44 protein-coding genes (1 of these 44 only partly in view) are annotated in these 45,335 nt (G+C 59.3%); 25 read left to right on the top strand and 19 right to left on the bottom strand.

All coding sequences use genetic code 11. The features are described from left to right. From A6U87_RS09725 to A6U87_RS09735, 3 genes are all read right to left on the bottom strand, one after another. Nucleotides 1-86, bottom strand: the start of a protein-coding gene (locus A6U87_RS09725) for a TadE/TadG family type IV pilus assembly protein (RefSeq protein ID WP_065691055.1). The gene continues 490 nt to the left of window position 1, outside the view; only the first 86 of its 576 coding nucleotides appear in the window; its start codon is at nt 84-86; its stop codon lies off the left edge, out of view. Next, a complete protein-coding gene (locus tag A6U87_RS09730; protein ID WP_065691104.1) occupies nt 86-694 on the bottom strand; it encodes a TadE/TadG family type IV pilus assembly protein in 609 nt (202 codons plus the stop codon). Before A6U87_RS09730 ends, A6U87_RS09725 begins: the two co-directional genes overlap by 1 nt. Nucleotides 695-808: 114 nt before the next feature. After that, complete coding sequence (locus A6U87_RS09735; protein ID WP_065691056.1) at nt 809-1,228, bottom strand: pilus assembly protein N-terminal domain-containing protein; 420 nt, start codon at nt 1,226-1,228, stop codon at nt 809-811. Nucleotides 1,229-1,630: 402 nt separating this feature from the next. Between A6U87_RS09735 and A6U87_RS09740 the strand changes: the two genes are divergently transcribed. The 10 genes from A6U87_RS09740 (at nt 1,631) to A6U87_RS09785 (ending at nt 11,182) form a co-directional block, all read left to right on the top strand. Then, on the top strand, nt 1,631-1,819 hold the full coding sequence (locus A6U87_RS09740; protein ID WP_065691057.1) for a Flp family type IVb pilin: 189 nt from the start codon (nt 1,631-1,633) through the stop codon (nt 1,817-1,819). Nucleotides 1,820-1,922: 103 nt separating this feature from the next. After that, nucleotides 1,923-2,435, top strand: coding sequence for a prepilin peptidase (locus A6U87_RS09745; RefSeq protein ID WP_065691058.1), 513 nt, complete (start codon nt 1,923-1,925; stop codon nt 2,433-2,435). 111 nt (nt 2,436-2,546) lie between these two features. Then, nucleotides 2,547-3,362, top strand: coding sequence for a Flp pilus assembly protein CpaB (cpaB, locus tag A6U87_RS09750; protein ID WP_065691059.1), 816 nt, complete (start codon nt 2,547-2,549; stop codon nt 3,360-3,362). A gap of 11 nt (nt 3,363-3,373) precedes the next feature. Beyond that, entirely contained in the window at nt 3,374-4,879 is a 1,506-nt protein-coding gene (locus A6U87_RS09755) for a type II and III secretion system protein family protein (protein WP_065691060.1), read from the top strand. Between the two features lie 17 nt (nt 4,880-4,896). After that, the gene (locus A6U87_RS09760) at nt 4,897-5,637 is read left to right on the top strand and encodes a CpaD family pilus assembly lipoprotein (protein ID WP_198928691.1); all 741 of its coding nucleotides are present in this window, start codon (nt 4,897-4,899) and stop codon (nt 5,635-5,637) included. Nucleotides 5,638-5,656: 19 nt separating this feature from the next. After that, the gene (locus A6U87_RS09765) at nt 5,657-6,934 is read left to right on the top strand and encodes a CpaE family protein (protein ID WP_065691062.1); all 1,278 of its coding nucleotides are present in this window, start codon (nt 5,657-5,659) and stop codon (nt 6,932-6,934) included. Between the two features lie 29 nt (nt 6,935-6,963). Further along, a complete protein-coding gene (locus A6U87_RS09770) occupies nt 6,964-8,433 on the top strand; it encodes a CpaF family protein (RefSeq protein WP_065691063.1) in 1,470 nt (489 codons plus the stop codon). 4 nt (nt 8,434-8,437) lie between these two features. Next, nucleotides 8,438-9,445: a type II secretion system F family protein gene (locus A6U87_RS09775; RefSeq protein ID WP_065691064.1), complete on the top strand. Its 1,008-nt coding sequence runs from the start codon at nt 8,438-8,440 to the stop codon at nt 9,443-9,445. A gap of 13 nt (nt 9,446-9,458) precedes the next feature. Beyond that, nucleotides 9,459-10,445 carry a type II secretion system F family protein gene (locus A6U87_RS09780; protein WP_065691065.1) on the top strand — a complete coding sequence of 329 codons (987 nt, stop codon included), beginning with the start codon at nt 9,459-9,461 and terminating at the stop codon, nt 10,443-10,445. 104 nt (nt 10,446-10,549) lie between these two features. Next, complete coding sequence (locus A6U87_RS09785) at nt 10,550-11,182, top strand: LysE family translocator (RefSeq protein WP_065691105.1); 633 nt, start codon at nt 10,550-10,552, stop codon at nt 11,180-11,182. Between the two features lie 5 nt (nt 11,183-11,187). On the opposite strand, the gene A6U87_RS09790 is transcribed toward A6U87_RS09785, so the two are convergent. Beyond that, nucleotides 11,188-12,015, bottom strand: a complete 828-nt coding sequence (locus tag A6U87_RS09790; protein ID WP_065691066.1) for a tetratricopeptide repeat protein — start codon at nt 12,013-12,015, stop codon at nt 11,188-11,190. A 144-nt stretch (nt 12,016-12,159) separates the two neighbouring features. On the opposite strand from A6U87_RS09790, the gene A6U87_RS09795 reads away from it, so the two are divergent. The 3 genes from A6U87_RS09795 (at nt 12,160) to A6U87_RS09805 (ending at nt 14,881) form a co-directional block, all read left to right on the top strand. Further along, nucleotides 12,160-13,548, top strand: a complete 1,389-nt coding sequence (locus tag A6U87_RS09795) for a M17 family metallopeptidase (RefSeq protein WP_065691067.1) — start codon at nt 12,160-12,162, stop codon at nt 13,546-13,548. 114 nt (nt 13,549-13,662) lie between these two features. Beyond that, complete coding sequence (locus tag A6U87_RS09800; protein WP_065691068.1) at nt 13,663-14,013, top strand: helix-turn-helix domain-containing protein; 351 nt, start codon at nt 13,663-13,665, stop codon at nt 14,011-14,013. 10 nt (nt 14,014-14,023) lie between these two features. Further along, nucleotides 14,024-14,881: an NlpC/P60 family protein gene (locus A6U87_RS09805; RefSeq protein ID WP_065691106.1), complete on the top strand. Its 858-nt coding sequence runs from the start codon at nt 14,024-14,026 to the stop codon at nt 14,879-14,881. Here the strand turns inward: A6U87_RS09805 and A6U87_RS09810 are convergent. The 11 genes from A6U87_RS09810 to A6U87_RS09860 form a co-directional block, all read right to left on the bottom strand. Continuing rightward, entirely contained in the window at nt 14,874-16,265 is a 1,392-nt protein-coding gene (locus A6U87_RS09810; protein ID WP_065691069.1) for an amidase, read from the bottom strand. The two genes, A6U87_RS09805 and A6U87_RS09810, sit on opposite strands and share 8 nt — an antisense overlap. Before the next feature lie 29 nt (nt 16,266-16,294). Further along, on the bottom strand, nt 16,295-17,155 hold the full coding sequence (locus A6U87_RS09815; protein WP_065691070.1) for an ABC transporter permease: 861 nt from the start codon (nt 17,153-17,155) through the stop codon (nt 16,295-16,297). 1 nt (nt 17,156) lies between these two features. Further along, nucleotides 17,157-18,104 carry an ABC transporter permease gene (locus A6U87_RS09820; protein WP_065691071.1) on the bottom strand — a complete coding sequence of 316 codons (948 nt, stop codon included), beginning with the start codon at nt 18,102-18,104 and terminating at the stop codon, nt 17,157-17,159. A gap of 42 nt (nt 18,105-18,146) precedes the next feature. Further along, nucleotides 18,147-19,676 (bottom strand): ABC transporter substrate-binding protein, encoded by a 1,530-nt coding sequence (locus tag A6U87_RS09825; protein ID WP_198928692.1) that lies wholly within the window; start codon nt 19,674-19,676, stop codon nt 18,147-18,149. A 174-nt stretch (nt 19,677-19,850) separates the two neighbouring features. Further along, on the bottom strand, nt 19,851-20,747 hold the full coding sequence (locus A6U87_RS09830) for a LysR family transcriptional regulator (RefSeq protein ID WP_065691072.1): 897 nt from the start codon (nt 20,745-20,747) through the stop codon (nt 19,851-19,853). A gap of 46 nt (nt 20,748-20,793) precedes the next feature. Then, the gene (locus A6U87_RS09835; protein WP_065691073.1) at nt 20,794-21,789 is read right to left on the bottom strand and encodes a P1 family peptidase; all 996 of its coding nucleotides are present in this window, start codon (nt 21,787-21,789) and stop codon (nt 20,794-20,796) included. A 148-nt stretch (nt 21,790-21,937) separates the two neighbouring features. After that, nucleotides 21,938-22,132 carry a hypothetical protein gene (locus A6U87_RS09840; protein WP_037115161.1) on the bottom strand — a complete coding sequence of 65 codons (195 nt, stop codon included), beginning with the start codon at nt 22,130-22,132 and terminating at the stop codon, nt 21,938-21,940. 522 nt (nt 22,133-22,654) lie between these two features. Beyond that, nucleotides 22,655-25,582 carry an aminotransferase gene (locus tag A6U87_RS09845; protein WP_065691074.1) on the bottom strand — a complete coding sequence of 976 codons (2,928 nt, stop codon included), beginning with the start codon at nt 25,580-25,582 and terminating at the stop codon, nt 22,655-22,657. A gap of 117 nt (nt 25,583-25,699) precedes the next feature. Next, the gene (gene purU, locus A6U87_RS09850; RefSeq protein WP_065691108.1) at nt 25,700-26,584 is read right to left on the bottom strand and encodes a formyltetrahydrofolate deformylase; all 885 of its coding nucleotides are present in this window, start codon (nt 26,582-26,584) and stop codon (nt 25,700-25,702) included. Nucleotides 26,585-26,719: 135 nt separating this feature from the next. Further along, nucleotides 26,720-27,982, bottom strand: coding sequence for a hypothetical protein (locus A6U87_RS09855; RefSeq protein WP_065691075.1), 1,263 nt, complete (start codon nt 27,980-27,982; stop codon nt 26,720-26,722). A 5-nt stretch (nt 27,983-27,987) separates the two neighbouring features. Beyond that, nucleotides 27,988-29,049 carry a glycoside hydrolase family 5 protein gene (locus A6U87_RS09860; RefSeq protein ID WP_065691076.1) on the bottom strand — a complete coding sequence of 354 codons (1,062 nt, stop codon included), beginning with the start codon at nt 29,047-29,049 and terminating at the stop codon, nt 27,988-27,990. Between the two features lie 130 nt (nt 29,050-29,179). On the opposite strand from A6U87_RS09860, the gene A6U87_RS09865 reads away from it, so the two are divergent. The 5 genes from A6U87_RS09865 to A6U87_RS09885 all read left to right on the top strand — a co-directional run bounded on the left by A6U87_RS09865 (nt 29,180) and on the right by A6U87_RS09885 (nt 34,209). Then, the gene (locus tag A6U87_RS09865) at nt 29,180-30,787 is read left to right on the top strand and encodes a GumC family protein (RefSeq protein ID WP_065691077.1); all 1,608 of its coding nucleotides are present in this window, start codon (nt 29,180-29,182) and stop codon (nt 30,785-30,787) included. A gap of 113 nt (nt 30,788-30,900) precedes the next feature. Next, entirely contained in the window at nt 30,901-31,230 is a 330-nt protein-coding gene (locus A6U87_RS09870; protein WP_065691078.1) for a hypothetical protein, read from the top strand. A gap of 198 nt (nt 31,231-31,428) precedes the next feature. Continuing rightward, entirely contained in the window at nt 31,429-31,995 is a 567-nt protein-coding gene (locus tag A6U87_RS09875; protein ID WP_065691079.1) for a sigma-70 family RNA polymerase sigma factor, read from the top strand. After that, complete coding sequence (locus A6U87_RS09880) at nt 31,982-32,617, top strand: NrsF family protein (RefSeq protein WP_065691080.1); 636 nt, start codon at nt 31,982-31,984, stop codon at nt 32,615-32,617. The genes A6U87_RS09875 and A6U87_RS09880 overlap by 14 nt, the downstream gene beginning before the upstream one ends. Before the next feature lie 344 nt (nt 32,618-32,961). Continuing rightward, on the top strand, nt 32,962-34,209 hold the full coding sequence (locus A6U87_RS09885) for a DUF6161 domain-containing protein (RefSeq protein ID WP_065691081.1): 1,248 nt from the start codon (nt 32,962-32,964) through the stop codon (nt 34,207-34,209). Between the two features lie 151 nt (nt 34,210-34,360). Here the strand turns inward: A6U87_RS09885 and A6U87_RS09890 are convergent, their stop codons facing one another. Beyond that, a complete protein-coding gene (locus tag A6U87_RS09890; protein WP_065691082.1) occupies nt 34,361-36,016 on the bottom strand; it encodes an ATP-dependent endonuclease in 1,656 nt (551 codons plus the stop codon). Between the two features lie 282 nt (nt 36,017-36,298). Here A6U87_RS09890 and A6U87_RS09895 point away from each other — a divergent pair, with 282 nt between their 5' ends. Next, nucleotides 36,299-36,676, top strand: a complete 378-nt coding sequence (locus tag A6U87_RS09895) for a hypothetical protein (protein WP_065691083.1) — start codon at nt 36,299-36,301, stop codon at nt 36,674-36,676. A gap of 741 nt (nt 36,677-37,417) precedes the next feature. Here the strand turns inward: A6U87_RS09895 and A6U87_RS30415 are convergent. Continuing rightward, nucleotides 37,418-38,179: a hypothetical protein gene (locus tag A6U87_RS30415; RefSeq protein WP_065691084.1), complete on the bottom strand. Its 762-nt coding sequence runs from the start codon at nt 38,177-38,179 to the stop codon at nt 37,418-37,420. Between the two features lie 175 nt (nt 38,180-38,354). Between A6U87_RS30415 and A6U87_RS09910 the strand changes: the two genes are divergently transcribed. Further along, the gene (locus A6U87_RS09910) at nt 38,355-38,993 is read left to right on the top strand and encodes a recombinase family protein (protein WP_065691085.1); all 639 of its coding nucleotides are present in this window, start codon (nt 38,355-38,357) and stop codon (nt 38,991-38,993) included. On the opposite strand, the gene A6U87_RS30290 is transcribed toward A6U87_RS09910, so the two are convergent. Both A6U87_RS30290 and A6U87_RS09920 read right to left on the bottom strand, forming a co-directional pair. After that, nucleotides 38,990-39,307 (bottom strand): hypothetical protein, encoded by a 318-nt coding sequence (locus A6U87_RS30290; RefSeq protein ID WP_065691086.1) that lies wholly within the window; start codon nt 39,305-39,307, stop codon nt 38,990-38,992. The two genes, A6U87_RS09910 and A6U87_RS30290, sit on opposite strands and share 4 nt — an antisense overlap. 46 nt (nt 39,308-39,353) lie before the next feature. After that, nucleotides 39,354-39,659 (bottom strand): hypothetical protein, encoded by a 306-nt coding sequence (locus A6U87_RS09920; RefSeq protein WP_065691087.1) that lies wholly within the window; start codon nt 39,657-39,659, stop codon nt 39,354-39,356. A gap of 806 nt (nt 39,660-40,465) precedes the next feature. Between A6U87_RS09920 and A6U87_RS09925 the strand changes: the two genes are divergently transcribed. From A6U87_RS09925 to A6U87_RS09950, 5 genes are all read left to right on the top strand, one after another. Continuing rightward, nucleotides 40,466-41,008: a hypothetical protein gene (locus A6U87_RS09925; protein WP_065691088.1), complete on the top strand. Its 543-nt coding sequence runs from the start codon at nt 40,466-40,468 to the stop codon at nt 41,006-41,008. A 493-nt stretch (nt 41,009-41,501) separates the two neighbouring features. Continuing rightward, complete coding sequence (locus A6U87_RS29635; RefSeq protein WP_141683935.1) at nt 41,502-42,296, top strand: hypothetical protein; 795 nt, start codon at nt 41,502-41,504, stop codon at nt 42,294-42,296. A 328-nt stretch (nt 42,297-42,624) separates the two neighbouring features. After that, nucleotides 42,625-43,350: a hypothetical protein gene (locus A6U87_RS09940; RefSeq protein WP_244499459.1), complete on the top strand. Its 726-nt coding sequence runs from the start codon at nt 42,625-42,627 to the stop codon at nt 43,348-43,350. A 45-nt stretch (nt 43,351-43,395) separates the two neighbouring features. Beyond that, nucleotides 43,396-44,466 (top strand): hypothetical protein, encoded by a 1,071-nt coding sequence (locus A6U87_RS09945; RefSeq protein ID WP_065691092.1) that lies wholly within the window; start codon nt 43,396-43,398, stop codon nt 44,464-44,466. A gap of 68 nt (nt 44,467-44,534) precedes the next feature. Then, a complete protein-coding gene (locus A6U87_RS09950) occupies nt 44,535-45,158 on the top strand; it encodes a hypothetical protein (protein ID WP_065691093.1) in 624 nt (207 codons plus the stop codon). Nucleotides 45,159-45,335: the final 177 nt, after the last annotated feature.

The raw sequence follows: 45,335 nt of genomic DNA on the forward strand, positions 1-45,335 counted from the left end.
AACTCGATCGCGCCGACGCCCTTTTCATCCCGGTAAAGGCGCCGAAGCAACGACCGCAGTCGGATGAGTGTACCGCCGGCCGCCATCACGGATACTGCTCGTTCTGGAAAGCTGTCGTGGCGACGATCAGAAAATACGAAGACGAACCATCGGTCGGTCGGACGCTGGAGATATAGGGGCGGATGAGATCCGTGATGATCTGCCAGCGGTAGTAGGCGCGCACCATGTTGATCGTTCCGGCCCCACCCGGCGCATACTGGAAGCCCGAGGTCTTGAGATCGGCATATGCTGCCGTTGATACCCTCGGAATCGTTGTCGGGATCGCGGCGAAGGTCGAAAACTTCTGGACGTCCACATAGAGCTTGTCGGGGGTCGCAGCCTCTGTGGTGGAGCACTTGATCAGGATGGATATTTCATTGCACAGAGCCGTCCGGAACGCTGTGCGGTCGGTGTTGGCCAGCGTAATCTGGCCGGTTCGTATCTTGCGGCTCAGCGTATCCACTGCGTTGGAGACAAGCTCCTCGCCCGCGAAGGCAATGAAGGTTTCGATGATCGCGAAGATCACCAAAAAATAGGGAATTGCGAGGAGTGCAAACTCGATGGCAGCCGATCCATCGCGGGAACGCGCCAAAGCGGCAATTGGCCACCGTCGTTTGCATTTGCGCCGGTCGGCCGCTTCCGCTGCTTGATCCATCTTCATCATGGCCCGCACCCGAGACAGCTTCGATCACGCACTCTTAATGCGCGATCGTTGATTTTCCGTTTCAAGCCGGCTCAGAAGTTTAACGAAGGCGGCCAATATATACGCTCAGGGGCTTGCGGTGCTGCCTGAAGTCGCTTCGTTGGTTGGTGCGCTGTGCTGTTCGCAATTCGGCGTGCACGACAGAACCGTTCGTTCAGTCTGGCGGAACACACGGACAGTGTTGGCCTCATCGATCGACACGAGGATGCTTTCGTCCAGGATCGCGTTTCCATCCGCATCAAGCAGGACAAGATTGGTGCTGCCGAAACTGCGTCCCGTCAGAACGATCGTCTTGGCGTCGGCTACCGTGGCATCGGCAACCTTGGCATTACCGACGATGACCTTGCTGACCGGTCGATCGAGCTTCAGCACACGCGCCTGATCCATGTAGACGCGCAGCATATCCTGCTGCGCCATGGCCGCGTCGCAAAAGCCGAGGGCGGCAACAATGCCGGCGAGGAATACCCTTTTGCCGCTCGATGACATTCAGTTCTCTTTCACGATTTCAACGGGACTTCGTCTCAGCATGGAAAAAAATGGTGAATGAAGATTTAACCTCGCTCCAATATGTACGTGAATGGATCGCTACGCTTCATATCGGAACACCTTATGGAGGCAAAGGCGGACCGCCGCTCTATAGTGAAGCAACTATCCGGCCGCGATGAAGCATTCCGATACGCCCAGCAGTAAAGAGGATCGGGGGATATTTAAATTTTTCTGCATTTCGTATTAGCGATACTTACCATAGATCATAGGCCCCTCGCGTTTACGCATTGGTAACCCAATTCTTTAAGTTGATGGAAAGCGGGGTTCGCTAGGTTGTGTCCATCCGATCAACGGCAAACAGTTGGCGGACGTGCTGAACATCAACTGGAGTTAGGAGTTATCATGACCAAGCTTGTAAGCCGTTTTCTCAAGGACGAATCCGGCGCGACCGCAATTGAATACGGCCTGATCGCAGCGCTCATTTCCGTGGCGCTCATCACCGGCGCAACCGCCCTCGGCGGCAAACTGAACCAGGTATTCTCTGGTCTGTCGACGAAGATGGACAGCGCTGTCACCACGACCGGCAGCTGATTTCATCTTCGCATGATGTGCGACCAGGCGTGCAAACGTCTGGTCAAAAACATGGGCTCACTCGCAAGCGCGGTGAGCCTTTTGTCTTGAGGATCGTGGTACAATGATCGCAGCAGCAGTCTTCGTGGTCTTCCCCTTGTGCCTCGCCATTGCGGCGTTCTCCGACCTGTTTACGATGACGATCCCCAACCGGATATCGATCATCCTTATCCTTTCCTTCTGCGCACTTGCTCCACTCGTTGGGCTCACCCTTCCCGAGATCGGCCTCCATCTGGCTGGAGCGCTCGCTGTCTTTGCGGTGTGCTTCGCCCTGTTCGCGATCAATACCATGGGTGGCGGAGACGCCAAGCTGCTGACCGCCGCATCGCTCTGGTTCGGCCTCAATCCGGCGCTGGTAGAATTTCTGGCCTATGTCGGCGTCATGGGCGGCGCTGCGACCTTGACCATTCTGATCATACGCGCCCAGGCAAACAGCATCCTGGCGATCGGTTTGCCGATCCCCAATTCGATTCTGCTCGCGAAGAAAATTCCATACGGAATCGCGATTGCAATCGGCGGCTTCATGGCGTTCCCATCGAGCCCGTTGTTCCTGGCTGTGCTTCACGGCCTGAAATAGAGGCAAGTTAAACCTCCATTAACCTAAAATCGAAGCCTTTCATTAACTATAATTATACCAATTGCGGGCCATTCTCCGGGGCGAATATCTCGAATCCCCGAGGAACCATCGATGAAACCCGCCCGTCTCTTGATACTTGGAGTGGCCGTTGCCGCGGCAGGCTTGGCCGGCGTGCTCGCCATGAGCCTCGCGGGACGTGGCTCTGTCGTGACCCAGGTGCAATCGGTCGTCGAACGCGAGCCGACGGTCAATGTTCTGGTTTCGGGAGCGAATCTTCCCGTCGGCGCCCGGCTTGACGACAAGGCGGTCCACTGGATGCCCTGGCCGCAAGGCGGGGTCGTACAGGGCTTCATAACCGAAGCGGACAAGCCCGACGCCATCAAGGACATGCAGGGAGCGGTCGTGCGCCTGCCGATCTTCGAAGGCGAGCCGATCCGCGCGGAGAAGATCGCGGATTCCAACAGTCGCATCATGTCATCGCTGCTGCCCACCGGGAAGCGCGCCGTTGCAACCGAAATCTCGGTCGCAACCGGCGCCGGCGGCTTCATTCTCCCGAACGACCGCGTCGACGTCATCATGGTTCGCAAGGCCAAGACGGGCGACAAGTACTTGACCGAGACCGTCCTCGGCAACGTGCGCGTGCTCGCGATCGACCAGCAGATCCAGGAAAAGGACGACGGTTCAAAAACTGTTGTCGGCACCACTGCCACGCTCGAATTGACGCCCGACCAGACCAAGGTGCTCGCCGTTGCCCAGCAAATGGCGGACCGCCTGTCGCTCGCGCTCCGTTCCGTTGCAGACGCCCGGGAGCAGGACACCAACGCAGCGGACTACCTCCTGAGCGGCGACAACGGTAGCGCCATTGTCCAGGTCATCAAGTCCGGCGCCATCGTTTCAGACAGCAGCAACGCGCCGAAGGCCGAGTAAAGGAAGCGGAAATGGGCAACTCGAAACGGCACATGAAGCCCTTGATGGCAGGCTGCCTTTCCTTTGCGATCGGCGTCACCGGCGCAACGCCGGGCTTTCTCGACTCTGCTATCGGGGTACGAGAGGCGCGTGCCAGCTCCGACGGCATCGTCAGCATCAACCAGACCGGCCCGGGCGCGCATCGCAGCCTCAAGCTGGGGCTGAAGAAGGCAATCGTTGTCGACCTGCCCGTCGATGCCCATGACATTCTCGTCTCGGACCCGTCGATGGCCGACGCCGTCACCCGCTCGTCGCGGCGCATCTACCTCTTCGGCAAGACGGTCGGACAGACGAACATCTTCATCTTCGGCGCCGACGGGCAGCAGATCGTCAGCCTCGATATTGAGATCGAACGAGATGTTGCCGGTCTTCAGCGAAACCTGCAGCGGTTCATCCCAGATTCCGCCATCAACGTGGAAATCGTCTCGGACAACATCGTACTGACAGGCACCGTGCGCACACCCCAGGACGCAGCACAGGCGGCGGATCTCGCACAAGTGTTCCTGAAGGGCGGGGAAGCAACGACGCGTACCGAAACGGCTAGCGGCGCCTCCGGCGGCGGCGATGTTGCGCTGTTCGCGGAAGGCCGCCAGACATCCCAGGTCGTCAATCTGCTGCAAATCCAAGGAGAAGACCAGGTTACGCTGAAGGTGACGATCGCGGAGGTTCGCCGCGAGGTTCTCAAGCAACTTGGCTTCAACAATCTGGTTTCGAATTCGAGCGGTCTTAACGTGGCCCAGCTCGGCACCCCGAGTGCGGACACAGCCTCTGCGGTGGTGGGAGGCGGCCTGGCTGCACTCTTCAAGAGCTCCATCGGCAAATATGATATCTCGACCTATCTGAGCGCATTGGAGCAGGCAAAGGTCGTCAAGACGCTGGCCGAGCCGACCCTGACTGCGATCTCCGGCCAGGCCGCGACGTTCAATTCCGGTGGACAGGTGTTGTACTCAACGACCGACAATGACGGCAACGTCACGATCGTTCCGTATGATTACGGTATCAACCTTGCCTTCAAACCCGTCGTACTGTCTTCCGGGCGCATCAGCCTCGAGATCAAGACGAACGTATCGGAGCCGGCGCCCTCGGTCTCCGGTTCGACGCCGACCTATCAACGTCGATCGGCCGAGACCTCCGTCGAACTTCCTTCCGGCGGTTCCATCGCGCTTGCCGGCCTCATCCGCGACAACGTCTCCCAGACGTCGAACGGAACGCCCGGCGTCAACAAGATCCCGCTGCTCGGTACGTTGTTCCGTCAGAGAACGGTAGAGCGCGACGAAACCGAGCTTGTCATCATCGCGACGCCCTATCTGGTTCGGCCGGTCGCGCGCAATCAGCTGAACCGCCCGGATGACAACTTCAGCCCGGAAAACGACGGTGCGGCCTTCCTCCTCAACCGCGTCAACAAAGTCTACGGCGGTCGGCAGACCCCGGTGGCGGACGCGCAATTCCACGGCTCTATCGGGTTCATCTACAAATGATCAAAGCGGGATCAGCAATGGCACATATGCGAGACGAGCCGATGGCCCACGATACGTTCGCCCCGAAGAAGCGCCGCCTTTCCAGGGCGCTGGTGACGATGTCAGCGATTGCGGTCGCCGTCCTCTCAGGCTGCGCCTCGCGCGACGACCTTACCACAGGGGGTATCCCTGACGACTATCGCCAGCGTCACCCGATCGTGGTCACCGAAGCCGAGCAAACCGTCGATATCCCCATTGCATCGACCGATCGCCGGCTCAACATCGCACAGCGCGACATGATCCGTGGCTTTGCACAGAACTACGCATCCAGGGCAACCGGCCCTGTCTACCTTCTGACGCCGGAAGGATCGCCCAATGCGGTGGCCGCCCGCCAGTTGCGCGGCCAGGTTCGCGCCGAGCTTTCCGCACGTGGGATCGCGAGCTCCAAGATCGTCAACAGCGCCTATGGCGCCGCCGGAGCCGGTGACGCTGCCCCAATCCGCCTGAGCTTTGTTGGTACCACCGCGATGACGTCGCAATGCGGCCAGTGGCCGAGAGACATGATCAACGACTTCACCAACCAGAACTACTACAACTTCGGCTGCGCGACGCAGAACAACCTCGCAGCCCAGGTTGCCAACCCGGAAGACCTGGTCGCACCGCGCGGAATGACGCCAATCGACGCCGCCCGCCGCAACGCCGCCATCAAGGAATATCGCGAGCGGACAACAACGATCTCCGACTCTTCCAGCAGCTCGAGCGGCTCGGGCAGCTTCTGATTCAGGTTAGGATTTCACGATGAGTACGGTCGAATACGAAATCAGGAATACCACCGAACTTCGCAATGCCGAGGATGCGGTACGTATGGCCGAACTCGAAGGCATGCGTCCGCTGCCACGCATTTCCGTCCATGCCTTCTGCGAAAGCGAAGATCTGCAGCGGGTCATGGAACGCTGCAGCAACGACCGGCGGATGTCAAAGGTCGGCCTGCGCATCACCAGCGGCGGGATTGCAGCGGCAGCCAACATGTTTGCCAGCGCGCCGACGCCGAACCTGATCATCCTCGAAACAAAGAGCGGTGCGGCAAACCTGCTCAGCGAGCTCGCGCCGCTGGCGGCCGTCTGCGACCCTTCCACAAAGGTTGTCGTGGTTGGCTACTACAACGACATCGCGCTCTATCGCGAGCTGATCCGGAACGGGATTTCCGAATATATGGTCCAGCCCGTGAGCATGCCCGACATCATGATGGCGATGGCGAGCATATTCGTGGATCCGGATGCGGAGCCACTCGGCCGCAGCGTCGCCTTCATCGGCGCAAAAGGCGGCGTCGGCTCCTCGACGATCGCCCACAACTGCGCCTTCGGCATCTCTCGCCTGTTTTCTACGGAAACAATCCTCGCCGATCTCGACCTGCCTTACGGTACCGCCAACATCGATTTCGATCAGGACCCGACGCAAGGGATCGCGGAAGCAGTCTATGCGCCCGATCGCTTGGATGAAGTCTTCCTCGACCGCCTGCTGACCAAGTGCTCGGAGCATTTGTCCCTGCTCGCGGCGCCGTCGCTCCTTGACCGCGCCTACGATTTCGAGGGGCAGGCCTTCCAGCCCGTGCTCGAGGTACTGCAGCGAAGCGCCCCGATGACGGTGCTCGATATCCCGCACACCTGGTCCGAGTGGACACGTTCGGTTCTGTCCAGCGTCGATGAAGTCGTAATTTGCGCCGCACCCGATCTCGCCAACCTGCGCAATGCCAAGAACATGATCGATGCCCTGCGCAAGATCCGACCCAACGACAAGGCGCCTCATCTCATCCTCAATCAGGTTGGGATGCCGAAGCGGCCGGAAATCACCCCGTCCGATTTCTGCGAACCGCTCGAGATCGAGCCGATCGCGATCATCCCGTTTGATATCAATCTCTTCGGTACGGCGGCCAACAGCGGCCGCATGATTTCGGAGATGGATCCCAAGTCGCCGACGGCCGAAACATTCTCGCAGATCTCGCATATCGTCACCGGCCGAATTGCCGTGAAGAAAGCCAAGAAGGGCGGCCTGCTCGGTCTGTTGAAGCGCAAGTGACACCCGCCAAGAGTGGATTGGAATAAGGCATGTTCGGAAAACGCGGAAACGAAGGATCGGGCAAGGCAGGCGGCGTCATCGCGCCGCCGCCGCCCGTTGCGCGGCCGTCCACTCCATCGGATCCGGTTCTGGTCGAGCCGCAGCGCGAGCCCGCGCGTCAGCAGGTTGCGGCTCCGCCGATGCAAACGCCGCAGCGCAAGCGACCGGCACGCACCGAAGAATATTACGACACCAAGGCTCAGGTCTTTTCCGCGCTGATCGACACGATCGATCTTTCGCAGCTCGCCAAGCTCGACGGAGAAAGCGCGCGCGAAGAAATTCGCGACATCGTCAACGACATCATCACCATCAAGAACTTCGCGATGTCGATTTCCGAGCAGGAAGAACTGCTCGATGACATCTGCAACGACGTTCTCGGTTATGGGCCTCTGGAACCGCTCCTCGCGCGCGATGATATCGCCGATATCATGGTCAATGGCGCAGGCCAGACCTTCATCGAAGTCGGCGGCAAGACGATCGAATCCGAAATCCGCTTCCGCGACAACTCGCAGCTGCTTTCGATCTGCCAGCGCATCGTCAGCCAGGTCGGTCGTCGCGTCGATGAATCGAGCCCGATCTGCGACGCGCGCTTGCCTGACGGCTCACGCGTCAACGTCATCGCGCCGCCGCTGGCGATCGACGGTCCCGCCCTTACCATCCGTAAGTTCAAGAAGGACAAGCTGACGCTGGAGCAGCTCGTCCGCTTCGGTGCGATTACGCCGGAAGGCGCGACGCTGCTGCAGATCATTGGTCGCGTTCGATGCAACATCGTCATCTCGGGCGGTACCGGCTCCGGTAAAACGACGCTTCTGAACTGCCTCACCAACTTTATCGACCGCGACGAACGCGTCATCACCTGCGAGGACACCGCCGAACTCCAGCTGCAGCAGCCGCATGTGGTGCGTCTGGAAACACGTCCGCCGAACATCGAAGGCGAAGGCGAGATCACCATGCGCGACCTCGTCAAGAACTGCCTGCGTATGCGCCCTGAACGCATCATCGTCGGCGAAGTGCGCGGACCTGAGGTGTTCGACCTGCTGCAGGCGATGAACACCGGTCACGACGGCTCAATGGGCACCATCCACTCGAACTCGCCGCGCGAATGCCTCAGCCGTATCGAATCGATGATCGCCATGGGCGGGTTCACACTGCCGGCAAAGACCGTGCGCGAGATTATCGCCAGCTCCGTCGATATCGTCGTTCAGGCCGCGCGCCTTCGCGACGGCTCCCGCCGTATCACCCAGATTACCGAAGTCATCGGCATGGAAGGCGATGTGATCATCACGCAGGACCTGATGCGCTACGAGATCGAAGGCGAAGATGCGTCCGGGCGCATCATCGGTCGGCACAAGTCAACCGGGATCGGCAAGCCGCATTTCTGGGATCGCGCCCGCTATTTCAACGAGGACAAGCGGCTCGCAGCCGCGCTCGATGAAATGGAAGCGAAGTCGAAGGATTAATAAAATGTTTGGTCTCGATCCGACAGTGCTCGCCATCATCGCGCTCGCAGCCGTCTCTGCCGGCGCGGTGTGCTATGGGCTGCTGTTTTCCAGGATGGAGACGGAAAAGAAGGCCGCCAGTCGCGTCAACCGTGTTGCCTCCGCGGAGAAGGACAAGGCCAACATCAAGGCCGCGCGCGACCGCGTGCAGGAGATGTCGAAGCGCCGCAAGTCGGTGCAGGACAATCTGAAGGATCTCGAAAAGCGGCAACAGGAAAACGCGAAGAAGAAACTGACGCTGAAATCCCGGCTGACGCAGGCGGGCCTGTCGATCACGCCCGGGCGGTTCTACATGTTCAGCGCGATCTTCGGGATCGTTCTGATGTTCGTCGCGTTCCTCGCCAACGCGCCGCTGATGGTCGTGCTCGGTGCGCCGATTACCGCTGGGCTCGGGCTGCCGCGCTGGGTTCTGGGCTTCCTGATCAAACGGCGTCAGAACAAGTTTCTCGACGAATTTCCGAACGCGCTCGACGTCATCGTCCGCTCGATCAAATCCGGCCTGCCGCTGAACGACGCGATCCGATTGATCGCAAACGAAGGCAAGGAACCGGTAAAGGGCGAGTTCCGCAGGGTGGTCGAGTCACAACAGGTCGGCCTCAGCGTACCGGATGCCTGTGCGCGCATGGTCAATCACATGCCGCTGCAGGAAGTGAGCTTCTTTTCGATCGTCATAGCCATCCAGTCGCAGGCGGGCGGCAATCTGTCCGAAGCGATCGGCAACCTGGCGAAGGTCCTGCGCGAGCGAAAGAAGATGAAGGCCAAGGTCAAGGCGCTGTCGATGGAAGCGAAGGCATCCGCGGTTATCATCGGGGCGCTGCCCTTCATCGTCGCGACGCTCGTCTATCTGACGTCGCCGCAATACATGATGATCCTTTTCACCGATCCGCGCGGTCACCTCATCATGGGTGTTTCCGCGGTGTGGATGTCCATCGGGATCCTCGTGATGCGCAACATGGTCAATTTCGACATTTAGCGAAGGAAATGCGATGTCATCCGATCTGGCGAGCAAGCTGACCGACCCATCGATGCTAATTGCCGTGCTCGTCGCGATTGCGGTGTTTGCAAGCCTCTACACCATTGCCATTCCGTTTTTCGAACGCGGCGATCTCGTCAAGCGCATGAAGGCGGTATCCACGGAGCGGGAACAGTTGCGTATCCGCGAGCGCGCCCGCATGAACAGCGAGGCGGGCGGCGGCAGAGCATCGCTCCGCACGCAGAATAACCGGTCAGTCCGCCAGATCGTCGAACGCTTCAATCTTCGTGAAGCGCTTGTCGACGAAAATACGATGAACAAACTGCGCGCCGCCGGCTTTCGCTCGGAGAACGCGCTGAACACCTTTCTGGTGGCCCGCTTCGTGCTGCCCTTCGTCTTCTTCGGCCTGGCGACATTCTGGGTTTTCGGTCTCGACCACCTCGCCGACAAGCCGACGCCAATTCGTTTCTTGCTGACGTTCTGCTTCGCCTATGTCGGCTTCTACTCGCCAAACATCTTCATCTCCAACCGCATGTCGAAGCGGCAGCATTCGATCAAGCGCGCTTGGCCGGATGCACTCGACCTGATGCTGATCTGCGTCGAATCGGGCATTTCGATCGAAGCCGCGATGCGCCGCGTGTCGGAGGAGCTTGGCGAGGCGTCTCCGCCGCTCGCGGAAGAAATGGTGCTGACGACCGCGGAGCTCTCATTCCTGCCGGATCGTCGCGTCGCGCTGGAAAATCTCGGCACCCGCACGCAGATCCCGCTGGTGCAGTCGGTGACGCAGGCGCTGATCCAGGCCGACCGCTACGGAACGCCGGTTTCCCAGGCGTTGCGCGTGCTTGCGCAGGAAGGTCGCGACGAGCGAATGAACGACGCTGAGAAGAAGGCAGCCGCCCTGCCCCCGAAGCTCACCGTTCCGATGATCCTGTTCTTCCTGCCCGTTCTCGTCGCCGTCATCCTGGGACCGGCCGGCATTCAGGTCTCCGACAAGTTCTAGGCGAAGCTCACCCAAACCCAAATCGCGACCTCGGCAGTAGACGGCCATTGCGAAGTGTGAGACGCAGGTTCTCCCGCGTAGTCCCACGACCGATGGAGCCGCCGATGTCTTCCGCAAGCATTTTACTAAGCATCATCGCCGCCTTGTCCATCGGCGCGATGAGCCCGGGGCCAAGCTTCGTCCTCGTCTCCCGGATCGCGGTGTCGCGCTCGCGCGTCGACGGCCTTGCCGCCGCGTTCGGCATGGGTATCGGCGGCGCCTTCTTCAGCATACTGGCGCTGGCTGGGCTTACCGCGCTGCTTTCGCAGTTCGAATGGCTCTATATCGGCCTCAAACTGGCAGGTGGCGCCTATCTCGTTTGGATCGCGCTGAAAATCTGGCGCGGCGCGAGCGAGACACTCGATATCGGCGAAACGCGGCGGGACGGCAGCGCGCCGGCCCGCAGCTTTGCGACCGCGCTGCTGACGCAGGTCAGCAACCCAAAAACCATCATCGTCTATGCCGGTATCTTCGCCGCGCTGCTTCCCAAGACCGTCCCTGTCGGCTTGATGCTGACGCTGCCATTGGGCGTCTTCGCGGTGGAAGCGGGATGGTACACGATCGTCGCGCTGGCGTTTTCCGCCCACCATCCGCGCCAGATCTACCTAGCCACGAAGGCCTGGATCGATCGGACGGCCGGTGCCGTCATGGCCGGACTTGGGTTGGAGCTGGTCGTATCGGGCGTGACCGGGCGCTAAAACAATCAGTTCGTGCCGGTGTTTGCGTTGCCGGAATCTTTGGCGGCGAGCTTCTGCCAGGAATTCTGCTGCGACAGCATGGAGCGCAGATAGGCAACGTTGGCATCGGCCTGCTGCTGGGACAACTCGCGGCGCGCGATCTGTTCAGCCTCGGGGAACCGTCCCTGCAACCCAACGACCAGCGCGAGGTTCTGGCGAACGCGGCTGTCTGCCTGCGGAAGGCCGGCTGCCTGGCGAAGATAGGTCTCCGCGGTGCGCAGATCACCCGTCAGCACATAGGACATGCCAAGATTCGACAGGATCGACGGGTCGTTCGGCTGGATGTCGAGAGCGCTTCGATAGCGTTGACGCGCCTCGTCGGAGCGGCCGAGCTGGTCGAGGATTGCGCCCTCCGCCGATACCAATTTCCAATCGGGGCGATCAGGCGTCTGTGCGCGACCGATGGTGTCGAGTGCCTGCTGTAGCTGCCCCGCGGCCGCCTGTGCCTTGCCGTAGGCGGCCAGGACGTTGCGATCACTTGGGTTGGCGATTGCCACCTGCTGCATGACCGCAAGAGCCTGGGCGTCGCGCCCGGCCATGCGCAGGAGATTGGCATAGTTGACGCCGTTCACCGGATCGTGGGGGTTCTTTTCGTAGAGCTGGCCGGCGGTTTCGGTGGCGCTGCGCACCTCTGCCTCGTTCATCGATTCGATCGGCTTCGTAAACTTCGGGACCGAACCGGTCGTCATGCGGTCCTTCGTTGTCGAGCAGCCGGAGAGCGCAATGACGACAAATGCCGCTGCGGCAGCATGGAGAACTCGGTTGGTGAATGGTGTCTTTGCCGAAACGGGCATGGCGCTTCCCTGGAATCCGATACCGGCGCCGGACCTCAAAGCGAAACAAGGAAAGGCTTTGACGCAATCTTCACTCCAGCAATAGTCTGTTAACCCTAACAGACCGTTAAAAAGCGATTCCCGGACGCCCCCCGAAGGAAAATCATGGCCCCCTATCAGTTCATCGAGAGACCGACCCCCTTCAATACCAAAGGTGGCTCCACGCTGCCGATCTTCGCCATCACGCCGGCCCACATCGAGACCGGAACGATCGATCCGATCGCACTGGATTGGGCACAAAAGGCGGGCTTCAAGGCGGAAAGCGGTTCGCTCCTCCTCATCCCCACATCGGAGGGGCATCTCGGCGGCGCGCTCTTCGGCCTCGGCACCAACCCTTCGGAACACCCCTATATCACCGGCAAGCTTGCCCGCTCCCTGCCCGCCGGCGATTGGCACATCGAGACGGCGCCCTTGACCGCAAACCGGCTTTCGCTCGGCTTCGGTCTCGGCAGCTACCGCTTCGACAGATACAAGTCCGAGAAATCGCCTGCGGCGACGCTGATGATCCCGCGTGATGCCGATGCGAACGATATCAAGCGGCAGCTTGCCGGCGTCTTCCTCGCACGCGACCTGATCAATACGCCGACCAACGACATGGGGCCAAACGAACTGGAGGCTGCGTTCCGTGGTCTCGCCGCCCACTACAAGGCGGAAATCTCGGTCATCAGCGGCGACGACCTGCGTCAGAACTTTCCGTTGGTACACACCGTCGGCCGCGCCAGCGCCGATGCGCCACGGCTCTTGGAACTGCGCTGGGGCAAGAAAGGTCACCGCAAGATTACGCTGGTCGGCAAAGGCGTCTGCTTCGACACCGGCGGCCTCGACATCAAGCCCGCCTCCTCGATGCTCCTGATGAAGAAGGACATGGGTGGTGCTGCAAACGTCATGGGCCTCGCGCTGATGATCATGGACGCGAAGCTCAAGGTCGATCTGCGCGTTATCGTTCCCGTCGTCGAGAACTCGATCTCGTCGAACGCCTTCCGTCCGGGCGACATCTACAAGAGCCGCAAGGGCCTGACCGTGCAGATCGACAATACCGACGCCGAAGGCCGCCTGATCCTTGCGGATGCGCTGGCCTATGCGGACGAGGATGCGCCGGACCTACTCATCGACATGGCGACACTGACGGGAGCAGCGCGCGTGGCGCTTGGGCCTGACCTGCCGCCGTTCTTTACCGACGATGCGGATCTCGCACAGGACCTGATGGAAGCGAGCCTCGAAACCGACGATCCGCTGTGGCGGCTGCCGCTCTACGCCGGCTACGAAAAGGACATCCGCGCGAAGTTCGCCGATATCACCAACGCCCCTGCGGGCGGCATGGCCGGTGCGATTACCGCGGCCTTGTTCCTCAAGCGTTTCGTCAGCAACACGCGGCATTGGGCGCATTTCGACATCTATGGCTGGGCACCGTCGGAACGGCCGCATTCGCCGGGCGGCGGCGAGGCGCAGGCGATCCGCGCGCTCTACCACCACATTCGCGAGAGCGTTCGCTAAACGGTCGTTAAAATTTTATTCACTTTGCGGGACGGCATAGTTGCCGTCCCCATTGCGTCGGTCAGCCGGCTGCCGGAAAATGGAACGCAGGCGTAACGATGTTCCGGAGGGTCCGTGCCGATCGAATTGACTGCTTCGCAGGCGCTGGGACTTTGGCACGGCGTGACGCTGGACCAGGTGCGCCACGACGAGCGCGATTTGACGTTGCGCCAGCTGGCGATCTTGCTGCATATCTATCTGGTGCCGCCGCCGCATACCGTGCGTGGGCTGGCAGCCGAATTGAATGTGACAAAGCCGGTGATCACGAGAGCGCTCGATACGATGGGCGAGATGGGCCTTGTCGATCGCGTGCGAGACGAACGCGACCGGCGCAACGTGGTGATAAAGCGGACCGTGGGCGGCGCGCTCTATCTGGAGAAGCTCGGCGACCTCGTTCGCGAACATGGCCGCCGCCAATCACCTTGAGAGGAATGACATGACACTGCTCGATCGCCGCTTGCATGCGTACCGGCCCGACCTCGCCGAAGCTGGCCTGCAAGGCAAGGTCGAAGCGCTGCGCTTCGTCGAGGGAAAGCCCGCCCGCATCGCCGTGCCCGTGATCGGCCTTCGTGCGAAACCGGACCTCGCGCTTGGCATCGATACCGAGCTACTGCTCGGCGAGGATGTTACGGTTTTCGACCGTGCCGATGGCTGGTGCTGGGTCAAGGCCACCTCGGACGGCTATGTGGGCTACGTGCCCGAAAGCGCTCTGGCCGACGACGATCAGGCGCCCACGCATGTCGTGACGGTTCAACGCACCTTTCTCTATCGCGAGCCGGAGCTTCGCAAACCGTACAATGCAATCCTTTCCATGGGGAGCCGCGTCAAGATCGTCGGCGAGGCCGAAACGCGTGGCAACCACTACGCAATGCTCGAGGATGGCACTGCGATTTTCGCCAAGCACGTCGAACCGATCGGCGCCGGCAGCGGCCGCGACTATGTCGATATCGCCCTCCGTTTTCTTGAGACGCCTTATCTCTGGGGCGGCCGCTCCGGGCTTGGGATCGATTGTTCCGGCCTCGTCCAGCTTTCGATGCTGATGGCGGGCCGGTCAGCTCCGCGCGATACCGACATGCAGGCAACCGGCCTTGGCGAGCCGATCGATCGCGCAGAGCTGCGTCGTGGCGATCTGGTGTTCTGGAAAGGTCATGTCGCAGCCATGGAGGATCCTGAAACGATCGTTCATGCCAATGGCCACACGATGACGGTCGCGAGAGAGAATTTCGAGGCCGCCATCAAACGGATCGGCTGGCTTTACGAGCAGCCCACCGGCTATCGCCGTCCTGTCATCTGACGGGCGGCTTGGGCCAGGATGTGACGCCGCCCGTCCAATCCTCGAAAGCCTTGGACAATCTCAGAACCAGCATGTCGTCAAATCGCGGGCCGACGATCTGCAGGCCGATCGGCATGCCGGATTTCGAAAATCCGCAGTTGATCGAGGAGGCCGGCTGCTCCGACATGTTCCAGGGGACGGTGAAACAGATGTGCTCGAACGGTAGCGCCGGGTCATTGGTCGGCGATGCCCATTCGGCCGGATAGGAAACGATGGGGTTGGTCGGCGACAACACGGCATCGACCTGCGTGAACAGGCGACCGCAGGTCTTGCGCATCTCGATCGTCTGGTTGAAGCCCCTTACGGCATCGACGCCGCTGACATGCGCACCGCCCTTTGCCCATTCGTGGATATAGGGAAGAATGCTGTCGCGACGCTCCTCGCTGAGGGTCTCGATATCGCCCCAGAAGCGGGCCCGCCAGAAACTGTCGAGGCCGTCAAGCATGGCACGCGTCAGAACCGGCTTCACCGGGATTACGATCGCACCGGCCTGTTCGAAGCGCCGCGCGGCTGCCTCCACCGCGCCCAACACCTCTTCATCGACCGCGAGACCGCAACCGGCATCCAGCATCAGGCCGATCTTCAACCCGCGAACGTCGATATCCAGATCGGTCCAATCGAGATCGTTCGGCGGCAGGCTGGTTCCGTCCCGCCAGTCGGGGCGCGACAGCGTCGCCATGCCAAACGCGGCGTCATCGACCGTTCGCGTCATCGGGCCGGCGCAGCGACCGACATAATAGGGGTCGACCGGGATGCGGCCATGGCTCGGCTTGAACCCGAAGACGCCGGTCCAGCCTGCGGGAAGACGGACGGAGCCGCCGATGTCGGTTCCGATATGCAGCGGTCCATAGCCGGCTGCAGCTGCGGCTGATGCACCCGCGCTGGAGCCGCCCGGATTCTGGCTCGTATTCCAGGGATTCCGGCTCAGATGATGGAAGCTCGACAGTCCCGACGACAGCATGCCGTAGTCTGGGCAGGTGGTTTTCGCGAAGATAACCGCACCGTCCTCGCGCAGCCGGGCGGCGGCGGGGGCGTCCTCTACGGCAGGGGTGAGTTCCACCGCCTTCGTTCCGAGCGGGACCGGTTGGCCCTTGGTGGCAATGAGTTCCTTCAACGTTGTGGGGATGCCATCAAGTATCCCGAGGGTCTCACCGTTCATCCAGCGATCTGTCGATGCCTGCGCCTGCCTGCGCGCGGCCTCCGGATCATAGGCGTAGAGCGCGCAGATGGAGGGCTCCCAGGCTTCGATATGACGTTCCAGCGCCAGCCAATACTCCAGGGGTGAGAGCGTCTTCGCTGCAAAGCGCTGCCTCAGCTCGCGAATGGTCAGATCGGTTTCGGTCATGGCGCTATATCTTTCCGAATCGGTGGCACTCAACGGCTTGCTTCGCGCGGGTCGAGCCAGTCTCGCAGTCCATCGCCCAACATGTTGAAGCCGAACACCGAGAGGGTGATTGCAAGGCCAGGCAGGATTGCCAGCCACGGCGCGAGCGCGAGATAGGTCTGGGCATCAGCCAGCATACGCCCCCAGGTCGGCGCCGGCGGTGCGATGCCGAGCCCCAGGAAGCTCAGGCCGGCTTCGGTGAGAACCGCCAGGCCGAGCTGGATTGTCGCCTGCACGATGATCTGGCTGGCTATGTTTGGCAGCACATGGCGCACCGAGATCGTGAAGCGGGTATTGCCAATGGCTCGGGCAGCCAGAACATAATCGCGGCTCCAGGCCTGCAGGGCGCTAGCCAGCGTGACGCGTGCGAAAACCGGGATCATAAACGTTGCGATCGCGATGATGGCAGTCAATCGGCCCGGTCCCAGGAATGCGCCGAGCATCATTGCCGACAGGATTGGCGGCAGCGCGAATATGACGTCGCAGACCCGCATCAGCAGACTTTCGAAAGGGCCGCGCAGCGCGGCGGCGGAAACGCCGGCAATCGAACCGAGCGTGCCGCCGATCGCCACCGATGCGATCGCTATCGACAGCGAATTCCAGCAGCCGACCATCAACATCGACAGCACGTCGCGTCCAAACTGATCCGCGCCAAGAAGGCCGAAGGCGAAAGGCGGCTGGAGCTTGTGAATGATCTGCATCTTTGCCGGCGGCAGCGGCGTCCAGACCTGTGACAGCAGTGCGATGCCGACGAGAAACGCGACGACGGCACCGCCGACGACTAGGTTCATTCGCCGGCTCATTCTCGCCCGCCGGCGCCGCACGGTGATCTCGGTGGAAGCGAGCGCCATGTCACACGCCCTCCCGCAGCCGTGGATCGATCACCAGATAGGAAAGATCGACGATGAAATTCATGACGATGACGAGTGCCGCGAAAAACAGGACAACATCCTGCATCACGATGATGTCGCGTTGCGACAGTGCCTGATAGGCCAGCCTTCCAAGGCCGGGCAGATTGAAGACGTTCTCGACGAGAACCGCGCCGGCGACGAGGAAGGTGAACTGCAGGCCAAGGACGGTGAAGATCGGGACCAGCGCATTCGGCACGGAATGCCGCCACAGGACCTTTCCGGAGGATAGGCCCTTTGCGAGCGCGGTGCGCGTGAAATCCTCGTGCATCGTTTCCAGCACGGCTGAACGCGTCACGCGTGTGAGAACGCCTGCCTGCGGCAAGGCGAGCGCCACCGCAGGCATCAGCAACGCCTTAACGGCAGCCCATATGCCGGCATCCCAGCCCGGGAAGCCACCTGCCGGCATCAGCCCGAGCGTTGTCGAAAACAGAATGATCAAGAGCAGCGCCACCCAGAAAGCCGGAACAGCAATGCCGATCTGCGAGAACACGGAAACGACGACATCGATGATGCTGTTGCGCCGCGATGCCGCCAAAACACCAAGGGGGATGGCGATCGCCACGGACAGCACGATTGCCATCAACGCGAGCGGCAGGGTGACCGCAAGTCTCTCGACGATCAGCCCGGCGACCGGAACGCCGTAGGTGTAGGATTGTCCGAGATCGCCAGAAAAAACGCCGGCCAACCACTGGCCGTAGCGAAGCAGCAGCGGTTGGTCGAGGCCAAGATCATGGCGCAAGGCCGCCAAGGTTTCCGGCGAGGCCGACGTGCCCAGCATAATGGAGGCGGGATCCCCCGGCAGCAGATCCATCACCGCGAAAATCAGCAGCGAGACGACGACCAGCGTCAGCAGAAGACCGGCAAGGCGGCGCGACAGAAGCCCTATCATGTCTTGTCCATCGCAGTTCGCCCCGTCATAGCATCCTGCCGATCAGTCTTCCCAGGACACGTTGGACAACACGTTCGAAGGAATTGGCTCGTTCTGCCACAGGCCCCTCAACTTCTTGTCCCAAACACCGAGCTTCGGCATGACAAACAGATAGAGCGCCGGTACGTCCTCTGCGAGGATCGTTTGCGCCTCGGCATAGATCTTCGCCTGCTCTGCCGGATCAGCCGTCTCCTGAACCTTCTTCATCAGATCATTGAAAGCCGGATTCTTGTAGTTGAAGTAATAGGGATCGCGCGAATAGATATCGATGTCCATGGGCTCGGCATGGGCAACGATCGTCATCTCGTAGGCTCGATCCTTCATCACATCCTGGACCCATTTGGCCGGAAATTCGGTGGGCTCGATGTTCATGGTCACGCCGATATCCGCCAGCATGGCCTGCATGACCTGCGCGCTACGCGGTGCATAGGCCATTTGCGGCGACTTGATCGTAAAGGTGAAGCCGTTCGGATAGCCGGCTTCCACAAGCAGCGCCTTTGCCTTTTCCGGATCGTACGGCAGCTTGCCGGTTAGGTCGACATAACCGGGATCGTTCGGCGTGTAATGGCTGCCGATCGGCGTCCCGAGGCCCGACCAGGCGCCGTCCACGACGGTCTTGCGGTCGATCGCCATCATCAGCGCCTGACGCACGCGCTTGTCGTCGAACGGTTTCTTGGCATTGTTCATGCCCGCGACGACCTTGAGTTCGGTATTGCCGATCACGGTGGCGAGCTTCGCGTCTCCATCAAAGGAACTCATGAGTTCGGGCGCCGCGAATTCCGGGATTGCGTCGACATCGCCGGATTTCAGCGCTGCAGCCTGGGCCTGCGGATCGGCGATGAACCGGAACGTCACCTTGTCGAGCTTGATCGACGCGGTCTTGTTCCAATAATCCGCGTTCTTCTCCAGTTCGACCTTGTCGCCCTTGGCCCAGTTGACGAACTTGAACGGGCCAGTGCCGATCGGCTTGGTCTTGTCATCAGCCGCCGAATTCGGCGCGACCATCACCGACGCCGGCCAGCCGAGCCAGTACAGCAGGCTGCCCGTCGGCGTTGAGAGGTGCAGGACGAGTGTTTCCGGATCTGGCGTATCGATGGAGGCTATCGAGGCGAAGAAGCGCTTCTGCGGATTGACGGAATCCGCGCCACGAGCCCGGTCGAGCGCGAACTTGGCCGAGGCGGAATCGAACGTCTGGCCATCATGGAATTTCACGCCCGGCTGGAGCTTGAAGGTGTATGTCAGTCCGTCGGCCGAAACGTCCCAGCTTTTCGCCAGCTGCGGCTGCACCTTGCCGCTCTCGTCAATCGTCACCAGCCCCTCGAAGACGTTCTGCCAGGTGACCTGTCCGATTGCGACGGGAGCGGCGATCGTCGGATCCAGTCCTGTCGGTTCGACCGTCATGCCGAGGTTCAGGGATGTCTTGGCGGCTTGCGCGGGTGTCAGGCCGAAAATGACAAGGCCTGCCGAGATGGCTGCTCCGAGCGAAAGGCGCCGAACGAGACGCGCGGAGGGCGCGAGCGTGACCGTGATCATCATGTTCCCCTGTCTGGCCGCCGCTATCTGCAACTGGCCCTTTTCAAATAGAGTGTCACCGGGTCGGTGCGCACACAATGGCGATTTTGTGTGCTGGGTGTAGCCGAAAGAGCTACACCGGAATTTGCCGGCGGATGCAAGCCCGCCCGCCTAGTCTTTGGTTCCCGGCACGCCCTAGGCACGCTCGCGCATGAAGCGCTCGATAAAGTCGAGAAGCTTCGTCGCGGCGAAAGAGAGCTGGCGATCGGGCGCCACGCAGAGATCGACATGTGTGCGGATCGCGCTTTTTGCTCCCAGCGGCACCGCGCAGAGCTGGCCGGCCTCGATTTCACGGCGGACGGTCAGCGCTGGAAGCAGGGTGACAGCGGCACCGCTCAGCACCAACTCCTTCAGCATCTCCAGCGAACTGGTCACGAAGACCGGCTCGACCTGCAGCCTCTCCTTCTCCAACCGGGCATCGAAAGCCTGCCGAAAGCCGAAAGACTGATCAGGCAATGCCAACGCATAGTCTGCGATGTCCTTCAAGTGGACTTCGCTCTTCGTCGCCGCGATGTGGCCCGGCGCAACGATCAGGTCATAGGCAATCTCGGAGCGAAGGCGAACCTTGGTGCCGGACATCGGCGGCGCGAACAGCGTCACCGCGATATCCGCCTCCGCTCCATTGACCGCTTCGATCGCCTGCCTGGCGCTGGTGATGGTCACCTCGAAACGAAGCTTGGGATATTTCAGGCTGAACTGGGCAAGCGCCGGCGCAAGCAGATTGGCGACGGTCGCGCCGGTGGCATGAATGCTGACATACCCGCGCTGCAATCCCTTCAGGTCGTCGATCAGTTGCCCGACATGGTCGAGCTCGCGCAACGTTCGCCCGGCACGCGCCGCAAGCAGTTCGCCTGCCGCCGTGAGCTTCACGCCGCGCGCGCTGCGTTCCACCAGAGGGGCGCCGAAATGATATTCGAGATTTTCGATCTGCCGGCTGATCGCCGTCGGCGCGACATTCAGGTTCTCGGCGGCCTGTCGCATGGAATTGGTGCGCACCAGCTCATCGAAATACATCAGGGCCCGAATCTGCATGTCACCGTCTCCACCGCCTCAGGCACTGCCGATCTTCTTTAAGCAATCAGCAGCGATCCCGATAGCGGTCTTTCCATGCCTCTTGCGGGCCGGCGACCGGGAGTGCCGTGGCCTCATAGACCCCACGGGCGATGGCACGAGCCATGACCACCGTCGCGAGGTGACACAGCTCCATGAACTCGCGAAGGCCGTTGCACGGCTTCCTGCCAGTCGCCGCTGCGAAGACCGTATCGCCATCCAGTGGCAGATGTGCGGGGAGCAAGGCACGAGCGAAACCGTCATGCGCCATAATCGCCAGCCGATGGGTCTCGGCCTTGGTGAGGACGGCATCAGTGACGATCACGCCGATGGTGGTCGCCGTTGTGTCCATGCCCTTCAGCCGCATCGCCGTGTCGCTTTGGTTGATCTCCGAAGGCAGACCGAGACCCCCAAACTCGGCATTGCGCTCAAACGGGGCGGACCAGAAATGCGGCCCCCCGCCGACGGTTGCGGAGCCAAGCGCGTTGACGGCAACGATGGCGGCGATCGTGTGGCCGCCGCTGGTCTGTGCGCTGGCGGAGCCGATGCCGCCCTTGACGGTTGCCGTTGTCGCTCCGGTACCCGCACCGACCGTGCCGAGCACGAAACTCCCTTTCGCCGCCGCCTTGAATGCCTCGTAGCCCATGTCCCGGTAGGGCGATTGCACGCCCCAATCCTTGTCGCCGCCGTTCAGGAGATCCATCAGGATCGCCTGGGGAACGATCGGCACCCGCTGATTGCCGACGACAAAGCCCCGGCCGATCTCGCGAAGGCCAGCCTGGACGCCGCCGGCCGCATCGAGCCCGAATGCCGAACCGCCGGAGAGAACGAAAGCATCCACCTCGCCTACCGTCATTGATGGATCCAGCAACGCTGTATCCCGACCTCCCGGCGCACCGCCGAGCACCACGCCAGAGGCAGTCGCGGGCTCGTCGAAGACAATGGCGGTAACGCCCGAACCAAGCCTCAGATCGGTTGCATGGCCGACGGATAGGCCTTCGATATCGGTGAGAAGATTGAGCAAGCGCGATCCATCCTTACGTCGGGTCTCCCTGAATCAGGAGCGCGAAATAGGACCGCAAGGACGGCCAAAAAACAAGACCGGCCCTGCTGCTGGCAGGACCGGTTGGAAATCTTCGAAGGCTTTGTCGGGCCGTGGCCTCTTCATGCACTCAGGCATGAATGGGTCTTGGATGACGGCGGGTCATCAGATCGTGAATTGCCAGTTTAACCTCGGCCGGCGAGCTGAAATGCTGCTCGTCGAGGTCATGGACGTGAAACTTCACAGCGATGAACTTCAACCGGTTTTCATCCGGAATGACGATCCCAACGGGAACGCCTGCGTATTCGATAACTTCTTTTTTCATGCATAGAACTCCTGCCGCGCAGGATGCTGCGGCGATGGCGAATTGACTTGTCTGGTACCGTTGAAGGAGGACGAAGATCACATTCGACAGTTCGGGCGGGAGAGGGCGCCCGGACGGTCACTGCCAAACACAGATCGCCCAAGAAGCGTGGCAAGAATTTCGATATCAATCATGTCTCGTTCCTTTCCTTGGCGTTGCGCTTGTTTTAGGCCCCGGGATGTCGAGGCCGGCGATGACTGCATCTATTAATCTACTCTATTTGTAGAGAATAGATGCTAGTCTGTCAGAAACATATTCCGAAACGTGTCAAAATATCGACGATCCGGAAAATTTCATTCCACCATACGCGAACTTACCGAAAGACTCCTATCAAGACTTTGTGCAATTCGCGTGACGGTGAGAGGCTCTCTTTCGATCACGGGGCAGAGATAGGAGGCCGTGGTGATTCCGGCAATGGGGCATTTGGTTAAAAATCGGGAAGCCTCGAAATGACCGAAATGGTTAACGTCGGCTCGCCACTCATCACCAACCGTCAGTCAGCACCATTTCCAGCGCATCCGCGAAGAAATCGGCGCCTTCGACCGTCAAGCAAAGCGGCGGTTTGATCTTCAACACATTCAGGTGATCGCCGGTCGGCTGCATGATGACCCCAAGATCGAGCAGGCGACTGCAGATCGCGGCGGTCTCTTCGGTTGCCGGTTCGAGCGTCGTTCTGTCGCGGACGAATTCAAGCCCCAGGTACAGCCCCATGCCATGAACCGCGCCGACGAGCGGGTGGCGGTCAACCAGAGCGGCAAGCCGACTCTTGAGGTGATCGCCGACCAGACGCGCATTTTCCTGCAGCGATTCGTCCGCGAGAATGTCGAGAACCGTCATTCCGACCACGCAGCTCACCGGGCTGCCGCCCGCCGACGAGAAGAAGTAGCCCTCCTTCTGCAGCGATTCGGCGATCGCGCGGGTGGTGATCACCGCGCCGAGCGGGTGACCGTTGCCCATGCCTTTGGCGATCGTGATGATATCGGGAACCACACCTTGCTGTTCGAAGCCCCAGAAGTAATGCCCGAGCCGTCCGTACCCGACCTGAACCTCGTCGGCGATACACACGCCGCCACGGGCGCGCACCTGGGTATAGACCGCGGCGAGATACCCGTCCGGGAGCGAAATGCCGCCGGCGTTGCCGTAAACCGACTCGGCAATGAAGCCCGCGAGCCCATGCCCTTTTTCCTCAATCGTGCCGAGCGCCGACAGCACCGATTGCAGGTAATCGCCGGCGGAATCCGGCCCGCGAAACTCGCCCCGGTAGATATTCGGAGAGATGACCGGATAGACCCATTCAGGCCGGCTGGTCAGCGCCTGCGGATTGTCGGCAATCGACGTGGAGACAGCATCGCTGCCCACCGTCCAGCCATGATAGGCCTCCAGCAGGCAGAGCGTGTCACGCGCGCCGGTGTGGGCCCAGGCGAGCCGCAGCGCGAGATCGTTCGCCTCGGAACCGCTGTTGACCAGGAAGACCGTATCCAGCCCCTCCGGCGCCAACGACGCCAGCCGCTCGGAGAACTCGGCAATGGCGGTGAAGTGGAACCGCGAATTGGTATTGAGCCTCAACCACTGCTCGCTCACCGCCTCGGCCAGGCGCGGATGGCCATGCCCGAGGATCGTGACGTTGTTGACCATATCCAGATAGGCGCGACCTTCGACGTCGAAGAGGTACTCCTTCCAACCGCGCTCCATTTGCGGCGGGTTGTCGTAATAGTGCTTCTGCGGCACGGCGAAATGGGCCTGCCGTCGATTGAGGAGATCAGCTCCCTCCGAACTCGGCGCCTCAACGCCAATGCCGAGCAGTGCAGCCGGCGACGGGCAGAGTTGTGACCAGGCGAATGCCTGATGTGGCATGCAAAACAGCGGCGGCTCTGCGCCGTGGAGAGTGCAGAGTTGAACGCGAAGGCCGCCTAGCGATGATGCCTCGCCGGAAATCGCGCCAATCACCTGGCCCGCTTCGACGAAGGTCCCGTCCTCCGCCGACGCATCCAGTCCGGCCAGATGAAGTTTTATGCCCTCACCGGCCACGACGAGAGTGTGATTGCTCCGCTCGATCTTGCCGCCAAAGGGCGCGGCAACGGTAGTGCCGGCGGGCAGGCAAACATCGGTGTGCAAGGCATATGTCGCGGACGGGGTCACGCTTCGCAGATTAGCGCGCGACAGGCGGTACTCACCATAGCGCGTTGCCGCAACGCCGGCCTCGGCGGCTGCCCGCGCCAGCAATCGCCAGTCCATGTCCGCCTGAAACCAGTTGCCGGCGGCGAAATGCTGGCTTTCGACACCAAGATCAACGAACGCGATTTGCTGCGGGTCGAGATCCGGCAACAAGGGCTGCCAAGCTTCCGTCTCGACGGCTGCGACGGAGACACCGGCGGTCTTCAGGATTGCCGCTTCCATCACATCGAAGGGTGTCGATATCGCCGCGTCGAAGATTCGCCGCTCCAGCTCGAGATTTTTGCGGACGTATTCATTCTCGGGGTCGATGGAAATCTGCTGCTCGCTGCTCGCAACCAGAATGACCGCCCGCGCGACGACCAGTGGCCAGAGCGCCCGCAACTCCTCGCCGTTCAGCGGATAGATCTCGTGGTAGGCCCTGATCGCCGGAAGCACATAGAAGGGGTCGCCATCGGCGTGATGCAGCAGCGACGCGCAGGTCACGGCGAGATCGCCGACCACCCAGCCACGAATAATGTCGCCAAAGTCGATAACGCCATCCGGAATCAGACGACCGTGGCGGTCGCGGTGACTGACGACGTTGTCGCCCGTGACGTCGTGGTGAACCGCCTGCAGGCGAAGCGAGGGCGCGTAGGGCTGCACCCGCCGAACCGCCGACACCATCGTCTTGGCGATACGGTCGCGGGCGGCACTGTCGGTGATGGCCGAGAGCAGTTGCACGGCAACGGGGCCTGCGCGACGCAAGTCCCATTGCAGACTGCGGTCGAGGCCGGCGTGGCTGAAGTCTGACAGCGCCAGCGCCAGCCTGGCGCACAGTGCCCCGAGCGCAGACACCGATTCCGTCGGCAGATAGTGGTGCTGCGTCAGCCCCTCGCCTTCCAGATATTCGAGAACCCGCACCTGGAAGGTTTCATCGCGCACCGTGACGGCGACAATCTCCTGCCCGTCCGTCGAGGCGACGACTCTCGGAACGCGCGGCGCTTCCTGCTTGGCGCCCAAATGCCGGATGGCCGCGTTCTGCGCCTCGAGTTCGAGCGTCTCGTAGGCCATGTGGCAGATCTTCAGCACATAGCGATGCTCGCCGGTATCGATCCGATAATTACGATCCTGCTGGCTGCCGAGTTCGCTGATTACGCCCGATAAGCCATAACGCGATTCCAGAATCTCGGCAGCCTCCGCAGCCGTCACATCAGGACGCGGAAGCTCGAGACGCCGAGCAAGCGTTTCATCGGTCATGGCATTCCCCCACTGCGCGATTCGATTTTGCACAGTAAGCACTTAATCGATCGCTTGCCATCTGCAAGCGATGCGATCGCGTCAGTTGAATGCAGACATCAGAGAGTCGGCGGCCTGTCAGCCCATGCGCTCGGAGGCATAGCTCCCCGGGCTTGCAGGGAACACGATCGTGCGGTTGCCGTTGAGGAAGACGCGGCGATGGATATGGGCATGGATGGCGCGCGCCAGAACCTGGCTTTCGACGTCGCGGCCGATCGAGACATAGTCATCAGCGCTTTGCGCATGCGTGATCCGCGCCGTGTCCTGTTCAATGATCGGACCTTCGTCGAGATCGGCCGTCACGTAGTGCGCCGTCGCGCCGATCAGCTTCACGCCACGCTCATAGGCCTGCTTATAGGGGTTGGCGCCCTTGAAGCTCGGCAGGAAGGAATGGTGGATGTTGATGATCCGGCCCGACATTTTCCGGCACATGGCATCCGAGAGGACCTGCATGTAGCGGGCGAGCACAACAAGCTCGGTGCCGGTCTGTTCGACGAGATCGAGCAGCTGCCCTTCGGCCTGCGGCTTGTTTTCCTTCGTCACCTTGATGTGGTGGAAGGGAATGTCGTGGTTCACGACGACCTTCTGGTAGTCGAAATGGTTGGAGACGACGCCGACGATATCGATCGGCAGCGCGCCGATCTTCCAGCGATAGAGCAGGTCGTTCAAGCAATGGCCAAAACGCGAGACCATCAGCAGCACCTTCATGCGCTGTTCGCCATCGTGAATTTCGGCATCCATCCCGAACTTCTCCGACACCGGCTTGAACCCTTCCTGCAGTGCCGGAAGCGACACACCTTCTTCCGAGATGAAGCTGACGCGGGTGAAGAACTTGCCGGTGGTGAGGTCGTCGAACTGCGATGAATCGATGATATTGCAACCCTGCTCCGCCAGATAGTTGGCGATCGCCGCAACAATCCCTCGCGTCGACTTGCACGAGACCGTCAATACATAGTTCTTCATGGCTCTCATTCCTCTTTCGGCATCCGCCGGCCGGCCTGCTTAGATCAAAGCGAAGCAGGCAATCAAGCCGGCATCTGTCATTGCTCCAACAATCTGCCGGCTACACGCCACTGGCGCCGCTTCTTGTTACCGGCATCAGCTTACGGCAGAGCCGACAAGAGTCCGTTCCGCCTGCGCCGTCGAAACGCGTATCCCCGCCGTCGAGCCCTCGTTGAACTTGAGGAAGCCCACCAGCAGCCACAGGATACCTGCCGTCTTCATCGAGAAGATCGCAGTCGATCCTATCATCAGGTTCAGGAACATGAAGAGCGAGAGCGCATGGCACAGGCGCTTCTGATTCGGCGTCTGTCCTGCGGGATAGAAGGATACGAACAGCCAGAAAAGGATGAGCCCGAAGATCGTGGCGCCGTAGGTGATATAGACATAGCCGCTATCCACGAAGGTCGTCGCCTTCTCGAGCTCGAGGCCGAAAGTCGCCGGCACGTCCATGTCGATAATATTCCGGACCGTGCCGCTGATGCGTCCAACGAAGTCATCTTCGTGCGCGTCCGGCCGGAACGCATGGATGATGAAACCGACCACGACTATCCCCGGCATCATCAGAAAATCGCAGATCTTCGGCAGCCAGGGATAGATGACATAGCCGGCGACGCTGACGATGGTGAAAATCAGCATGGTGCGGGTGTCGTTGGTGACGAGGATCAAAACCACCGTCGATACGAAGATCAGGCGATCCAGCCACGTCAGGCGATTGGCGAAAGCGACCAGATAGATCACCATCACGCCGCAGAAATTGGCAAGCGACACCTGCTCGAGGAACAGCGACGAGGAGCGATGGTCGATCAGGCCGAAGGAGAAGCGTCCTTCGAAGCCCAGCGCGCCACGAAACAGGCCGCTATCGCTGTAGGTTGCCGGTGGCACGCCGCGGGTATTCTGGAAATACTCGGCGGGATGGAAAAGCCCGACATAGGCCGGCGTCGACAATATTTCGCAAACGAGCACGATCAAAACACAAAGACAGCACAGCCGGAAGGTGAGCTTGAGCGTGCGCTCATTGACCCATCGTCCCATGACGACGAAGGCGAAGATAATCAGGACATTACGCAGATGATCGACATAGCCGGAGCGATTGATGACCATCACGTAGATCGTCAGCACGATCGTTGCCAGGAGATAGGCGAGCGGCACCAGATCCGCCTCGAAAATGCCTTTGCGCAAGAGATAGGCGAAGCTGAAAACCAGAAGCAGGATTTCGCTGAGCACCACATGGCTCGGCGCCAGAGGCAGGAGGTTATGATTAATGAAGGCGAGGATCGCGTTGTAGATCACGCCGAGGACGCCCACGGCAAGAATGCTGTAGTCGATCGGTTCCTTTTCGGGAGCTGCCTTCCGCGCCATCGCCGTTAGTCCGCCACCGTTTCACACGCAGCCTTCGCCGGCAACGGTGCCTTGGCCGCCTTCTGCAAGACGATCATCTGCTTGCGGTCGTGACCGTCGTGGGGCTGAACATTCAGCGTTTCGGATTCGGGCCACCAGTCGCCGGCAACCCAATAAGTCCAGCCGAGCCACACATCTCCATTGTTCTGGATGTGATCAAGCACACGGGCAAGTCCTGCTGTGCACTCCTTGTCCTGCGAGACACCGAACTCGCCCAGGAAAACCCTGGCGTTATGCTCGCGCGCCCAGTCGGTCATTGCATCGATCGCTGCCAGCGCCTTTTCGTTTCCGGTGCACTGTGGATGTGTGCCCGACGAATCGTCATCGAAATACTGATGGACCTCGTAGGCAAAATTCTTGCGCGGATCGCGAACGCCCAGCATCACGGTGCCGTTCGCACCGCCGGGCCCGTCGGCCTGCCAGGAATGGGCGCCTGTCCACCGGGTACCGGGAACGAGAATGAGATTGTTTGCACCGGTAGCGCGGATGGTACGGATTGCCGCATTTGCCGCCTTGAGCCAGACATCGGCGGCAATATCATTCGGCTCGTTCATCAGGCCGAAAATCACGTCATCCTGCCCGGAAAACTCGACAGCCAGGCGTGCCCAGAATTCGGCGAAGGCAGACGCGGTGACCGGCGCCTGTCCGATCCGCGTCTTCTTGTAGGCAGCGTAGTTGTGCGGATCGAGAACGATGGTCAGTCCCTTCTCGCGGAGCAGAGCGACCGTGTCCTTGAGGCGCTTCAGCTCCGCCTCATCCAACGGCTTGCCAAGCTCAGGCTGCAGCCGTTCCCAAAGAAACGGCAGGCGTACGGTGTTCATGCCTTTGCTTGCGAAGTACGCGATCGTTTCCCGGGATGGATAGGCATAGGCCTTGAATGGCTCGCCACCCGGTTCCCCGAATTCGGCTCCTGATAGATTGACCCCGCGAAAACACGCTCCCGCGGCATTCGCCTGCCCCACCTCGGTCACGAGCAAAGCCAGGGCAACCGCCGCCAGGCGGCGCGGTAGTGACAGACTGGCCTTCATGGTACTCGCACCTATCCGGTTGGACGATCATTGCTGCATCGCCACGGATCTTAACGGTCCGTTAGCTAAGAATTTCTAAAGTCTCAGCCACTTCCGCCAAGAGTTTTGCCGGCGGGCAGCGAGTGTGCGTATGAACCAGTTTGACAGGACGAGGCTAGGCCGGCTGCCGCAATGGCGCACGGGTGAGACCGGCCATGCCGCGCCTCAGCCGGCTGACGTGCGTAGTCCGGTTCTGCGACCCGCCGACTTCCTGCCTGCCAAGCCAAAGGCCGTCTCGCTCATTCCAGATGCGCCGGTGACCGAGGATACGCCCCCTCCACCGCGGATGCCTGATCCACCGCCCATCTCTCAGCCGATTGCAGACACTGTCCTTGCAAGCCCCAGCGCCGAGCCGATCGACTCCAGCGGCCCATTGCTGGACGTCCGCTCAGCCATCAGCGCGGTCTTGAGCCGTCGCCTGGTGGTGCTCAGCCTCTCCGTCGCCGGCGCGCTCGCGGGTGCGGTCGTGCTGCCGATGCTGCCGCAGAAATTCACGGCAGGAACGACCCTCTTCTTCGACCCTCGCCAAGTGGGCCTTGCCGATCCGAGCGCGCAATCGACGACCCCCTCGCCGGAGATGATTTCGGCGATGATCGACAGCCAGGTCCAGATCCTGACGTCGGGCAATGTCCTTCGCAGGGTTGCCGATGCGATGAAGCTCGACCAGGACCGCGAATTTACCAGCGGTCGGCCCGACAGCGCCGCCGTCATCAGCGCACTGCAGAAGGCACTTGCTATCAGCCGACAAGGCGCGACCTACGTGGTTTCATTGACAGCGACGACGACGGATCCGCAGAAGTCCGCGGCACTTGCCAACCAGGTGGTCGCTTCCTTCCTGAAGGAGGAGGACACCGCCTCGACCGGGCTTTACGAAGGCACGGCAAACACGCTCGACAGCCGGCTGAATGATCTTCGCGCCAAGGTCCAGGAGGCTGAGCAGGCGGTGGAGACTTACCGCGCCGACAACGATATGACCTCGACCCAGAACGGATTGATCTCCGACCAGCGGCTGACCTCGCTGAACACGCTGCTGGTGACGGCGCAGGACAAGACAATTCAGGCCAAGACACGCGCCGATGCTGCCGCGAACCTCCGTTTCGAGGATATTGTCGGCGGCAGCCAGCAGGATGCGGGCGCTTCTACCGCACTCTCCACCCTGCGGCAGCAATATTCGACGCAGGCGGCCATTGTCGGAAGCCTGCAAAGCCAGATGGGGGCGCGCCATCCGCGCCTGCAAGCCGCCCGGTCTTCGCTGAAAAGCATCGCCGACGAAATTCAGGGCGAGCTCCAGCGTCTCGCGACAACGGCCCGCGCCGAATATGATCAGGCGAAGAAGGCCGAGGATGCCATCTCCAAGGAATTGGCCGTCCAGAAGGCATTGCAGGTCAACACGTCGGACAAGCAGGTCGAGCTCAATGAATTGCAGCGCAAGGCTGCGGCGGCCCGCGACATCTACGAGACTGTTCTGAAACGCTCAAGCCAGACGAGCGAAGAGCAGAACCTGTCACGCAGCAACATCCGGGTCATTTCCGAAGCGGAACCACCAATCAAGCCCAATGGGCCGAGCAAGAAGATGTTCCTGGTCGCCGGTGCGATCGGGGGGCTTCTCGCCGGCTTTGCAGCGGGTGTCGGCTTCGCGATCTTGGCCAGCCTCATCACGCATCCTGTCATTCGCGGCTACTTCCGCAAACCAGCATAGGTCACGTTTGCGAGACTATCCGTTCGGCAGTGCCGCGCAGGCTTGATGCGTGGCGTGGCGGCGACTACATCCGCCGTAACAGTTGAAAGGCCGGCTTTCGACAGGAGACAAATATGCGGTTTGCGATGGTGATTCCCGCGGTTCTGGTGATCGCTTCGGCACTGGCGCCCGCAACGGCCTTCGCCACCGATTGGAAGCGCGCAGGCGAAACGCGTGTCCAACCGCTCTATCCCTACACAGACCTGCCTGGCGTAAAGGCACAACCGGACAAGACGGAAGAAGAGCAATTCACCTGCCGAACGGAGACACAGCAGATCCGGCGTCGATATGACGAGATATTCCGATCCGGCATGCCGACGCTGGTCTATGTCTGCGACCGTGACGGCTTTGGCTCGACGGGAACGCTGGTTCCACGCCGCGGCCGCTACCAGCCGGTCCGCTAGTCCGCCAGACCGACGACCCCGCCCAAGGCGTAATCCGACCGACAGGTTTGCAATCGCCGCTCCTTTTTAGGCAGGCGCGTCTTGCGGCGCTTGCCAAAGCGGGGGAAAACATTTCCAACCATCGCATTGCGGCCATTGCGGAAAAAAATCCGAATCGCGGTAACACAAGCCTGTGCGCGTTCGTAGAGGATATGTCGGGTGAGGAATTCGGCGCGTGAAGCAGAATGGGCGGGCTGGATGCGCGATGCGCTGGGTGGCGATGCGCAGGCCTATCACCGCTTTCTTTCCGCCGTGACGCCGCACCTGCGGGCCATGGCGCGCAAACGCTGCGGCCAGTTCGGAGCGCCGGCGAGCGAAGCGGAGGACGTGGTTCAGGAAGTGCTGCTGGCCGTTCACCTGAAACGCGGAACCTGGGACCCGACACGTCCGATCGGACCCTGGTTGTCGACGATCGTGCGCAACAAGCTGATCGACAGCCTCCGGCGCCGCGGCAGACATACGACTGTGCCGATCGAGGATGTGATGGCGACGCTCGAAGCCGTGGAGCAGACCGACGCAACGGATCGGCTCGACGCCGAGCATTTGCTGGAACGGCTGCGTGACCCGCAGCGCGACATCGTGCGTTCGATATCGATCAATGGCGCCGGCATTCGCGAGACGGCGGAGCGACTGAGGATGAGCGAGGGAGCCGTGCGCGTGGCGCTGCATCGTGCCCTGAAGACGTTGGCAGCCCTGTACCGGAGTGGAATACGTGAAGACGGATGAGCTGATTACCCTTCTGGCGGCAGACGCGGCGGTCCGTTTGCGGCTCGGCCGTGCGTTGGCGATCGCGCTGGTTGCGGGCGTGATCATCTCCGCAGCCATCCTGCTCGCCACCGTCGGCATTCGCCATGATATATCGATCGCTATCGAGACCATTCGCGTCCTCTTCAAGACCGGCCTGACCTTGATCCTCGCGCTCGCCGCTTGCGGCCTGGTTTTCCGAATCGGGAAGCCCGGAGCGTCGCTCAGAGCCAGAGGCCTGGTACTCCTCGTCCCGGTCGCCCTCCTGGCTGTTGCCATCGTGCTTGAGCTGATCGTCGTACCTTCGCAAGATTGGACGACCCGCCTGGTCGGCAACAATGCCGGCTTCTGCCTGATCTTTATTCCGCTGCTTTCGGTAGCACCGCTGGCTGGCTTCCTGCTGGCATTGAGAGGCGGCGCACCCGAGCGACCCGCCCTTGCCGGCGCGGCAGCCGGCCTCGCCTCCGCCAGCATTGCAGCCGCCCTCTACGCCTGGCATTGCGCCGACGACAGCCCGCTTTTCGTGGCAACGTGGTACACGATCGCCATTGCGGCAGTCAGCGCAATCGGAGCCGTGATCGGCCGTCGATATCTGCGTTGGTAATGTTCAGGAGAGGGAAAGTGAAAAGCCGTTGGTATCGGCTTTCACATTGTATTCCTTATGGAATGGTGCCCAGAAGAGGACTGCGCATTTTGGCCCTCTCTCCATTGATTTTATTTCATTATTTTTAATCGAAGGCAAGGGTTGTTACAGACCCATGTTACTACGAGCCGCCGTCAGCTCATCGAAATGATCATTAATCCAACCAACTTGGCGCTTCCTGCCGCCAGTCAACGGAAAAGCTGTCTGGCTCCGGCTCCAAGAGAATTGAATATTGCCCCTTGGGGGACCCAACCCCCAGATGTAATGGTGAAGACAACAAGAATCACTTTCCTTCCGAGAGCGTCATGAATTTCGAAGTCTTTCGTGGTCTCAGCGCACCCTATTCTTCAGCCGAGCTACCGAAGAGCGAAGAGGAGATGCAAGCTCAGATTGCCTCCTATCACCATATGATATCGTTTATTGTCGACCGCGCCGCCAACTACAATGATCGCATGGACGGCGCGAAAAGCATGATGGATCGTGCGGCTGCAAACGTTAACGCATGGTTGAACGAGGCCGGGCCGGATCAGATCAATCGGCTTCTCCCGCCATTAAGTGCGGCCTCCACGCATCGTTTTTTCGAATGGGCCGAGTCTCAGCCGATGAGCGAAGAGTGGATCGCTACGCTAGTTGCGTCATTCATGTACGAGACGAGGCGAACTCAACGCGATCAGCCGGGCATCAGACAAGATGTTGCCAATCGGATGGTGGAAATAGAACTCGCCAGTTACGCCAGCTGGCACATATTTCAGCTCACACAGGATGGCCACAATCAGGCCGTCAGAACCCACATCAAGGAGTTACAAGAAAGTACGGCGGAGCTCGTCGGCTATTTTCAGCAAAGACTCCAAGACATCAGCAACGAGGTGATTGCGCAGCAAAAGGAAAGCGGAGAGGCGACCCGAAGTCTGCAGTCTAGCCGACAAGCATTTGAGAACGCGGGGGCCGCCATGCATGAGGCTCTCACAGACGCGACATCCCGCTTAGCCGCTGTGGACGAGAAGAGGAAGGACGTCGAGGCCAAGATCGAGGCGCTGAGGGAAGGTGTTCAGACCACAACCGCGAAAGCCCTTTGGAACAGCCGCGCTACCGCAAGCAGTAGGGCATTCTGGATTTCGAGCGCTATTTTGGCGGTATTTTTAGTTCTGATCCCTGTCTTCGCATTCGTCCATTTAGATGCGGTACTGGGGGTACTCAGACACATCGGGGACGCGACCTTACAGGGATTGCCACCAGACCCAACGGCAACTCAATTGGCTGTCGCATCCATTAGCCGACTTGTCGTCGTTAGCACACCGCTTGCGCTATACATCTGGGTCATTCGTTTGATGGTGCGATTCAATTCAAGGTCGCTAGTCCTGGCCGACGACGCTCGGCAGCGACACACCATGATGGAAACCTATTTCCACCTTATAGAGGAACGCGCGGCGTCAAAGGAAGATCGAGCCCTCATTCTCGCAGCCTTGTTTCGTCCAAGCCCGGGCCACGGTGGCGACAGCGTCGACCCACCCAACTTTACTGAGCTGTTGGAGAAAGCGATGCCCAAAAACTGAGTGAGAGGACGCAGATGCCGACACGACAATGGCGGGGCCAAGATGCCGCTGGACACACCGCAGAAGTGAAGAAATTGGACTATTTCTCGTCGCTCCGCTCAAATGGACTTTCGAACATCAAGCGTTGGATAGGAGGAAATTGCAGAGGTCCCTAATAGGGAATTCCGCTTCGCGTATTGTCCTTGAGCCACGAACCAACTTCTCCAACGAAGTCCCAAACGTCTCCTTTGGCAGGCTTTAGGTAGTCATCGTCCCGAGGGTCCGCCCCCATCTTTTCGAAGATGCTTCGCAGCCAAGCGCTTTTCCCACGGTCAACTTTCAAATCTTCAAGCCAATTCTCAACTTCTCCCCCTGAGACCACGAAGAGACCGTATCGCCTTAAGTCCGAGAGCAGGTTTCGAGCCATTTCTGCATCTTCGCCTGCTAGCAGAACGGTCCCGCCTTCCCGCTTAAACTCTTTGCCCGTGTCTTGAAGTGCTTTGAGCACGGTTTTTCTTCGATTCTGATAAGCCTCGAATTCGCCCTGAGGGATGCCAGCCGCTTGAAGTTGCCGCGTCCACTCGCCTCCTCCGTCTTTCAGGATATCGATGTCCGTAATGCCTGCTGCAGGAATGCCCAGCTTTCTCAGCGGAGCGATGATTCTTGGGATTGTCTGCTTGTTATCCGCGTTCAAAAAGAGCGCGTGGGGTATTCCTCGGGCGTCCCCGGCTGCCAGCAGCCTTTCATTGACTTCCTGATAAAAGGCGCGGTCCGCATTGGCTTCCCCTACAATAACGTAGTCGTAAAACAACCCTTCAAGGACACCCACTGAACGCAACAAGGGGTCTTGCATCAGCACTCGAAGATCGCTGCTTTGTAGGAGGCGAGCCGTTGCGCGACCCCCGTTATATGTCAGCCGGACGATATTGACCGATGCTCCCGACACAATGGCACCCATTAGAAACTGAGCGTTATGCGTTGAAGCGAATATATGCTTCTTTTCATCCACCGCGCCGCGTGCCAACTCCTTCCCCAGCTTAAACGCTAGGCTAGGGTGCAAGAATGCTTCGGGTTCATCAACCGTGATTACCTTTGGGCTGCCAACATGCAACTGAAGAAGAATTCCGGCGAATGCCTTCACGCCATCACTAACCGCCTCCACGCCCTGTGCGTTTCGCATATACTCAAGCGTGGCCTCCTCGAAGGACCTTTCGTTAGGTGGCTCGCCTCGACCGAAGCGAACGTTCACCTGGTCTCCAACGGAGGCGTCAAGAACAAGGGTCAACCCTGTAGCCTCATTAATCAGCTTCCTTAAATCGGTCCGCCGTTGATCATCAGTTAAAAGCCGCGCAAAGATTGAATCGGGATATTTAAGGTCGCCCCTTGGCTGCGCGTTGAGTAACTGAATCCGAGATGGACCATCCAGCGCGAGGATGTATTTGCTACTATAATAGTTTGCGAAGGCTGCTGGATTGGCACTGGGGTTCGGCAGCAGCTCCATAAACGATGGAACGTGGATCTGGTTACGGCCGCGCGACCACTTTATCATCACATGATCATGGGAAAGCAGCTCACCGTGGCGTGGTTCATCCATCAGCGCCTCCAACTCCGCACGCGCTTCCTCCTTCGTAAAACTATTAAACGTCACTGATTTCAGTATTTTTCCTTCGCTCTGACCGTTGTGGAAAAAGGAACCGATCTCTCTTAGAGCTTGGCTCTTGCCAGAATTATTTGGCCCAACAAATATCGTCACGGAAGGAGGAGTTTGCAGCACCAAGGGTGGGTGTCCCTCCGCTGCCCCGAATTTGAACTCTATTGATGAAAGCATAAAGTCTCCTGCCCATGAGTCGCACCGTAAGTCTGCGTAACTTTATACTGGGATTCAACCTCTGCGTTTCAGTAGAAGGATGGGTCTCCTAGAGCGGCAAAGGCAGCTATATGCTGTTTACCCCGTCAGTCTGGTTCCGATACTCGAAAATCTCGGCCCATTCACCCTCTGTCAATTCGTGGAACGCGGGCACAACGACGGGTCAATTAGCCCACCGAGTTCCCATCTAGTGTGAGTTTGAAAGTTATGTGACACTTCCTGTCATCGGTCGGGGAAGCGTACATGGACAAATACCAGCCGCAGTGCGTGCAGAACGATATAACTGGCCTCGTGCCGCTCGCTTACGGCGTAGCTCTTCTCGTCACCGCTTACGTTGCGGTCCGCGCGATTTTCTTGTTGCTCCTGGATTTGGATGTGGACGCCGGGGAAGTGGCCTGCCCCGCAGGGGTAGCAGCTCGCTCGCTTGTGGCATTGCTTACCTTCGGCCTAGCAGCTTTGATGCATATTCTTTGCGGGTATGTTTACTTCCGGTCACGCCGCGACAAACAGACCGATGAGAAAGAGCCCTCGCCAGGGGTTCGGGTGGTTTACTTCATGTCTGGAGCAACTATCCCAGGAATGTTTCTTTACACGGCTGCGATAGCGTTTTTTCCCTGCTGAGGAGTGCTCGAAGCAAGCGCCTTCAGATAGAAGGGAATTTCCTCTTCCATTGCACGGATAACAGCGCTGTACTCATCAATGGATTCTTGGTTGGCACCGGTTCTGCGCAGGTGCTGTAGATGAAGAACTGCAAAACTATAGCATTCACATACGTCGGAGAAGAAACACGACCAAGGCGCTAGCTCTCTAATCCCAGGCAGGCGCACTGCGAAGAGAGCCAAACCGTGCTGGGCATGGTCAATTCCAGTGTTCATCTTGCTACAGTGGCTCCCTCCGAAGAGACCGTCAAGATACCTGAGAGGACTATGCAAACTGACCCAGACCACCGACTTCATCACAGAACTCATCGTTGCGGCCAACCAGATTAGCGCCGTGACACCCTTTGAGCGCCGCCGATTGCTGGAGCGTGCAGTTGCCACAACGAAGGCCCTACGCGAGCTGCTGCTCCTGAGTAAAAAGGTGGTCCCCATATCGGCAGGCTTGCAGCGGGACATTGAGGGAATGGTGTGTGAAGCAGAGACCGCCCCGGAGGTCTTGATGGCTGCCGTATTGTTGATGGCGGCGGATGAAATCAGGCAGCTCCGCATCTTGGCGCATGAGGATGGCTCCTAGCTCACCACATGGGCCGGAGTACACCAGGGGTCACGTATCTGAGAGGTGAGCTTCGAGGAGCTGAAACGACCATTCCCCCCGGTACCCGTCGAAGGGGCTCTATGCAGACGAAAAGCCCATCCCCGGCGGTCAGGTCAGAGGTGTGGCGGCAATCCCCAGGTGGTTGATCTGGCTCAGCATAACAACAGCCGCGACGCCTACAATCATGAAGATAATCCTTCGAGTGAATGCCAAGGGCGGCGCAAGACCAACGACGGTCAAACCACAAATGATAGCGCATACGGCGGCTATGGTGGTCGATGCCGTCTCCGACACGTTCGGCTCTAGGAGGATGCCAGACGAGTGCCCGAAGACGAAGCTAAAGCCGAGCATACTGATTGCCACCACAACGGCGGTCCACAACGGCCAGCCTCTCAGCCCAACTACAATGGCGGCACAGTAGAGAAACACGGACACGCCAATATACACCGAGGGGTGCGCAAGATAGATGCTCGCCGCCAGATACATAAACGCGGGAAGGCTGACGATAGCCACCTCTGCTGTATAGAGCACGAGAGCTAGAAGCACCCGGCGATTGAAGATATTGGACCAAAGGACCGGGTGCAATTCGCGGGCCTCGCCCTTGAACTCATTCTCAACGCGGGCTCCAACCGCAATGAAGCTGACGAAGAGCGCCATGGCTATCATTGAGTTGGCCTCTGCGCTCACCCTAATGTCAAATGTCTCCGTGAGCGATTGAACGGCAGACGCCGTAACGTTCGCCCACTTGCCCACCAGGTAGTCCGCCCACTTGGCCAGATCGAGAATGCCTTGCACGTTGGACAGCAAGGTCAAAGCTCCACCCAAAATCCCCAACCACGTCAGCATACAATGCTTAAGCCACTGAAACATAAACCATCCCGCGCCTGCCTCCGCCTCTAATACTAAGGTCCTGCCACTTCGAAAAGGTGCACTTCAAGCGAATCCCTCTAAGCCTCTCGGGAGACCACTTCGATAAATGCCATTGACAACTTAACGCGAAGCGCTATATATCGAAGCATGCAAAACGAAGTGAGGGACTTTCTGCGTGTTTATCCGGGCATACCTTCGAGCCTCCACCAAGGAGCAAGACGCCAGCCGTGCAAGGGAGGACCTACAGCGCTTCGTTGATGAGCGGGGTCTCAAAATAGCGGCCACCTACATGGAGAACGAGAGCGGCGCGTCCTTGAAGCGTCCTGAGCTGTTCCGCCTCCTTTCTGACTGCCAACCAGGTGATGTCCTATTGGTGGAGCAGGTAGATCGCCTCAGCCGTCTCAATGCCGAAGACTGGGCTAGGCTTAAGGTGGAGATTGCCGCCAAGCGCGTTCGCGTGGTTGCCCTAGACCTCCCGACCTCTCATCAACTTGCCCAGGCGGGGAGTGATGAGTTCTCAGCCCGCATGTTGGACGCCATCAACGGCATGATGTTGGATATGCTCGCAGCCATAGCCCGCAAGGACTACGAGGACAGACGCAGGCGGCAAGCCCAGGGCATTGCTAAAGCCAAGGCAGAGGGAGCCTTCAAGGGAAGACCTGAAGACGAGAAGCGCAATGCTGCTCTCACGGCAATGCTCAAGGGCGGACAGACCTGGGCGAGCATAGTGGCCGCCACTGGGGTCTCGACCTCTACCCTCTCCCGCCTGGCAAAGCGCATTAGAGAGGAAGATCAGCCGTCCGCAGCTAACTAAGCCACCTGACTGCGCCGGGTCTGAGCAACCTGGCCCATGAAGACCACCTCTAAGCAGTCCTTGAGGAAGCTGACGTAGCCCTTGGTAGTGCCCACGACCAGACGGAGGCCAATCTTCAAGTTACGTTCCCGAAGGCAGTTGACTAGGCAAGCCGCGTGAAAGACCACCGAACCAGGCATAGAGACCAACACGAGGGCGCGGACTAAAAGGCTTGCCTTCTTGCCATAGTTGACGGCCTGGTCGAAGTCCTCTCGCCCCTGGGCATACCAGAAGAAAACGGCACTAAGAGCTATCATGAGGAGGGTGAGTGTCATGCGCTGTGGTCCTTGTGTTGGAGTGTGACGGTGTGCTCTATCGGCATCATTGCAGGGCCGCCCGCTCATCGTCGGGGCAAGCTTTATCAATCTCTGCGATGGTGGCGTTTTGCTTCTCTAGTGCGGCCAGACAGACAGTAATCGCGGTATCCGCCGTTGCAGCTTCGCGATTGGCTTGACGTTGACAGCGGTCGAAGGACCACCCGCTCTGGTACTCCTTGACGCAGGCTTGACGGTAACTGACCTCACGAGTCATTGAGGCCTTTTCTTCCCACTTGTCGGCAACGCTGTAGAGAAATGCCGTCGCTAACGCACCCACTACCGCCCCAAGAAGGGCCGAGCTAAATTCCATGGTGAATTTCCCCGTGAGGCATCGCCTGCGGTTCGCCCCCGCAAGCATAGCCTCCATGACCCATGATCGGGGGGTTGGAAACCGAGTCTAGTCGGCCCTAAGCTTTTAGTTCGGTGGAACCTGGACATAACTCAGGCCCCCCGACCAACTTAAGGTCAAGGACGGCCCCCTTCCGGTGGGAGCCATACCGCTAGACTCAGGGTTTCCACGCCCCGGAACGCTGCGTTGCGCTCAACATGAGGTCTGCCGCAAAAGCGAAAATTTTGCAATCGTTTTGATCGCTGTCGCCGCGTCTGATTTCTACCCCTGATAGTTAAACTCCGTATTGAGAGAGAACGGCGAAATTCCCCTCTTCGAGTAGTGAAATGCTCCCTCGCGGAAGTTGTGCTTCATAGCGAGAGAGACGCGCCGAAAACCGCGAAATCTAATTCCCTTCGTAACGAAAGAGGCGGCTGCCAAAAATTAGTCGTCATAACGAAATGCAGCTGACCGAGAGTTGTGCTGCATAACGAGAGAACGCCTGCGAAAAACTAGATAGAGGCCGGCCAATTTCTCCCTCGCCACCTTTCAACTAACTCGTTCCATATCTCAGCGGCTAACTCGAACCACTCGCCTCTAAGACCACATCGATCATCGGCTCACTCGGTCACCCTGCTCTAGGTGGCACAAGGAGAACCACGCGGTTCTCACAACCAGGTCAACCGTGACGGCCTGCCTATGGCTCTAAACACACCTCCGCACTCATGCGGCCCGGGTGATCTCAACCACCAATCCGAAACAAATCCACTCAGAAAGGAACTCCTTAAATGGACAACCCAAACAATATTCCTGCGTCTTGCTCTTTGCTCCTCGCGGTCGCAGTGAACGGTACGAACGCCAAGCCTTACCCGCAGCACGCTTACGTGTGGTGCGCAGCGGACGCGGAGGGCAAGTCTATGTTGTCAAACCTCAAGACCAACCCTGAGAACATCGGCCAGCATAACGACAAGGTGTTCCACCACGCCCTACTTGAGGCGGTGAAGGGGGTTGGCATAGCCATTCGAGAGACGGCTAGGGCCGCTGCTGTGCGCCTTACGATCATCACTCCCAACGGGTCTGAATTTCACAATATCTTCCGGCAGCCAATCGAAGCGCGGCGGAAAGCGTTTTACCTAAGGAGCAACGGCGAGCGCTGGGTAAATGAAACGCTCATCAAACTGATCGACTGTGCCGTAGAGGCCCATGGTCTGATCCTCGATGCCCGACCTCCAGAATCTGAGGTGGAGCGTAACTTTCTCGCGGCTACCCAAACTGAAGCTGGTAGGCGCTGGAAGGCTTTGCGTAGGGCGATAAAGGAAGGCCGCTCGTGAGAAATCTTGTCATTCAATTTACGCTAGTCACCGTTCCGCCGGGGCCGCCACGGAACATCCAATGAGGAATGACGAGGTATCGCGACGTGACCAGCACCCGCTTCACTTCGACCCCTGGCTAACAGCATCGGGACCCGCTCTTCTCAACGCTTGTGCTGAACTCTTTGCTTCAATCCCTACCCCCGAGATCACGCCAGGGCGCAAGCCTAGAGCAGACGCAATGGAGAGGCGACGGGTTTGCTTGCGCAGCCTGGTAGCCAACCTCGTGGTGTTTATCCTCGTTCCAGGGAGTCACCCTGCGCTTGTAGTCCCTCTCCGCGTAGAAAAGCGATCACGGTACGATTGCCCCGGCTACCACGCGGCGGTTCTCTCCTGCATGCTCAAGAGTCTTCAAGCCGCTGGGATGGTGTCTGTGACGCCGGGTGCTGCGCGACAAGGCCGAACCTGTGTCGCACCAACGAAACGCTTCCACGAGCTACTGCAAGGCCATAGCGTGACACTCGACGATATACGGCTGGATGGCGGGGAAACCATTCTTCTCCGTTCCAAGGAGTCTGAAGACGGCACTACCGCGTTGCTGGAGTACCAAGATTCACGAACCACCATCGCCATGCGACGGGACCTGGAAGTGATTAACCGGACGATCAACTCAGCCGACATTCGTCATGCGGGAAAACCAATAGGGCCAACTCATCTCGTTCGAATGTTCCAAGGGGACTTCCAGCACCATGGGCGATTGTATCGGGGCGTGTGGCAGTCACTTCCCAAACGGGACCGTCACCTTCTCAGCATCAACGGCGAGGCAGTGGCTGACCTGGACTTCAGCGCAATGTTCCTCCAGCTCGCATACTTGAAGCAGGGCGTTGAGATGCCATCGGGTGACCCATACGCGATCCCTTGCCTGGCAGGGTGTAGGGGAGCAGTCAAGAAGCTGATCTCCTCGCTCCTCGCTCGCAAAGGTGCTGCTTTACGACTGCCGCCTGGCCTCAAGGAAGAGCTACCGGAAGGTTGGACCATGAAGCGATTTGAGCAGGCAGCACGCTCGAAGCATCCTGCGATAGCGGGGCTCTTCGGAAAAGGGCTTAGTCTGAGATTTATGCTCATTGAGAGCCGGATCATGGTTGCCGTTCTGCTCGGGCTCGCTGCGAGGGGCATTACAGGTTTGCCCATGCACGATGGCCTTATGGTTGCCGCCAGCCATAAGAAAACAGCCATCGAAGTGATGCAGCAAGCTAGCTTTGACGTGGTAGGAAAGGCGCTGCCAATCTCTGAAAAAACAATAGGTTAGAACACAGCGCGAAAATAACTCGTTCTATATGGTCTATATGTCTTCCTCTAGGTGTCAGGGGCTGAGGTGGATTAGACCCCTATCATCACCACTGACCCTTGAAGGAACGCTCCGAGTAGGTCCGAAAAGACTAGGAGCTTACTGTCGGTCACCTTAAGGACTAGCCTCCATGTGACCGACAGCATGTTCATCAACATCAAGTTCAACGACAAGAGTTCAACGATGATGAGGGGTCTAATCACCACAGCCTTCCGTGCGACAGCTTGCAGGCTCAACCTCAGTGTGCCAGGTTCCGGCGAACCACAACCCTTCCCTCTACGGTACTATATTGACGGATCACGGCTTCTCCCCCGAAGAAATCCACGAGATGTTACTAGGCATCCAGCGGAGCCTCAGCAGACTGAAAGCCGTAAAGGTCGACGAGGGGCATATGCCAATGTCGTACATCCCTGAGGCCGCATCCGTCTTCGCAAAATTAGCGGTGAACGGCGCATTCGATGACCTTGGTATCAATCCAATATTGGCTCCGAAGCTGAAGGATATTGATGCAACGGTTAGGGGCCCCGTGATGATAGCCGTGCTTTCACATACTCACGGTTACCTTCGAAAACTTCAGGGCGTGGACGGCGGCAAAGAACCTGGCGCAACGACGGATCATCGTCCCACGGATATCGTCACAGCACACCCCCCGCAGCCACTTCAAGTCTGGACGGAACGATGGGTCTATGTAAGGCGTGGATCACGCGCCAAGGAAATAATCATCGATGTTTCCGAGTTGCTTGAGGAAGCGATTTTACTAGCAAAGACCACCAACTTACCCGAAGCTCAGGCGGGACTGACTGACATCGAGCGGGCACAACTCATAGCGATCTTGGAGACAACCCTTGCGATGCTCAAGGCTCCGATGGTCGAGCCGGGGCTTTTGAAGAAAACTGCTAGAGTGGCCAACGACGTCGCCCAGAAAGCAGCTAAGACGAAAGTTGAGGAAGCCCTCGGCGCTGGCCTTGAGCATATCGCCAAAAGGGTAGCAGAGCTGATCGCCAACTTGCTTTGACTACCCCGCTAGACAAACATCACGGCTACTGTTCAACCTGGCGTTATGTCTGACTTATTGATTCTCGCTGGTGATGATGGTGTGCAGCTCAACGCTAAGGTTGAAATGCATGAGCATGGACTCATTCTACACAGCCGCAGCGGCACCGACCGCAACCGCGATTACCGCGCAGCACTCGAAATGTTGATGAGCCGTCTAGATCACGGGCAGGTCGCCTACCGAATTTACCTTGATAGCCGTCCAGTCCAAGGAATTGGTCTTGGTGAACGCGAGCTTGCCTTTGATCGTCTAGCGCCAGTGGGCACGCGATTTGACGAACTTGTTCGAGCAATGAATGCGGGCAGTTCCAGTCATGGGGCATGGAGGCGGCTTTTTATTGAGACCCCTGGTACATCACCAGTACGGTTGCGTGAAATCGTTCAAAGCAAAACAAACATCAGTCGCCTGCCTGCCAGCGAATTGAGAAAGGTTACGACCGCCCATATCCATAGTGCCGTCCAAAAGCTTCTTGGCGGGGGTGATGCTCCTAACTTCGCACCTTCGCGTGACTATGACGCTTTCACCAGCACCGGCACTCCCCTCGCCCCCAAGAAGGTTTTCGGTCTGGCCATTGAGGAAGCTCTAGGCATCGAAGCTTTCCCCGCACACTTCAGCGCCGGATGGGGGCAAATATGCTTCGAACTTCTCGAAGAAGCCGGCCTCTGGATCACACCGAAAAAGGAGGGCGTTGGTCGCCCTAAGCCTGACCCCAAGACGATTGAGGCGGAGCTGGCGGATTTTGTGCCGACTGAAGAGGAGCGCAGTTGGATTGAGGGCAACCCGAAGATCGTCTCTCACCTGAAGCTTGAAAGAGCCTCTGGTTTAGCGAAGCAAAAGCGGGATGCCTTCATCGCAGAGCATAAGCGGCTTTTCTGCGAGGACTGTAAGCTCGATCCTGTTGAGCGGTATGGCCCGGACGTAGGTGCGGCGTGCATCGAAGTTCACCACCATCGAACGCACGTAGAGAATATGATGCCTGGTCACAAAACCAGGTTGGAGGATCTGAAGTGCATTTGCGCTAATTGCCACCGTGTTCTGCACCGGAAACTGGCCTTAGGGCTCGCGATACCGGTCTAATCTCATCGGTGGTCGGGGTCCACTTATGGACGACAAATCAAGCGAATGCGGCAGCTTAGGGAGTGATTATGGGCTTTGACGACGCAATGCGTGAAGCCGCGAAAGCGGCAGATAATGCTGTTGCACGCGCAATGCGCAAGTACCGAGACGGATTGACGGTTGACGAGGACGATTTAACCGGTGTTCTCATCGGGAGCCTAGATGCAGAATTTGATAGAAACATAGCGGGCATCCAGTGGTCTAGCTCCATTTTGCGGCACCGAAAGGGCAGCGCTGCGGAAGAGAAGCGCATCGGGGCTGACATGGTATTTCATATCGCTTTGACGACCCCTTTGGTGAAATACTCGAAGGCGGTACTAATCCAGGCGAAACGGCATCAACCGGGAATGCTCATGACGCAAAACGAGCATCACGACCTTGGCGCACAGTGCAGCAAAATGTTGGCGGTCACGCCTGCCTCCTTCGTTTTTGACTATACCACCTCAGGCATGAGATGCGGCTCTGCGAGCAAGATATACGGTTCCACAAACAGAGACCTCTATGACGCTTGCAAATGGACCTCATATCGATTTTTTCTGGAGTTTTTTAGAAGTTCGATCGGTGATCCCCGTCTGACAAGCGCGAAGGTTGCCGATCTGCCCGTTCCCCTCGTTCTGAACCTGTCCGCTCAGGGTGATGTGGTAGGAGAATAGGTCTCCTCTTAGTGTTCCACCGCCAGCAGTTTCAGCGGTGGGAGCTTTACGGCTTCCCCACAAACCCTCACCTGCTCTAGTGTTGATTTCCACTGAGAGCTGACCCGGCGCAGCCCGATATTTCCATCGAGAATTGACCCATGTTTCAACCGTCCCTCGCATATTTTCAGCGGGGGC

It is taken from the genome of Rhizobium sp. AC44/96 (genome assembly GCF_001692185.1).
GTDB lineage: Bacteria > Pseudomonadota > Alphaproteobacteria > Rhizobiales > Rhizobiaceae > Rhizobium.

Excerpts from the sequence above, each read along its gene's own strand:
- A6U87_RS09730 (WP_065691104.1), bottom strand. The coding sequence starts at position 694 with ATGGATCAAGCAGCGGAAGCGGCCGACCGGCGCAAATGCAAACGACGG.
- A6U87_RS09735 (WP_065691056.1), bottom strand. The coding sequence starts at position 1,228 with ATGTCATCGAGCGGCAAAAGGGTATTCCTCGCCGGCATTGTTGCCGCC.
- A6U87_RS09740 (WP_065691057.1), top strand. The coding sequence starts at position 1,631 with ATGACCAAGCTTGTAAGCCGTTTTCTCAAGGACGAATCCGGCGCGACC.
- A6U87_RS09745 (WP_065691058.1), top strand. The coding sequence starts at position 1,923 with ATGATCGCAGCAGCAGTCTTCGTGGTCTTCCCCTTGTGCCTCGCCATT.
- cpaB (WP_065691059.1), top strand. The coding sequence starts at position 2,547 with ATGAAACCCGCCCGTCTCTTGATACTTGGAGTGGCCGTTGCCGCGGCA.
- A6U87_RS09755 (WP_065691060.1), top strand. The coding sequence starts at position 3,374 with ATGGGCAACTCGAAACGGCACATGAAGCCCTTGATGGCAGGCTGCCTT.
- A6U87_RS09760 (WP_198928691.1), top strand. The coding sequence starts at position 4,897 with ATGGCACATATGCGAGACGAGCCGATGGCCCACGATACGTTCGCCCCG.
- A6U87_RS09765 (WP_065691062.1), top strand. The coding sequence starts at position 5,657 with ATGAGTACGGTCGAATACGAAATCAGGAATACCACCGAACTTCGCAAT.
- A6U87_RS09770 (WP_065691063.1), top strand. The coding sequence starts at position 6,964 with ATGTTCGGAAAACGCGGAAACGAAGGATCGGGCAAGGCAGGCGGCGTC.
- A6U87_RS09775 (WP_065691064.1), top strand. The coding sequence starts at position 8,438 with ATGTTTGGTCTCGATCCGACAGTGCTCGCCATCATCGCGCTCGCAGCC.
- A6U87_RS09780 (WP_065691065.1), top strand. The coding sequence starts at position 9,459 with ATGTCATCCGATCTGGCGAGCAAGCTGACCGACCCATCGATGCTAATT.
- A6U87_RS09785 (WP_065691105.1), top strand. The coding sequence starts at position 10,550 with ATGTCTTCCGCAAGCATTTTACTAAGCATCATCGCCGCCTTGTCCATC.
- A6U87_RS09790 (WP_065691066.1), bottom strand. The coding sequence starts at position 12,015 with ATGCCCGTTTCGGCAAAGACACCATTCACCAACCGAGTTCTCCATGCT.
- A6U87_RS09795 (WP_065691067.1), top strand. The coding sequence starts at position 12,160 with ATGGCCCCCTATCAGTTCATCGAGAGACCGACCCCCTTCAATACCAAA.
- A6U87_RS09805 (WP_065691106.1), top strand. The coding sequence starts at position 14,024 with ATGACACTGCTCGATCGCCGCTTGCATGCGTACCGGCCCGACCTCGCC.
- A6U87_RS09810 (WP_065691069.1), bottom strand. The coding sequence starts at position 16,265 with ATGACCGAAACCGATCTGACCATTCGCGAGCTGAGGCAGCGCTTTGCA.
- A6U87_RS09815 (WP_065691070.1), bottom strand. The coding sequence starts at position 17,155 with ATGGCGCTCGCTTCCACCGAGATCACCGTGCGGCGCCGGCGGGCGAGA.
- A6U87_RS09820 (WP_065691071.1), bottom strand. The coding sequence starts at position 18,104 with ATGATAGGGCTTCTGTCGCGCCGCCTTGCCGGTCTTCTGCTGACGCTG.
- A6U87_RS09825 (WP_198928692.1), bottom strand. The coding sequence starts at position 19,676 with ATGATCACGGTCACGCTCGCGCCCTCCGCGCGTCTCGTTCGGCGCCTT.
- A6U87_RS09830 (WP_065691072.1), bottom strand. The coding sequence starts at position 20,747 with ATGCAGATTCGGGCCCTGATGTATTTCGATGAGCTGGTGCGCACCAAT.
- A6U87_RS09840 (WP_037115161.1), bottom strand. The coding sequence starts at position 22,132 with ATGAAAAAAGAAGTTATCGAATACGCAGGCGTTCCCGTTGGGATCGTC.
- A6U87_RS09845 (WP_065691074.1), bottom strand. The coding sequence starts at position 25,582 with ATGACCGATGAAACGCTTGCTCGGCGTCTCGAGCTTCCGCGTCCTGAT.
- purU (WP_065691108.1), bottom strand. The coding sequence starts at position 26,584 with ATGAAGAACTATGTATTGACGGTCTCGTGCAAGTCGACGCGAGGGATT.
- A6U87_RS09855 (WP_065691075.1), bottom strand. The coding sequence starts at position 27,982 with ATGGCGCGGAAGGCAGCTCCCGAAAAGGAACCGATCGACTACAGCATT.
- A6U87_RS09860 (WP_065691076.1), bottom strand. The coding sequence starts at position 29,049 with ATGAAGGCCAGTCTGTCACTACCGCGCCGCCTGGCGGCGGTTGCCCTG.
- A6U87_RS09865 (WP_065691077.1), top strand. The coding sequence starts at position 29,180 with ATGAACCAGTTTGACAGGACGAGGCTAGGCCGGCTGCCGCAATGGCGC.
- A6U87_RS09870 (WP_065691078.1), top strand. The coding sequence starts at position 30,901 with ATGCGGTTTGCGATGGTGATTCCCGCGGTTCTGGTGATCGCTTCGGCA.
- A6U87_RS09885 (WP_065691081.1), top strand. The coding sequence starts at position 32,962 with ATGAATTTCGAAGTCTTTCGTGGTCTCAGCGCACCCTATTCTTCAGCC.
- A6U87_RS09890 (WP_065691082.1), bottom strand. The coding sequence starts at position 36,016 with ATGCTTTCATCAATAGAGTTCAAATTCGGGGCAGCGGAGGGACACCCA.
- A6U87_RS09895 (WP_065691083.1), top strand. The coding sequence starts at position 36,299 with ATGGACAAATACCAGCCGCAGTGCGTGCAGAACGATATAACTGGCCTC.
- A6U87_RS30415 (WP_065691084.1), bottom strand. The coding sequence starts at position 38,179 with ATGTTTCAGTGGCTTAAGCATTGTATGCTGACGTGGTTGGGGATTTTG.
- A6U87_RS30290 (WP_065691086.1), bottom strand. The coding sequence starts at position 39,307 with ATGACACTCACCCTCCTCATGATAGCTCTTAGTGCCGTTTTCTTCTGG.
- A6U87_RS09920 (WP_065691087.1), bottom strand. The coding sequence starts at position 39,659 with ATGGAATTTAGCTCGGCCCTTCTTGGGGCGGTAGTGGGTGCGTTAGCG.
- A6U87_RS09925 (WP_065691088.1), top strand. The coding sequence starts at position 40,466 with ATGGACAACCCAAACAATATTCCTGCGTCTTGCTCTTTGCTCCTCGCG.
- A6U87_RS09945 (WP_065691092.1), top strand. The coding sequence starts at position 43,396 with ATGTCTGACTTATTGATTCTCGCTGGTGATGATGGTGTGCAGCTCAAC.
- A6U87_RS09950 (WP_065691093.1), top strand. The coding sequence starts at position 44,535 with ATGGGCTTTGACGACGCAATGCGTGAAGCCGCGAAAGCGGCAGATAAT.